This is a genomic window from Pragia fontium, from assembly GCF_900638655.1.
Taxonomy (GTDB): domain Bacteria; phylum Pseudomonadota; class Gammaproteobacteria; order Enterobacterales; family Enterobacteriaceae; genus Pragia; species Pragia fontium.
On sequence record NZ_LR134531.1, the window covers coordinates 3,806,317 to 3,863,987 of the forward strand.

47 protein-coding genes, 1 tRNA gene and 3 rRNA genes (2 of these 51 only partly in view) are annotated in these 57,671 nt (G+C 47.7%); 13 read left to right on the forward strand and 38 right to left on the reverse strand.

Annotated features, from left to right (window positions below; translation table 11 throughout):
• The 3 genes from EL341_RS16470 to EL341_RS16480 all read left to right on the forward strand — a co-directional run.
• Positions 1–976: the 3' portion of an ABC transporter substrate-binding protein gene (locus EL341_RS16470; RefSeq protein ID WP_373994792.1), read on the forward strand. 98 nt of this gene lie to the left of the window's left edge; 976 of the gene's 1,074 nt are visible here — the last part of the coding sequence; its start codon lies off the left edge, out of view; its stop codon occupies positions 974–976.
• Between the two features lie 77 nt (positions 977–1,053).
• Positions 1,054–2,823 (forward strand): ABC transporter permease, encoded by a 1,770-nt coding sequence (locus EL341_RS16475; RefSeq protein WP_047782316.1) that lies wholly within the window; start codon positions 1,054–1,056, stop codon positions 2,821–2,823.
• Positions 2,816–3,889, forward strand: coding sequence for an ABC transporter ATP-binding protein (locus EL341_RS16480; protein WP_047782317.1), 1,074 nt, complete (start codon positions 2,816–2,818; stop codon positions 3,887–3,889). Before EL341_RS16475 ends, EL341_RS16480 begins: the two co-directional genes overlap by 8 nt.
• A gap of 620 nt (positions 3,890–4,509) precedes the next feature.
• On the opposite strand, the gene fdhE (EL341_RS16485) is transcribed toward EL341_RS16480, so the two are convergent.
• From fdhE (EL341_RS16485) to fdnG (EL341_RS16500), 4 genes are read right to left on the reverse strand one after another with little or no spacing between them, the layout of a single operon-like run.
• The gene (fdhE, locus tag EL341_RS16485; RefSeq protein ID WP_126468171.1) at positions 4,510–5,427 is read right to left on the reverse strand and encodes a formate dehydrogenase accessory protein FdhE; all 918 of its coding nucleotides are present in this window, start codon (positions 5,425–5,427) and stop codon (positions 4,510–4,512) included.
• Positions 5,420–6,064, reverse strand: a complete 645-nt coding sequence (fdnI, locus tag EL341_RS16490) for a formate dehydrogenase-N subunit gamma (RefSeq protein WP_047782319.1) — start codon at positions 6,062–6,064, stop codon at positions 5,420–5,422. The genes fdhE (EL341_RS16485) and fdnI (EL341_RS16490) overlap by 8 nt, the downstream gene beginning before the upstream one ends.
• Positions 6,051–6,950 (reverse strand): formate dehydrogenase subunit beta, encoded by a 900-nt coding sequence (gene fdxH, locus EL341_RS16495; protein ID WP_047782320.1) that lies wholly within the window; start codon positions 6,948–6,950, stop codon positions 6,051–6,053. Before fdxH (EL341_RS16495) ends, fdnI (EL341_RS16490) begins: the two co-directional genes overlap by 14 nt.
• A 12-nt stretch (positions 6,951–6,962) precedes the next feature.
• Entirely contained in the window at positions 6,963–10,016 is a 3,054-nt protein-coding gene (gene fdnG, locus EL341_RS16500; protein ID WP_164720475.1) for a formate dehydrogenase-N subunit alpha, read from the reverse strand.
• Between the two features lie 356 nt (positions 10,017–10,372).
• Here fdnG (EL341_RS16500) and fdhD point away from each other — a divergent pair, with 356 nt between their 5' ends.
• Entirely contained in the window at positions 10,373–11,203 is an 831-nt protein-coding gene (gene fdhD, locus EL341_RS16510; RefSeq protein WP_074824005.1) for a formate dehydrogenase accessory sulfurtransferase FdhD, read from the forward strand.
• 47 nt (positions 11,204–11,250) lie between these two features.
• Here the strand turns inward: fdhD and EL341_RS16515 are convergent, their stop codons facing one another.
• From EL341_RS16515 to fdnG (EL341_RS16550), 8 genes are all read right to left on the reverse strand, one after another.
• The gene (locus EL341_RS16515; RefSeq protein ID WP_047782324.1) at positions 11,251–11,550 is read right to left on the reverse strand and encodes a type II toxin-antitoxin system RelE/ParE family toxin; all 300 of its coding nucleotides are present in this window, start codon (positions 11,548–11,550) and stop codon (positions 11,251–11,253) included.
• Positions 11,547–11,831 carry a damage-inducible protein J gene (locus EL341_RS16520; RefSeq protein WP_047782325.1) on the reverse strand — a complete coding sequence of 95 codons (285 nt, stop codon included), beginning with the start codon at positions 11,829–11,831 and terminating at the stop codon, positions 11,547–11,549. The genes EL341_RS16515 and EL341_RS16520 overlap by 4 nt, the downstream gene beginning before the upstream one ends.
• 341 nt (positions 11,832–12,172) lie before the next feature.
• Positions 12,173–12,430 (reverse strand): DUF2726 domain-containing protein, encoded by a 258-nt coding sequence (locus tag EL341_RS16525; RefSeq protein WP_126468173.1) that lies wholly within the window; start codon positions 12,428–12,430, stop codon positions 12,173–12,175.
• Positions 12,399–12,800, reverse strand: coding sequence for a hypothetical protein (locus EL341_RS16530; RefSeq protein ID WP_126468174.1), 402 nt, complete (start codon positions 12,798–12,800; stop codon positions 12,399–12,401). Before EL341_RS16530 ends, EL341_RS16525 begins: the two co-directional genes overlap by 32 nt.
• A gap of 400 nt (positions 12,801–13,200) precedes the next feature.
• Entirely contained in the window at positions 13,201–14,118 is a 918-nt protein-coding gene (gene fdhE / locus EL341_RS16535; protein ID WP_126468175.1) for a formate dehydrogenase accessory protein FdhE, read from the reverse strand.
• Entirely contained in the window at positions 14,111–14,752 is a 642-nt protein-coding gene (gene fdnI, locus EL341_RS16540) for a formate dehydrogenase-N subunit gamma (RefSeq protein ID WP_047782326.1), read from the reverse strand. Before fdnI (EL341_RS16540) ends, fdhE (EL341_RS16535) begins: the two co-directional genes overlap by 8 nt.
• Complete coding sequence (gene fdxH / locus EL341_RS16545) at positions 14,739–15,629, reverse strand: formate dehydrogenase subunit beta (protein ID WP_047782327.1); 891 nt, start codon at positions 15,627–15,629, stop codon at positions 14,739–14,741. The genes fdnI (EL341_RS16540) and fdxH (EL341_RS16545) overlap by 14 nt, the downstream gene beginning before the upstream one ends.
• A gap of 12 nt (positions 15,630–15,641) precedes the next feature.
• Positions 15,642–18,692, reverse strand: a complete 3,051-nt coding sequence (gene fdnG / locus EL341_RS16550) for a formate dehydrogenase-N subunit alpha (protein ID WP_136655902.1) — start codon at positions 18,690–18,692, stop codon at positions 15,642–15,644.
• A gap of 553 nt (positions 18,693–19,245) precedes the next feature.
• Between fdnG (EL341_RS16550) and sodA the strand changes: the two genes are divergently transcribed.
• The 3 genes from sodA (at position 19,246) to yiiM (ending at position 21,332) form a co-directional block, all read left to right on the forward strand.
• Positions 19,246–19,872 carry a superoxide dismutase [Mn] gene (gene sodA / locus EL341_RS16560; protein WP_047782330.1) on the forward strand — a complete coding sequence of 209 codons (627 nt, stop codon included), beginning with the start codon at positions 19,246–19,248 and terminating at the stop codon, positions 19,870–19,872.
• A gap of 282 nt (positions 19,873–20,154) precedes the next feature.
• Positions 20,155–20,493, forward strand: a complete 339-nt coding sequence (locus EL341_RS16565; protein WP_047782331.1) for a zinc ribbon domain-containing protein YjdM — start codon at positions 20,155–20,157, stop codon at positions 20,491–20,493.
• 164 nt (positions 20,494–20,657) lie between these two features.
• The gene (yiiM, locus tag EL341_RS16570) at positions 20,658–21,332 is read left to right on the forward strand and encodes a 6-hydroxyaminopurine reductase (RefSeq protein WP_047782332.1); all 675 of its coding nucleotides are present in this window, start codon (positions 20,658–20,660) and stop codon (positions 21,330–21,332) included.
• Between the two features lie 47 nt (positions 21,333–21,379).
• Here yiiM and EL341_RS16575 read toward each other — a convergent pair whose 3' ends face one another.
• The 13 genes from EL341_RS16575 to nrfA form a co-directional block, all read right to left on the reverse strand.
• Entirely contained in the window at positions 21,380–21,739 is a 360-nt protein-coding gene (locus tag EL341_RS16575; protein WP_047782333.1) for a YibL family ribosome-associated protein, read from the reverse strand.
• 182 nt (positions 21,740–21,921) lie between these two features.
• Entirely contained in the window at positions 21,922–22,638 is a 717-nt protein-coding gene (locus tag EL341_RS16580) for a DUF3053 family protein (protein ID WP_047782334.1), read from the reverse strand.
• A gap of 387 nt (positions 22,639–23,025) precedes the next feature.
• The gene (gene dsbA, locus EL341_RS16585; protein WP_082119009.1) at positions 23,026–23,715 is read right to left on the reverse strand and encodes a thiol:disulfide interchange protein DsbA; all 690 of its coding nucleotides are present in this window, start codon (positions 23,713–23,715) and stop codon (positions 23,026–23,028) included.
• A 24-nt stretch (positions 23,716–23,739) separates the two neighbouring features.
• A complete protein-coding gene (locus EL341_RS16590; protein WP_047782335.1) occupies positions 23,740–24,726 on the reverse strand; it encodes a serine/threonine protein kinase in 987 nt (328 codons plus the stop codon).
• A gap of 59 nt (positions 24,727–24,785) precedes the next feature.
• Positions 24,786–25,055, reverse strand: a complete 270-nt coding sequence (locus EL341_RS16595) for a YihD family protein (protein WP_047782336.1) — start codon at positions 25,053–25,055, stop codon at positions 24,786–24,788.
• 65 nt (positions 25,056–25,120) lie between these two features.
• Positions 25,121–25,987 carry a c-type cytochrome biogenesis protein CcmI gene (gene ccmI / locus EL341_RS16600; RefSeq protein ID WP_074823985.1) on the reverse strand — a complete coding sequence of 289 codons (867 nt, stop codon included), beginning with the start codon at positions 25,985–25,987 and terminating at the stop codon, positions 25,121–25,123.
• Positions 25,987–26,448 carry a heme lyase NrfEFG subunit NrfF gene (nrfF, locus tag EL341_RS16605; protein WP_074823981.1) on the reverse strand — a complete coding sequence of 154 codons (462 nt, stop codon included), beginning with the start codon at positions 26,446–26,448 and terminating at the stop codon, positions 25,987–25,989. Before nrfF ends, ccmI begins: the two co-directional genes overlap by 1 nt.
• Positions 26,445–27,005 (reverse strand): DsbE family thiol:disulfide interchange protein, encoded by a 561-nt coding sequence (locus tag EL341_RS16610; RefSeq protein WP_074823978.1) that lies wholly within the window; start codon positions 27,003–27,005, stop codon positions 26,445–26,447. Before EL341_RS16610 ends, nrfF begins: the two co-directional genes overlap by 4 nt.
• Positions 27,002–28,915, reverse strand: a complete 1,914-nt coding sequence (locus tag EL341_RS16615) for a heme lyase CcmF/NrfE family subunit (RefSeq protein ID WP_074823974.1) — start codon at positions 28,913–28,915, stop codon at positions 27,002–27,004. The genes EL341_RS16610 and EL341_RS16615 overlap by 4 nt, the downstream gene beginning before the upstream one ends.
• A 22-nt stretch (positions 28,916–28,937) precedes the next feature.
• A complete protein-coding gene (gene nrfD / locus EL341_RS16620; RefSeq protein ID WP_074823971.1) occupies positions 28,938–29,894 on the reverse strand; it encodes a cytochrome c nitrite reductase subunit NrfD in 957 nt (318 codons plus the stop codon).
• On the reverse strand, positions 29,891–30,562 hold the full coding sequence (gene nrfC / locus EL341_RS16625) for a cytochrome c nitrite reductase Fe-S protein (protein WP_047782341.1): 672 nt from the start codon (positions 30,560–30,562) through the stop codon (positions 29,891–29,893). The genes nrfD and nrfC overlap by 4 nt, the downstream gene beginning before the upstream one ends.
• On the reverse strand, positions 30,559–31,131 hold the full coding sequence (gene nrfB, locus EL341_RS16630) for a cytochrome c nitrite reductase pentaheme subunit (RefSeq protein WP_074823967.1): 573 nt from the start codon (positions 31,129–31,131) through the stop codon (positions 30,559–30,561). Before nrfB ends, nrfC begins: the two co-directional genes overlap by 4 nt.
• A gap of 46 nt (positions 31,132–31,177) precedes the next feature.
• Complete coding sequence (gene nrfA, locus EL341_RS16635; RefSeq protein WP_074823965.1) at positions 31,178–32,611, reverse strand: ammonia-forming nitrite reductase cytochrome c552 subunit; 1,434 nt, start codon at positions 32,609–32,611, stop codon at positions 31,178–31,180.
• Positions 32,612–33,087: 476 nt separating this feature from the next.
• Here nrfA and mobA point away from each other — a divergent pair, with 476 nt between their 5' ends.
• Both mobA and mobB read left to right on the forward strand, forming a co-directional pair.
• Positions 33,088–33,663: a molybdenum cofactor guanylyltransferase MobA gene (mobA, locus tag EL341_RS16640; RefSeq protein WP_074823962.1), complete on the forward strand. Its 576-nt coding sequence runs from the start codon at positions 33,088–33,090 to the stop codon at positions 33,661–33,663.
• 2 nt (positions 33,664–33,665) lie between these two features.
• Complete coding sequence (gene mobB, locus EL341_RS16645; RefSeq protein WP_074823959.1) at positions 33,666–34,181, forward strand: molybdopterin-guanine dinucleotide biosynthesis protein MobB; 516 nt, start codon at positions 33,666–33,668, stop codon at positions 34,179–34,181.
• Positions 34,182–34,898: 717 nt separating this feature from the next.
• On the opposite strand, the gene rrf is transcribed toward mobB, so the two are convergent.
• The 9 genes from rrf to metE form a co-directional block, all read right to left on the reverse strand.
• Positions 34,899–35,014: ribosomal RNA gene (rrf, locus tag EL341_RS16650) — 5S ribosomal RNA — on the reverse strand.
• Between the two features lie 108 nt (positions 35,015–35,122).
• A 23S ribosomal RNA gene (locus EL341_RS16655) occupies positions 35,123–38,033 on the reverse strand.
• A 251-nt stretch (positions 38,034–38,284) separates the two neighbouring features.
• A tRNA-Glu gene (locus tag EL341_RS16660) sits at positions 38,285–38,360 on the reverse strand.
• 89 nt (positions 38,361–38,449) lie between these two features.
• Positions 38,450–39,992, reverse strand: a 16S ribosomal RNA gene (locus EL341_RS16665).
• Together the 16S, 23S and 5S rRNA genes with 1 tRNA gene alongside form the textbook arrangement of a ribosomal RNA operon.
• A 406-nt stretch (positions 39,993–40,398) precedes the next feature.
• Entirely contained in the window at positions 40,399–40,929 is a 531-nt protein-coding gene (hemG, locus tag EL341_RS16670; protein WP_074824635.1) for a menaquinone-dependent protoporphyrinogen IX dehydrogenase, read from the reverse strand.
• 21 nt (positions 40,930–40,950) lie between these two features.
• Complete coding sequence (locus EL341_RS16675; protein ID WP_047782348.1) at positions 40,951–42,402, reverse strand: TrkH family potassium uptake protein; 1,452 nt, start codon at positions 42,400–42,402, stop codon at positions 40,951–40,953.
• Between the two features lie 39 nt (positions 42,403–42,441).
• A complete protein-coding gene (locus EL341_RS16680) occupies positions 42,442–43,053 on the reverse strand; it encodes an IMPACT family protein (RefSeq protein ID WP_047782349.1) in 612 nt (203 codons plus the stop codon).
• Complete coding sequence (pepQ, locus tag EL341_RS16685; RefSeq protein WP_126468177.1) at positions 43,053–44,384, reverse strand: Xaa-Pro dipeptidase; 1,332 nt, start codon at positions 44,382–44,384, stop codon at positions 43,053–43,055. Before pepQ ends, EL341_RS16680 begins: the two co-directional genes overlap by 1 nt.
• A gap of 107 nt (positions 44,385–44,491) precedes the next feature.
• Positions 44,492–46,768, reverse strand: a complete 2,277-nt coding sequence (metE, locus tag EL341_RS16690; protein WP_074824629.1) for a 5-methyltetrahydropteroyltriglutamate--homocysteine S-methyltransferase — start codon at positions 46,766–46,768, stop codon at positions 44,492–44,494.
• A gap of 101 nt (positions 46,769–46,869) precedes the next feature.
• Here metE and metR point away from each other — a divergent pair, with 101 nt between their 5' ends.
• A complete protein-coding gene (gene metR / locus EL341_RS16695; protein WP_047782352.1) occupies positions 46,870–47,766 on the forward strand; it encodes an HTH-type transcriptional regulator MetR in 897 nt (298 codons plus the stop codon).
• A 19-nt stretch (positions 47,767–47,785) separates the two neighbouring features.
• On the opposite strand, the gene EL341_RS16700 is transcribed toward metR, so the two are convergent.
• Positions 47,786–48,661, reverse strand: coding sequence for a carboxylate/amino acid/amine transporter (locus tag EL341_RS16700; RefSeq protein ID WP_047782353.1), 876 nt, complete (start codon positions 48,659–48,661; stop codon positions 47,786–47,788).
• A gap of 213 nt (positions 48,662–48,874) precedes the next feature.
• Between EL341_RS16700 and EL341_RS16705 the strand changes: the two genes are divergently transcribed.
• Complete coding sequence (locus tag EL341_RS16705; RefSeq protein ID WP_126468178.1) at positions 48,875–51,166, forward strand: zinc/cadmium/mercury/lead-transporting ATPase; 2,292 nt, start codon at positions 48,875–48,877, stop codon at positions 51,164–51,166.
• Between the two features lie 328 nt (positions 51,167–51,494).
• Here the strand turns inward: EL341_RS16705 and edd are convergent, their stop codons facing one another.
• A complete protein-coding gene (gene edd, locus EL341_RS16710) occupies positions 51,495–53,306 on the reverse strand; it encodes a phosphogluconate dehydratase (RefSeq protein WP_126468179.1) in 1,812 nt (603 codons plus the stop codon).
• 784 nt (positions 53,307–54,090) lie between these two features.
• Between edd and gntR the strand changes: the two genes are divergently transcribed.
• Positions 54,091–55,086, forward strand: a complete 996-nt coding sequence (gene gntR, locus EL341_RS16715; RefSeq protein ID WP_126468180.1) for a gluconate operon transcriptional repressor GntR — start codon at positions 54,091–54,093, stop codon at positions 55,084–55,086.
• Positions 55,087–55,094: 8 nt separating this feature from the next.
• Here the strand turns inward: gntR and EL341_RS16720 are convergent, their stop codons facing one another.
• On the reverse strand, positions 55,095–55,619 hold the full coding sequence (locus EL341_RS16720) for a gluconokinase (RefSeq protein WP_126468181.1): 525 nt from the start codon (positions 55,617–55,619) through the stop codon (positions 55,095–55,097).
• 253 nt (positions 55,620–55,872) lie between these two features.
• On the opposite strand from EL341_RS16720, the gene gntT reads away from it, so the two are divergent.
• Positions 55,873–57,207, forward strand: a complete 1,335-nt coding sequence (gene gntT / locus EL341_RS16725) for a gluconate transporter (protein WP_126468182.1) — start codon at positions 55,873–55,875, stop codon at positions 57,205–57,207.
• Between the two features lie 112 nt (positions 57,208–57,319).
• Here gntT and rhtC read toward each other — a convergent pair whose 3' ends face one another.
• A protein-coding gene (rhtC, locus tag EL341_RS16730; protein WP_126468183.1) for a threonine export protein RhtC crosses the window boundary here: on the reverse strand, positions 57,320–57,671 show its 3' portion. The gene runs 275 nt beyond the window's last position; the window shows 352 of its 627 coding nt (coding positions 276–627); the start codon falls outside the window, past its right edge; it ends in the stop codon at positions 57,320–57,322.

A 57,671-nucleotide genomic window follows, 5' to 3' on the forward strand; every position in this document is an offset into this window, starting at 1 on the left:
CGCCAATAAAGAAGGAAAAGTCGTGGTGTATTCCACAACGGATACCGCCGCGGCAGCACCACTTATTAAAGGATTTCAGGCGCTTTATCCTGATATCAGCGTTGAATACAATGATATGAACAGCACCGAGCTGTATAACCGTTATATCAGTGAACAAGCATCGTCCAGCGGCAGCGGCGACGTGGTCTGGAGTTCTGCAATGGATACCGGACTAAAGCTAGCCAGCGACTATGCCCTACCGTATAAATCACCGGAAGCCGGTAAACTGCCGAGCTGGGCGGTCTGGAAAGATACCGTCTACGGCACAACCTATGAACCGCTGGTGTTTATCTACAATAAACGGCTGATCAAAGCAGAGGAAATTCCAACCTCTCACGCAACATTGGCCACCCTGATTAAAGGGCAGCAGGATCGGTTTAAAAATAAAGTCACCACCTACGATATTGAAAAGTCAGCGCTGGGCTTTATGCTTGCCGTTGAAGATATGAAAAACGATCCGCACTATTTCGATCATTTGAAAGACACCGCCAGCGCCGGAATGGTGGTGCAGTCATCTACCGGAACCATGCTAGAGCGAGTCTCTTCCGGTGAAAACCTGATTGGCTATAACATACTGGAACCCTACGCCAAAACTCGCGCCATGAAAGATCCTTCTCTTGGCATTGCGTATCCAACCGACTATACCTTGGTGTTATCTCGCGTCACCTTTATCAGTAAACAGGCCAAGAATGCCAATGCTGCCAAGCTGTGGCTGGACTATATGCTGTCGCAAAAAGGTCAGGATATTTTAGCTAATCAGGCCAATATTACCTCGATTCGTGATGATATTACCGGCGATAACGACGTGGCAGGCACTACTCAGCGGTTAGGCTCGGCGCTGAAGCCGATCCCGGTCAATGACAGCCTGTTGGAATATTTACAGCAAAACAAACGGTTAGACTTCCTGAAAAAATGGCGCTCTATTACCGGTAAGTAAGGTTAAAACCTATTTAACGGTAAAGGCAAATCGCCTTTACCGTTAGCATTCTAATTATTATAAATCAGGGTTTAGCTATGGACTCATTGCGCAGAATCAGGCAGAGCTTACCGCGCGGTGCAGTCGTGTTATTAACGGCGTTATTTATCTATGGCCCGTTGGCACTGATTGTCACCCAAAGTTTTCTGTCGGCTCCCTTCTTTGTTGCAGATAAAACTTTCTCACTGGATGCCTACCGCTTCGTTTTTGACGATCCCGATTTCTATAAGGCACTAAAAAGCGGATTTATTCTGGCCATTGGCCTGGTGGTGATCGTTATTCCTCTCGGCGGCATACTGGCATTTCTGATTGTCCGAACCGATCTTCCCGGCCGCCGCTGGATAGAACCAATGATACTGGTGCCGGTGTTTGTTTCACCAATGGTATTAGGCTTCGGCTATGTGGTTGCCGCCGGACCAGTTGGCTTCTTCTCGCTGTGGATACAAGATATTATTGGCTTTGTGCCGTGGAATATCTATTCCATGACCAGCATTGTGATTATTGCCGGGCTAACGCACGTCCCCCATGCTTATCTGTATATCTCTTCTGCGTTACGCAATATGGGGTCAGACGTTGAAGAAGCCGCGCGCATTTCCGGCGCTTCGCCACTACGCGTCATGATCTCCGTTAGTCTGCCGATGGTCAGGCCAGCGATTTTGTATGCCACGGTGCTGCTGTTTTTCCTCGGTCTGGAAGTGTTTGGCCTGATGCTGGTATTAGGCGATCCTGAGGGTAATCTGGTTCTGGCGACCTATTTATACAAACTCACCAATAAGCTGGGTATTCCCTCCTACCATCTGATGGCGGTGGTCGCGGTTGTTCTGATTAGCATTACCATTCCACTGATTATGCTACAGCGCCGTCTAATGCGTACCGCAAACCGCTTTGTCACGGTAAAAGGCAAAGCATCGCAGTCGCACGCCTTACCGCTGGGTAAATGGCGCTGGATATCCGCCGCAGTGGTAATTCTGTGGCTGATCGTCACTATCTTTGTCCCGTTAACTGGCATCTTACTGCGGGCGTTTGTCTCCAACTGGGGCGTTGGCGTTTCGCTGTTTGACCAGCTCTCTCTGGATACCTTCCGCACTGTGTTTTCCCAGCCAAACCTGATTCGCGCGATTGTTAACTCGGTTGCCATCGGTATCTTTGGCGGAGCGTTAGCAGTGATTTGCTACACCTTTATTGGTTTAGCGATGCACCGCAAACCAGATCGGGTCACCCGCTTTCTCGACTACAGCGTACTGATTCCACGGGCGGTACCGGGAATTTTGGCTGGTTTAGCGTTCTTATGGGTATTTCTGTTTACCCCGATGTGGATGGATAAATCGCTGGCGGACGGTTATATGTCAGTGCTGCCCGGCGCCCAATGGATGCGTGATAACGTGATTGTCTGGATGCGTGCCGCGCGAAATACCATTTTCAGCGTCTGGTTGGCTTATACCGTGGTGTGGCTGGCCTATGGGTTACGTCTGATCTCCTCAGCCTTATTACAGGTCGGGGCGGAACTGGAAGAAGCCGCCCGCAGCACCGGTGCACGGCGCAGTCAGGTTACCCGGCAAATTACCGTTCCTTTGGCGCGTTATGGACTTATCGGTTCCTGGCTGTTGATGTTCCTGATTTTTGAGCGGGAATATTCTACTGGCGTCTATTTACTTTCTCCCGGTACGGAAACCATTGGCTCGATGCTGGTTTCCCTGTGGGGAACCGGTGCGGTTGATATTGTCGCCGCCCTGTCGTTTATCAATATTGTTTTGGTGATGTTCGGGCTGGGAATAGCCCTGCGCTTTGGAGTAAAACTAAATGACTGAGCTAACGGTAGAGAACCTGCATTTAAACTACGGCACCAACCCTGTCCTCAAAGGGGTGTCTATGCAGTTGCATAAGGGCGAGGTTGTTACGCTATTAGGCCCTTCCGGCAGCGGAAAAACCACGCTACTGCGTGCGGTTGCCGGTCTGGAAGGCCCCTGTGCAGGGCGTATCACCATCGGCGATCGCGTGGTGTATGACGGCAGTACCAACAAAGAAATTCCGGTTGAGGATCGCAATCTAGGGCTGGTGTTTCAGTCCTACGCACTCTGGCCGCATATGACCATCTTCGATAATATTGCCTATCCGCTTAAGCTGCGTAAAGTCTCATCAACGGAAGTCAAAAGCCGGGTTCAGGCAGTGCTTGAGCAGTTGGGTTTGGGGCATTTAGGTGAGCGCTATCCTCATCAACTGTCAGGAGGCCAGCAGCAACGGGTGGCTATTGGCCGTGGGCTGGTATATAACCCGCCGGTTCTGCTGCTGGATGAACCGCTATCGAATCTGGATGCCAAACTGCGTGAGGAAGCCCGAGTATTTCTACGCCGACTGATTGTTGAGCTGGGATTATCCGCCCTGATGGTGACACACGATCAAAGTGAAGCCATGGCGATTTCCGACCGCATTCTACTGTTGAATAACGGTGTTATCGAACAACAGGGCACACCTCAAGAAATGTATGCCGCGCCAACCAGCCTGTTTACCGCCGAATTTATGGGCAGCAATAACCGACTGCATGGCCGCATCACGGAACTACAGGGTGAACATGCCTGCATTCAGGGAGCTAACTGGAAACTATGGGGAAAACCGGCTAACGGCTTACAGGTCGGACAGGAGGTAACTGCGGTTATTCGCGTAGAGCAGGTCAAAGTTGACGATCACAATGAGCAAAACCATCTGGAACTGCCGCTGCTCACCAGCATGTATCTCGGTAGCCACTGGGAATATCTGTTCCGCGAATCCAATGATGATTCACCGGTATTAAGAGCATTCGGCACCGTTAAACCCGATAACGGCCTTTGTCGGTTATCTATGCCTGCCGATCAGGTTTGGATATTTCCGCGAGTTTGAGTTGAGGTTGAATATCAGGTTAAGCGAAAATTTCGCCGCCAAAAATACGACATATTATTTAACCGTCGGGCTTGCGGCGAGTAAAGGGCGTTAGGCGAACGCCCTTTACATTGAAGGTTCCCCAGAAAAATAAGCATGAATTTCTGACGATTATTTATATTGTCATTCCCGCATTTATACCGTCATCCCTGCGAAAGCGGGGACCTCGTTCTTAAGCCAAGCGTTGTCGTTAAGCTAAAACATTAGATGATTCGCTGCGCTCCCCTTCGGGCCATTCGCTATGCGAATGTTTGCTACGCCTGCGGCTGCGCGTTCCGGTTTTCACCGGAATGACGGAGGGAAAATAGACATTTGCGGTCATATTCTGACGGAGTCACTAATAAGATGGAACATTCCGCCGGGAGCAGATCCATGCCGGTGCGTTAAGCCTTCGAACCAACTGAGGTTGCCGTCGCGTAGCGTCGGTCAACAGTCGGCTGCGAAGGCGCGGGAGGTGCAGGGGGCGTTCACCTCAACGCCCCTTGCTCACTGCCTTCTCAGTTGCTGATTTGACCACCAAACTATTAGCAGCGAAACCAGTCGAAGTACTTAATACCGGCATTAATTCACAACAACGATTTCTATTCCCCCGAAGGGAACAAAAACGGATTCACTCCACTGCGAGCAAAACCTTCTTCTTCTACCTTGGCATCCAGCACCAGCGAGGCCAAATCGTCCGCCACCGGCTCAACGTTTTGATCTTTATCCTGATACAGAATCTTCAGGTAGCTACCGCAGTCGCCGCAGCTTTCCGCTTTAACGGCTGCCTGTTCAGTATCCAGCGACCAGTAATCCAGCTTGCCGGTCTGTTCACAGTTGCTGCACTTCACTCGCACCATATGCCATTCGCTTTCGCACAGGCTACAGTGTAGATAACGCAGACCCGCATCAGTGCCGATATGCACTAAGCTGGCTACCGGCGCGCTGTCGCACACTGGACAGTTATGACGCTCTTCACCGTATTCAGCACGGGCTTTACCCGGTATTTGAGTGGCCATTTGCGCCCAATAAACTGACAGTGCGGCCCACAGGAATGGCGCTTTATCGCTGCCGACTTTACCGATTTCACCGGCCAACAGGTCGCTGGCCAGACTTTCCAGCTCAGCAGAGCCCATCTTTTTCAGCGATTCCAACACCGGTAACACATGCTCCGGCGCTTCCGGCTCCAGTTCAGCAATAATGGCTGCCAGCAGAGTTTGCCAGTGTTGGCTGCGTGGAAAAGTTTTTACCGACAGCGGTGGACGACTGGCATCCGAGGCTGCTTTTAGGGTGTCGGTTAAGTCGATTTTCAGCGGGTTATCGTGCTGAGCATGACTCTGGGCATCTACCACCGTAGCGGCAAACTTTAGATAATCACCCAGCGGATGATCTTCCGCCAGCTGGCGCAAGCGCTCAGCACGACGGGAATACAGACTTTTTAAGTTGGCAAATAACAACGGCGGGATAGCTCCCGCCGTTTTTACCACTTCGTCTGGGGAAACGATGCGGATACTACTCATTCTTTTCCTTTTCCTCGTCGGCGACAACTTCGCGGTACCAGCGTGGGTGATGCTTAGCAGCCCATTTACGGCTAACTTTACCTTCAACCATACCGGTAATCGATCCCTTCACCCAGAATGCCATATAAATATGGATCAGGATGGCGTGGATCAGCACAATCGCCGCGACGGCATGAATCATCAGACCTAAACGGATAGCCCATATCGGGAAGAATTCGGCAAAGTAAGGACGCCAAATAATCACGCCGCTGACCAGCAATACGAGGATTAAACTCATAATGCTCCAGAACATCGCCTTCTGACCCGGGTTATATTTACCCACATCAGCCACTTTATGTTCATTGCCTTTCAGTACTTCCACGATATGCACAAACCAGCCAATATCATCTCTCTTCGGGATGTTATGACTGACAAATCGGCAGAACATCACCACCAGCACACAGAAAATCAGCACGCCAAAGAACGGGTGCAGAATGCGCCCCATTTGTGGTGTACCAAAAGTCTGAGTCAACCAGCTCAGCGTCGGGAAGAACATAGCAATGCCCGACAGCGCTACCAGAAAGAAACAAATCACTACGGTCCAGTGACACGCTCGGTCAATGAACGAGTAGCGTTTAATCATCTTACTTTTCTTCATGATGATTTCCCTCGTCATTGTCGTCTTCATCATCGACTTTGTTCGGGCCTACGCCCACATAGTGATAGATCAGGCCGGCGAAGCTGGCGATAAATGCCGCAGCCGACAGTGGTTTCAATACGCCTTTCCAGAAACCAACAACCGGGCTAATCACCGGATCTTTCGGCAGTCCGCTATACAGCTCTGGACGGTCAGCGTGGTGTAATACGTACATTACGTGAGTACCGCCAACGCCCGCCGGATTATACAGCCCTGCATTGTCATAGCCCCGAGTATGCAGCTCTGCCACACGCTCTTCCGCCAACTCAATCATGGCCTGTTTCGTGCCAAAATGAATGGCGCCGGTTGGACAAGTTTTCACACAAGCAGGTTCCTGACCCACGGTGACCCGGTCAACGCACAGGGTACATTTGTACACCCGGTTATCCTCTTTATTCATACGAGGAACGTCGAACGGACAGCCAGCGATACAGTAACCACAGCCGATACAGTGTTCAGACTGGAAATCGACGATACCGTTAGCATACTGAATAATCGCTCCGGCAGAAGGACACGCCTTCAAACAGCCCGGGTCGCTACAATGCATACAGCCATCTTTACGGATCAGCCATTCCAGCTTACCGTTTTCTTCCACTTCCGAATAACGCATCACGGTCCATGACTTGGCGCTCAGATCCGCCGGGTTATCATAAACCCCGACGTTATGACCGATTTCATCACGAATATCGTTCCACTCGGAACAGGCCACCTGACAGGCTTTACAGCCGATACAGGTGGTCACGTCAATCAGCTTCGCCACTTCTTCCTGGTGATGACGCACCTGAGGCGGTGGCGTCAACGCATTGGTGGCGGAACGCTTGATAATGTCTTGAGATTGCATTGACATATTTTCTCTCCGTTACACCTTTTCCACGTTAACCAGGAACGCCTTGAACTCTGGCGTTTGGGTATTGGCGTCACCGATAAACGGTGTCAGCGTATTGGCCAAATAGCCTTTACGAGCCGCGCCGACAAATCCCCAGTGAATAGGAATACCAATGGTATCCACGTTCTGTCCGTTAACTTGCAGAGTACGAATACGTTTAGTTACCACCGCTTTAGCTTCAATATAGCCACGCTTTGAGGTCACTTTCACCGTATCGCCATGCTGGATACCTTTTTGCTGCGCTAAACCTTCACCGATTTCAATAAACTGCTCCGGCTGGGTAATCGCGTTCAGCACCGAGTGTTTCGTCCAGAAGTGGAAATGCTCGGTTAAACGGTAAGTGGTCCCGACATATGGGAAGTCTTTCGCATCCCCCATATTTTCCAGATCGGATTTAAATACCCGAGCCGCTGGGTTAGAGATCACATTCTTATGCAACGGGTTAGTGCTGATTGGTGTTTCAAACGGTTCATAGTGTTCAGGGAACGGACCTTCCGCCATTTTATCGGTAGCAAACAGACGGCCAAGACCTTCGTTTTGCATGATAAACGGATTCACATCGCTGCCCGGAGGAGCCGCACCAAAGTCAGGCACATCGATACCAGTCCACTTGCTGCCATCCCATTCAATCAACTTACGTTTTGGATCCCACGGTTTACCCTGTGGATCGGCTGACGCACGGTTATACAGAATGCGGCGGTTAAGCGGCCATGCCCATGCCCACGCCAGCGTATTCCCCAGCCCAGACGGGTCAGAGTTATCACGGCGAGCCATTTGGTTACCGGCTTCGGTCCAGCTACCACTGAAGATCCAACAGGCGCTGGAAGTGGTACCGTCATCTTTCAGTTGAGCAAAGCTGTCCAGCAGTTGGCCCTTCTTCAGAATGACTTTGCCGGTCGCGTCAGTGATATCCACCAGCGCACGACCGTTGGACTCTTTTGCCATTTCTTCCGCTGACGGACGCATTGGCTCCAGATAGTCCCAGGTCATATTCATCAGCGGCTCTACGGCAACGGCTTTATCGCCATCTTGTGCATACAGCTCACGAATTTTAAACAGCAACCCGGCCAGAATTTCACCGTCGGTTATCGCTTCTCCCGGTGGCTCGCCGCCTTTCCAGTGCCACTGTAGCCAGCGACCGGAGTTAACGATAGAACCATCTTCTTCTGCGAAACAAGTACAAGGCAGACGGAACACTTCGGTTTGAATCGACGATGGATCAACATCATTCTGTTTACCGTGATTCTGCCAGAACTCGGCGGTCTCGGTGCTTAACGGATCGATGGTGACCAAATACTTCAGTTTAGAGAGCGAACGGACAACTTTATTTTTGTCCGGGAATGACGCAACCGGGTTAAAGCCCTGGCAGATATAGCCATTCACTTTGCCCTGATCCATCATTTCAAAGTACTTCAGAACGTCGTAGCCCTGATCCCACTTCGGTAACCAGTCATAACCCCAATCATTCTCTTTCTGGGCTTTATCACCGTAGAAGCTCTTCATCATGCTGATAAAGAATTTAGGATAGTTACCCCAGTAGTTAACCTGATCCGCCAGCGCTTTTTTCGGCGTGTTGGCATCCAGATAGGTTTGCAGGTTTGGCTGTTTCTCTGAAGGTAAAGTCAGATAGCCCGGCAGTGACTGAGACAGCAGACCAAGGTCGGTCAGTCCCTGAATATTGGAGTGACCACGCAGGGCGTTAACGCCGCCGCCAGCCATACCCATATTACCCAGCAGTAGCTGGATAATGGCCATAGTACGGATATTCTGAGCACCAACGGTATGTTGGGTCCAGCCGAGGGCATACAGGAACGAGGCGGTTTTATCGGCAGCACTGGTTTCTGCGATCAATTCGCATACTTTCAGGAAGTCATCCTTCGGCGTACCACAGATATTGCTCACCACATCAGGGGTATAACGACTGACGTGATTTTTCAGCAGGTTCCATACGCAACGCGGATCCGTTAGCGTTGGATCGCGTTTAGCAAAGCCGTCTTCACCAACCTGATAGTTCCAGGTGGTTTTATCATATTGACGCTTCTCTGCGTCATAACCGCTAAATAAACCGTCTTCAAAAGTGAAGTCTTCGCGCACCAGCAGATTAGCGTTGGTGTAAGCGTTAACATACTCAGTATTGATCTTGTTGTTTTCCATCAGGTAAAGAATAACCCCTGACAGGAAAGCAATATCAGTACCGGAACGAATCGGCGTATAAAAATCGGCAACTGAAGCCGTACGGGTAAAGCGTGGATCGATAACGATCAGCTTAGCGTTATTATGGATTTTAGCTTCCATCGCCCAGCGGAATCCCACCGGATGCGCTTCGGCTGCGTTACCGCCCATAACCACAACTAAGTTAGCGTTTTTGATATCAACCCAGTGGTTGGTCATCGCACCGCGACCAAATGTTGGAGCAAGACTTGCTACCGTTGGTCCGTGTCAAACGCGTGCTTGGTTGTCTACCGCGAGCATACCGAGCGCGCGCGAAAATTTTTGAGTCAGTAAACCATTTTCATTACTGGAAGCAGAAGCGGCGAGTAACCCACTTGTTAACCAACGGTTGACGGTTACGCCATTTTCATTGGTTTTCTGGAAGTTAGCATCGCGGTCATCTTTCATCAGTTTGGCGATGCGATTAAAAGCGTCATCCCAAGTGATTCTCTGCCATTTATCCGAACCCGGTGCACGATACTCCGGATATTTCAGACGACTTTCACTATTCACATAATCGATCAGCCCTGCCCCTTTAGGACAAAGCGCGCCACGGTTTACCGGATGATCCGGATCCCCTTCGATATGGAAAATACTGGCTCTGGCATTTTTGGCACCATCGCCCATGCTGTACATTAACAGCCCACATCCTACCGAACAGTAGGTACAGGTATTACGGGTTTCCTGAGCGCGTAACAGTTTATAACTACGCGTCTCCGCCAGCGCTATAGCGGGAGCAAATCCCAGCGCGGCTGCCGTTGTACCTGCCATACCGCCAGCGCAGATTTTAAAAAACTGCCTTCTGCTGACCTGCATGGTTTTCTCCTTTTTTCTTATTTGCTGTCACATTGCTCTGTATCAATACGCGTACGGATGATCACCAGGCCTTTACTTGCTTAATTATTATTTGCTACTTTTCACCTTAAGCAGCAAACAGAACCAAAAATCGAAACGTATAAAAACGCACTACTTCTTACGCCCAACAGGTCAGATATTTCAGTGGTCAAATTAAAGACATTGTGATTGTACGGATATAGAATGGCTAAGAAGTTGATCTATATCTTAAATGTTACAAAAATTAACTTATTGTTGGCTATTTTCGTCTCATTTGTACCTCTAATGTTAACCCGAAAATAATATTCATCAAGTCCCTATTGCTTAAAGGCCTATACGTGAAAACAGACGTCTCCCTACAAAATAGCAGCAGTCAGTCAGCGATCGGCGTGCAACAGCTTACCGTTCTCCGACACAACGCTTTGAATACTCCGGAAAAAGATTGGGTCGCAGAGGAAGTGCCGGTTGCCCTGAGCTATAACGGGATTGCCCACGTAGTGATGATGGCGACGCCAAAAGAATTAGAAGAATTTGCGATTGGTTTCTCATTAGCGGAAGGCATTATTGAATCACCGCAGGAAATTTACGGTATCGACGTTCATAACGGTTGTAATGGTATTGAAGTAGAAATCGAATTGGCGACCCGTCGATTTGTCGGTTTAAAAGAGCGTCGACGAGCGATGGCCGGACGCACCGGCTGTGGCGTATGTGGGGTTGAACAGTTGGGTGAAGTCCTGCGCCCGGTAAAACCATTACCGTTTACCCAGCAATTCGATCTGCGTCTATTAGATGGGGCGCTACCGCAGCTTAATCAGGTGCAAACTGTCGGTCAGCTAACCGGCTGTACTCACGCTGCCGGTTGGATTTCCCCTGAAGGACAGATGTTGGGAGGCTGCGAAGACGTTGGCCGCCACGTTGCGCTGGATAAACTGCTGGGAGTTAGGGCTAAGCAAGGTTGGCAACAGGGAGCGGTGCTAGTCTCCAGCCGTGCCAGCTATGAGATGGTGCAAAAAGCAGCCATGTGCGGCGTAGAGATTCTGTTTGCGGTGTCTGCCACTACCACGCTGGCGGTGCAGGTGGCCGAGCAGTGTAATCTGACGCTGGTTGGGTTTAGTAAACCGGGTCGCGCGACGGTGTATACCCATGCGCAGCGGATTATTGGGGCATAGGGATTAGTGGGCATTTATCCATATGAAGCCAATGACGTTTGCCGTGGCTATTGCTGATATCGGCCCGCTATCTTTCTTGAGGTGTGCAAAACTCGAAGTATCCGAACTTCGTTAGGCTCTACCACATACACCATAATGAAGGGGAAACGGGCAACCGTGAGTTTACGCTGCTTACCAGACTTTCCCACCACCACGCCAGCTTGTGGGTTATCTTCCAATAACCCTGCCAGCATCATAAACTTCTCATCTGTCGCGCTGGCTACTGGCAGTCCTGCTTCTCGGTACAAATAAAGAAAAATATTCTTCCTGTCCGCCTGCGCCTGTTTTTCCCACAACACGTTGATCATAGCTTACCTTGCGCTGCCAGCTTTTTCAGATCATCCATCTGCCGGGTCATCTCATCATTGCTGATAAACTCCCCCTTCCCCTCATCGTAGCGGCTGAATGCCTGATTTATCTGTTGTTCTAACCATTCATCATTCGCGCTATTTTGATATGCTCTTTCTTCCGCCGCCAACTCCTCTGCCCGTTGGCGCATTAGTTCTGTCAGGCTCTGCTTATGACGCTCTGCGGCTTTCATGGCCAAACGTTTGGTTTCTTCATCTATACGAAAATGAATTGTGCTCATAATACACGCTCTTCTGTGGTGTCATTTGTGTTGTCAGTATAGATTGTTAGCGTACATATGTCAGTTTTATGACGGCTTTTATCAACCTGATTAATTAGCGTCAGTGGCTGTTCCGGCAGTAATAACACAGAGCAAATATCATTGATTGCGCTCAGCCGGAAGTACGAGGTGACTTGGCTACGGTAGCAATGCCGCTGAATTCGTGCAGTTATGCGCTAAAAAAACATGCTTTTCAGCACCGGGAATTTTGGGGATTTATTTTGCAGACAATCTCAACGAAACGGTTACGTTATAATGCTCTTTTAACACGACACAGAATTCTGAACGTTTTCGCTTAGTTATTATGATGACTTTATTGCCTTGCGACAGCCCCAGATATCAGGTTGAACATGCATCTCTGATACAGGAACATGCAGTAGCGGTATTTTTGCAACGCTCATCAGTTCATTGAGTTTTTTATCTCGCTCGATACGTTCTTCCTTTTCATGACTGATGTCATCAAGCTCAATAACACAAACAATCTGGTATGTCTTTTTGGAAACCAGAACATAGTCCATTGTCATACTATTATATATAGAAGAATCTTTTCCGTTCTTCATCACTAAATCCTGGCTGGTCAGGAAATATCATCAACTGTCCGAGAGAAACCTGACAATTAATAAAACAGTTTTTATCAAACCAAGTAATCAGGTTTTTTAAATATTCATTTTCAGTGAAAGAACATACATATTTTTTACCTTCAATATGAAGGCCTTCTTCTATCATCCCCCAGAATAATTCATTTTTCCCTTCCCAGCGTGAATCTCGGTATATTTTAACGGGTTCAGGCGGACGATAATATTTTTTTGGGGGTGTCTTTTCTGGTCGATTATCCGTTGTTATCACATGGTTTTTTTTAGTTTTAAATGTTCTTCGACCAACAACAAACCCAGTAGCGAAAACTAATAGCACGATGATCAGACTATCCATCACAACTCCTTTTTAAATGCTAAAATCTAGTTTTTAATCAATTCCATTGATCAATCCGCTTAATCTTACAAATATGGATGCGTCTCTCAGATAATGCTCTTATCAACATGATAAGAAGAGAATAAGAAAATTATTCAATATAATGAAACCAATGGATTTTATTCATTATATCAATACAAATATCTGAATACTGCCTGTCAAAATCACTAGTTTATTAAAAAGTAATTTCAGCGGTAATACGAATCAGAGAATCTTTGTAATTTTGAGGACGATAAAAAAGGTGCGAATAGATGTTTTCAGAACACGCTAAGAAGAAGACACATAAAAATGCTAACCACAAACTGCAGGTAGGCAGCAAACCTACTCACCTGCAGCTTGAAGTATGATAGATATAGAACAGCTACTCCCCCGAAGGGAACAAGAACGGATTCACTCCACTGCGAGCAAAACCTTCTTCTTCTACCTTGGCATCCAGCACCAGCGAGGCCAAATCGTCCGCCACCGGCTCAACGTTTTGATCTTTGTCCTGATACAAAATTTTCAGGTAGCTACCGCAGTCGCCGCAGCTTTCCGCTTTAACGGCTGCCTGTTCAGTATCCAGCGACCAGTAATCCAGTTTGCCGGTCTGTTCACAGTTGCTGCACTTCACTCGCACCATATGCCATTCGCTTTCGCACAGACTACAGTGTAGATAACGCAGACCAGCATCAGTGCCAATATGCACTAAGCTGGCTACCGGCGCGCTGTCGCACACTGGGCAGTTATGACGCTCTTCACCGTATTCAGCACGGGCTTTACCCGGTATTTGAGTGGCCATTTGCGACCAATAAACTGACAGTGCGGCCCACAGGAATGGCGCTTTATCGCTGCCGACTTTACCGATTTCACCGGCCAACAGGTCGCTGGCCAAACTTTCCAGCTCAGCAGAACCCATCTTTTTCAGCGATTCCAACACCGGTAACACATGCTCCGGCGCTTCCGGCTCCAGTTCAGCAATAATGGCTGCCAGCAGAGTTTGCCAGTGTTGGCTGCGTGGAAAAGTTTTTACCGACAGCGGCGGACGACCGGCATCCGAGGCTGTTTTTAAAGTGTCGGTTAAATCAATTTTCAGCGGGTTATCGTGCTGAGCATGACTCTGGGCATTCACTACCGTGGCGGCAAACTTTAGATAATCACCCAGCGGATGATCTTCCGCCAGCTGGCGCAAGCGCTCAGCACGACGGGAATACAGACTCTTTAAGTTGGCAAATAACAACGGCGGGATAGCTCCCGCCGTTTTTACCACTTCGTCTGGGGAAACGATGCGGATACTACTCATTCTTTTTCTCTTCCTCTGCGGCAACCTGACGAGCCCAGCGCGGGTGGTGTTTGGCTGCCCATTTACGGCTGACTTTACCTTCAATCATACCGGAAATCGATCCTTTCACCCAAAATGCCATATACATATGGATCAGGATGGCGTGGATCAGCACAATGGCCGCCACCGCGTGAATCAGCAGGCTCAGACGAATCGACCACATCGGGAACAGGTGAGCGAAATAAGGACGCCAGATGATAACGCCAGTCACCAGCAATACCAGCGTTAAGCTCATAATGCTCCAGAACATCATCTTCTGACCCGGGTTATATTTACCCACGTCCGCGACTTTATGCTCGTTGCCCTTCAGGACTTCCACGATATGCAAAAACCAACCGATATCGCCTTTCTTCGGGATGTTATGACCCACGAAGCGGAAGAACATGACGATTAACACCAAGAAAATCAGCACGCCAAAGAACGGATGCAGAATCCGTCCCATTTGCGGGGTACCAAAAGTCTGGGTCAGCCATTGCAGCGACGGGAAAAACATAGCAATGCCCGACAGCGCTACCAGAAAGAAGCAAATCACTACCGTCCAGTGACACGCCCGATCAATAAACGAGTTACGTTTAATCATCTTACTTTTCTTCATGATGATCCTCCTCGTCATCGCTCTCGACTTTATTCGGTCCAATTCCTACATAGTGGAAAATCAGGCCGGCAAAAGTGGCGACGAATCCAATCGCCGATAGTGGTTTAAGTATGCCTTTCCAGAAACCAACCACTGGGTTAATCACTGGATCTTTCGGTAGTCCGCTATACAGCTCCGGACGGTCAGCATGGTGTAATACATACATCACATGAGTACCACCCACACCTTCCGGGTTGTACAGTCCGGCATTGGTGTATCCGCGCGAATTAAGCTCAGCCACACGCTCTTCCGCCAGTTGAATCATATCCTTCTTGGTACCAAAGGTGATGGCACCGGTCGGACAGGTTTTCACACAGGCAGGTTCTTGACCTACGGTGACGCGATCGACGCACAGGGTACATTTGTACACCCGGTTATCGTCTTTATTCAGACGCGGTACATCAAACGGACAGCCGGCAATGCAGTAACCACAGCCGATACAGTGTTCGGACTGGAAATCCACAATACCGTTAGCATACTGCACAATAGCGCCTGCCGATGGACACGCCTTCAGGCAACCCGGTTCGCTACAGTGCATACAGCCATCTTTACGGATCAGCCACTCCAGCTTGCCGTTTTCTTCCACTTCCGAGTAGCGCATCACGGTCCATGACTTGGCGGTCAAATCCGCCGGGTTATCATAAACCCCGACGTTATGTCCGATTTCATCACGGATGTTGTTCCACTCAGAACAGGCCACCTGACAGGCTTTACAGCCGATACAGGTGGTCACGTCAATCAGCTTCGCCACTTCTTCCTGATGACTACGCCCCTGAGGAGGCGGAGTCAAAACGTTGGTGGCGGAACGTTTCATAATGTCTTGAGATTGCATTGACATAATTTCTCTCCGTTACACCTTTTCCACGTTAACCAGGAACGCCTTGAATTCTGGCGTTTGCGAGTTGGCATCACCCACTGCTGGGGTCAGCGTATTGGCAATAAAGCCATTACGTGCCGAGCCTTTAAAGCCCCAGTGAATCGGAATACCGACCGTTTCCACATCCTGCCCGTTCACTTTCAGGGTACGAATACGCTTGGTCACCACCACTTTGGTTTTAATCTCGCCCCGTTTGGAGCTGACCTTAACCGTATCCCCGTGCTGCACACCAATTTTTTCCGCCAGCCCTTCACTGATTTCAATGAATTGCTCAGGCTGCGTAATTGCGTTCAGCTTCGAGTGCTTGGTCCAGGTATGGAAATGCTCAGTTAACCGATAAGTGGTTCCCACATAAGGGAATTCTTCACTGGTTCCCATCTGTTTCCGATCGCTTTCAAACAGGCGAATAACCGGGTTAGACACCACGTTCGGATGCAGAGGGTTAGTACCAATAGGTGTTTCAACCGGTTCATAGTGCTCAGGGAACGGGCCTTCAGCCAGTTTATCCAGCGCAAACAGACGGCCAACGCCTTCCGGTTGCATGATAAACGGACCGGTTTCCGAACCAGGTGCCGCGGTCAGGTTAAAGTCAGGTACGTCATTACCGCCCCACTTTTTGCCATCCCACTCGATCAGCATACGCTTCGGATCCCATGGCTTACCCTGCACATCAGCCGATGCTCGGTTATAGATAATGCGACGGTTAACCGGCCATGCCCAAGTCCATTTCGGCGTTAAGCCTAAACCTGATGGGTCAGCATTATCACGCAGCGCCATTTGGTTACCGGCTTCGGTCCAGCTACCGGCATAAATCCAACAGGCGCTGGCGGTGGTACCATCGTCTTTCAGATGAGCAAAGGTAGAAAGCTGCTGGCCTTTTTTGGCTAACACATTACCGTTGGCATCCAGAACATCTTCCAGCGCAACACCGTTAAGCTCTTTGGCCACTTCTTCCGACTCTGGATGATGTGGTCTGGCGTAGTTCCACTGCATGTTCATCAGCGGTTCAGGGGTATTACCACCCTCCGCGTTATATAACTCACGGATTTTAAACAGCAGTGCCGCCAGCATTTCACCGTCGGTTTTAGCTTCACCCGGTGGCTCAGCACCTTTCCAGTGCCATTGCAACCAGCGACCGGAGTTGGCAATCGAACCATCTTCTTCAGCAAAACAGCTGGACGGTAAACGGAATACTTCCGTTTGAATTGATGCCGGATCAACGTCGTTATATTCGCCGTGGTTTTCCCAGAAGCTGGCCGTTTCGGTCGCCAATGGATCCATCACTACCAGGAACTTCAGTTTCGCTAACGCACGGGCGGTTTTGTTTCTATTCGGCGATGACGCAAGTACGTTTACGCCCTGACAAATGAAACCACCCACTAACCCTTGTTCCATACGTTCGATATAGTTCATCCAGTCGTAAGGCTGATCCCATTTTGGTAACCAGTCAAAGCCCCAACTGTTTTCTCTTTGCGCTTTATCGCCGTAGAAACTCTTCATCAAACTCACGAAGAATTTAGGATAGTTACTCCAGTAGTTTACCTGACCCGGCAACATCCCTTTCGGTGTGCTGGCAGCCAGATAATCTTCCAGAGAGGTGTGCTTCTCTGAAGGTAGCGTTAAGTAGCCTGGCAGGCTCTGGGATAACAATCCAATATCTGTGGTGCCCTGTACGTTGGAGTGACCACGTAAAGCGTTCACGCCGCCGCCAGCCATACCGATATTACCCAGCAGTAGCTGAATCATCGCCATGGTACGGATATTCTGCGAGCCGACGGTATGTTCCGTCCAGCCCAGCGCATACAGGAATGTCGCCGCCATATTTGACGCACTGGTTTCAGCCAAGACTTCACAGACTTTGGCAAAATCAGCCTGCGGCGTACCACAGATGTTCTCTACCACATCCGGGGTGTAGCGACTAACATGATGCTTTAACAAATTCCACACACAGCGCGGATCGCTCAGGGACGGATCGCGCAGCGGCTGGCCATTTTCATCGAACTGATAGTTCCAGCTGGATTTGTCATAACGGCGATTCTGCTCATCAAAGCCGCTGAATAAGCCGTCTTCGAAGCCAAAATCTTCACGAATTAAATAGCTGGCATTGGTGTAATGTTTAACGTATTCCGCGTTGATCTTATTATTATTAATCAGATACAGAATAACGCCCGACAAGAAAGCAATGTCAGTACCAGAACGAATTGGCGCATAAATATCAGCCACCGATGCGGTACGGGTAAAACGCGGATCCACCACAACGATTTTCGCGTTGTTGTGCTTTTTCGCTTCCAGCGCCCAGCGGAATCCCACTGGATGAGCTTCAGCAGCGTTACCACCCATAACGACAACAACGTTGGCGTTCTTAATATCAACCCAGTGGTTGGTCATCGCACCGCGACCAAATGTTGGAGCAAGACTTGCTACCGTTGGTCCGTGTCAGATGCGTGCTACTTGGTCGATACCGAGCATACCGAGCGCTCGGGTAAATTTTTGGGTTAATAATCCCGTTTCATTACTGGCTGCCGAGCCACACAACATCCCGGTGCTCAGCCAACGGTTAACCACCGTACCGGCTTCATTCACGTGTTGGAAATGCGCGTCACGGTCGTCTTTCATCAGCTTGGCAATGCGGTTTAAGGCATCATCCCAGCTCAGACGTTGCCACTTATCAGAACCCGGCGCGCGGTATTCTGGATATTGCAAACGGCCTTCACTATGAATGTAGTCGATGAGTCCTGCCCCTTTAGGGCAAAGCGCACCGCGGTTTACCGGATGATCCGGATCCCCTTCAATGTGGAAAATACTACTTTTGGCATTTTTTGCCCCATCACCTAGGCTGTACATTAACAGCCCGCAGCCGACGGAACAGTAAGTGCAGGTATTACGTGTTTCACGAGCGTGCAATAATTTATAATTACGTGTTTCCGCTAGTGCCATAGTCGGCGCAAAACCTAATGCCGCTACAGTTGTACCCGCCATACCGCCAGCGCAGATTTTAAAAAACTGCCTTCTGCTGACCTGCATGGTTTTCTCCTCTATTTGACATAAGAACTTAATCTTTTCTGCGCGGATTATAGGGGCAACTGATGGACAACTTATTGATCTCGATCCTCTATATATCAATCTGTTTTATATGTTAATTTTAATCAAAAAGAGGTATTAATATGTTAAATCACTACCTAAATAGCACTATAATTTATAGCGTTATATATCACTTTATATTCGGTCAAGAAACAGACCAACACCTGATAGTAAAGTAAGGTTATTATCTGATTTAGTGACATATCATACTGAAATGAAACTACAATATCCTTTTTTGAAGTCGCGACGCACTGAACATAAAGCAATATAAGTTACTTTAATTCATAAAGATTATTTACATTTCGACATATTTGACTACTTATAAATAGGTATTAATTAAATACCTAAAAAATGGCTGAAATATTAAAGATACGAACAACAAATAACCACAATAATGATAATGATTATCAATCGTTATTAGATGTTATACTCAAGAGGTGACAAAAAACCCGCTGCCTGCGATCGCGCAGCTAAAACTGTTTTGAGGAGTAACAATATGAGCTATACACTTCCCCCTCTGCCTTATGCTTATGATGCTTTAGAACCTCATTTTGATAAGCAAACCATGGAAATCCACTACAGCAAGCACCATCAAGCTTATGTCAACAATGCCAATGCGGCTCTTGAGACGCTGTCTGACGATCTAAAAAAGCTGTCTGCGGAAGAGTTAATTGTTCACTTGGATAAAGTCCCGGCAGAAAAACGCACCGTATTAAGAAACAACGCCGGTGGTCATGTAAACCACAGTCTGTTCTGGAAAGGCCTGAAAAAAGGTACGGTACTACAGGGCGATCTAAAAACCGCCATTGAGCGTGACTTCGGTAGCGTTGATAGCTTTAAAGAGATGTTTGAGCAAGCGGCAGCCACTCGCTTTGGTTCTGGCTGGGCTTGGTTGGTTCTACAAGAAGGTAAACTGGCTGTGGTGTCCACGGCTAATCAGGATAGTCCACTAATGGGTGAAAGCGTATCTGGCGCTTCTGGTTATCCCATCGTCGGTTTAGACGTTTGGGAACACGCTTACTACTTAAAATTCCAAAACCGTCGTCCAGACTACATTAAAGAGTTCTGGAACGTAGTTAACTGGGATGAGGCCGCTACACGTTTTTCTGCAGCGAAAAAATAATATGACGGGTTAGTACTCGTCTATATAACCGAGGTAGTATCGGCTATTCCGCTATTATCTCGGACTTAAATCCTCAGTTTTCAGCCCTTGCCTGAATTTATCCCCGCTCCGCCCTGAAAAGATCAGCATTCTCCTGATAAATTGGCAATTTTATTGGATGATAATTTCTTTCTATTGCTATCTACTTCATAACCAGATGGTTTATCCCTGTGATAAAAGAGGCTATTTGTAGTAGAATGCCGCCTTAATTTTATTCACGTTCTATTTTTTAGGGAAATTGACATGCACTCTATTCCAGCTTGCCCGGTCTGCGGGTCAGAAAATACCTATCCAGACGGTTCCATGTTCATCTGCCCTGATTGCGCTCACGAGTGGAATCCTTCCGAGCCAGAAGCGACTGACGGCGATGAGAGAGTGGTGAAAGACAGCAACGGTAACGTGCTGGCTGACGGCGACTGCGTGACGCTAATTAAGGATTTAAAACTGAAAGGTTCTTCAACCGTCCTGAAGGTCGGCAGCAAGTCTAAACCTATCCGTCTGGTCGATGGCGATCATGAGATCGACTGCAAAATCGATAACACCAGCATTATGCTGAAAGCCTGCTTCGTTAAGAAAGTTTAAGAAGCATTACCGGAAACAAAGCTGCGTTCTTGACCAAGAATGTGGCTTTGTTTTTAGTTATCCCGTCTATTTCTCCTTGCAATTTAGTCCTGTTCAAAGCTGGATCCGCGCCGCTATAGGCAGTATGCTCATTTCATGGTTACCCCCAATCATCGGCGGTTATGATGCATTATCCCAACGTTTACCTTGGTAAGATCGAACCCTATGAGGGGCATTCTCCCAGCGCAATCAATAAACGTGCCGCTAATGGTGAGCTAACGCTAACAGCATTAGGGTTTGAGGGGGATGAACAAGCAGAAACCCGTCACCACGGCGGGGCCGATCGGGCACTGTGCCACTATCCGCGCGAACACTACGCTTACTGGCAAGCTCAATATCCTGAACAGGCGGAACAGTTTGTTGCCCCGCTGTTTGGTGAGAATATTTCTACCACTGGCCTCAATGAAGAAAATGTCTATATTGGTGACATCTTTCGTTGGGGAAAAGCGCTGATTCAGGTTACTCAGCCTCGCTCCCCTTGCTATAAACTGAACTTTCACTGTGATATTGGTGACTTTGCACGCACTATGCAAAACAGCGGTCGCTGCGGCTGGCTCTATCGGGTCATTTCAGCGGGTAGCGTGAATTCACAACAGGCGCTGGAGCTGGTTAGCCGTAACAGCGATCTCTCGGTAGCAGAAGCGATTTCAATTGCCTTCAACGCCCCTTTTGATGCAGAACAATACCGGCGCATGCTTGCCGCAGCGGGTTTGTCCGCCAGTTGGAGCAAAAATATGCAGATGCGTTTATTAAATCGAAGTATTGAGGATATGGAAAGACGACTGGTTGGTACTCAGTAAAGCGTCAGGCCCGCAAAGTGACCTGACTGACACATAAGAAAAAGAGATTAAAACTGACTGCGGGCAAATCCGGTCACTTCTTTAATGCCCATTTCACGACCCAAAGCCGTCATTGGATGAACAACTTCAAGGCCTTTAACCTTTTTCTTCAGTGCTCCCATATCCGCTTGTTCCGCTTTAGTAATAGGGCGACTGAAGGCTAGCTTTTGTATCTTCTGAGCTTTAGCGCTAAGAACTTTACTTTTTTCCGCTCGCAGCCTTTCAATTTCAGCCTGTAATGTGGCCTTTTCGGCATCCATTTCAGTCAAATCAGTATCGAGGCCTTTGGTAATAACATCTTTCTCTTTGCGGTTTAACGCATCCAGCTTATCGCTTAAGCGTTTAATTTCTGCTGCCTGTTGTTTCATAGCCTTGACCTTACATTCCAACTTAAATAATAAAATACCCTAAAAATCGGGTGTGCTTGGCGAAGAGTATAAACGTAACGCAACTTCAGTTCTAATCCGCAGCGTCGAATAGGCCAAAACAGTAGAAAAAACGGGCCACAAATACTGTGGCCCGTTGTCTTAACCTTGTGAAAAAATAGCGATTACATTAGCTGAGCAATTTTACGCGCTACGTTCATCAGTTCTTGCTGGTTCTTTTGCAGAGAATTGTTCATTTCGTTGAACTGATCCAATGCTTTTTGCTCGGTAAACTGAACCATCTGACCACTATATTCAATTTTATCACCCTGAGCTTTCAGGAAGTCAGAAATTTTCAGAATATCGTCAAACGTTGAATCCAGCAGAACCAGAGTTTGCTTACCTAAGTCACCTTGTTGGGTAACAACTTTGGCATAAGCTTTATCATAAACCGCTTTTAAATCTTCCGGCATTTTCAACGCCGTATACTGATCGCCAGTTGTTTTGATAATTTCATCCAGCTTAGCCTGAACCGCTTTAGTTTCAGCCTGTGCTTTTTCAACTTTATCACGGTTATCAACCATGGCTTTCATGCTATTCAGCGTTCTCAACTCATTCATGGAAGACTCCATGGACTTAGAGAATGCAGCATTTAATTGGTCGGTAAAGCCAGTCAATAACTCATAGTCTTTACTGTAGTTACCAAACTCTTTTTTCTGCTCTTCGGTCAGCGCTGGCAAACGAACTTTGCTACCGTCAATAATTTTAGTCTGCAGGAATTCACTAAAAGCTTTACGCTGTTCCGGCTCATTATCACCACAACCAGCCAGTTGAAAAACCAAGCCAAGTACAAATAAAGGTGCCAGAAAACGGGCCCATGTTTTTTGCTTCACTAAAGACATACATACTCCAAAAATATTATCCGCTAAAAATCCATTATTATTCGGCGCCAGAATAAATCTTAACTTGAACCAGCTGTTCCGCCGCAGAAACACCCATACGTTAACATTACACGTACCTCTAATAAAGGATTTCATACAGAAAGGGCTGAGTAGCTAAACAATAGTTCAAAATAGGTAAAAAAGCACATTAAGCTCGGAAGCAAACGCAAGTGTGATGATATCAAGTGAGGAAAAAGAGTAGTTAGGATAACGGGGCAGAGCGGTTGAGAATATTTTTGTCATCCCAGTGAAAACCTGAACCTAGGTTTTGGCTTACTGACAACGTTTGGCCTAAGGGCAAGATCCCCGCTTTCGCGGGGATGACGGTATGAAACTACAGTAAACCGATTACTTTTGGCCCAGCAGATATTTCACTACCTGACCATACTCTTGGATAAAGCTTTCAACGCTGTTGGCTTCCAGTCCGTCATTTTTAACCATATATTTACCGTTAACCAGTACGGAAGGTACGCTTCTTAATTCAACGTCCGCTGCCATTTTACGCTGCTGCGCGGTCAATGACTTAACAATAAAGCTGTTCCATGCGCTATCAAACTCTTCACCGGTCACGCCTGCTTCAATAAATGCCTGACGGATACCGTCCAGATTACGGATAGTCTGCGTTTTTTGGATACCGCTAAAAATCAGTGGAGCCACTTTGTCCTGAACGCCCAGCGTAATCGCTACGGCCCAAGCCTGAGTCAGTTGAGAACCCAGTTCACCACCCATAAAGTCAACGTGATATTTCACCAGCTTACCATTTTCAGGCAGTTGCTTTTTAAACTCATCACTCATGTGGTAAACGTTTTCAAAATCATAGCAATGCGGGCAGAAGAACGAGAAAAACTCCAGCACCTGAGGCGCTTCCGTTGCATTTCTTTTCAGGGTAGAAAACTGCTTACCATCTTTAAAGCCCGACTCAACGTTCACTGAGCTACCCGCAGAGTCAGACTTTGCTGGGGTCGATGAATTTGACCAAACAAAGAAAGCACCAGCAGCAATCACGGCACAAATAATCACCAGCCAAATTTTTTTCATAACAATTACTCCGTAAAACAATAATCAGTACATTGGCGTCAGTTGCAATGGCGGAGCCTGTAACAACTTAACCTGTTCAGTAAATAACGATGGTTGTTGTTGCCAAAAATCAATATCTGCAATCCAGGGAAAGCTTTTTGGAAACGCAGGGTCCTGCCAACGACGGACCACCCAAGCAAGGTAATAAACCATACGCATACAGCGCAATGGCTCAATCAGTGCCAATTCTTTCTGATCAAAATCAGCAAATTCACTATAGGATTCAACAAACAGATCCAACTGCATAAGCTGTTCCTGCCGATCACCCTGTAATAACATCCAAATATCCTGTACTACCGGACCATTACGAGCATCATCTAAATCGACAAACATCGGCCCGTCACGCCACAAGATATTCCCCGGGTGACAATCACCGTGTAAGCGAGATGGCGCCCAGTTCGTATGCCAGTATTGTTCAACCCCCTGAATTAAATCATCCAGAACCGGCATCAAAGACTTTTTCACTGATTCAGGAACCAATGCGCTTTCAGCCAATGTCTGACGAGGTTGATACAGGTATTCATCCAGCCCAATCGTTGGTCTTGCCACAAAGGGCTTATGTTTTCCTACCTGATGAATTCGCCCTAAAAATCGGGCTACCCATTCAAGCTGATCGAGGTTATCCACTTCATACTGACGACCTCCAACACTTGGAAAAACGGTAAACATAAATCCCTGAAAATCATGCAGCGTTCGTTGATTTAGTCTCAACGGTGCAACAGCAGGGATCTCTGTATCTGACAACGCCTGAGTGAAATCGTGCTCTTCCTGTATTTGTTCGTGGCTCCAACGCTCTGGCCGATAAAATTTCACCACGTAACGTTGGCGATCTTCATCCATAAATTGATACACGCGGTTTTCATAGCTATTCAGCTCGGTCAGGCCGGAATCCACACGTAACCCTACGCTTTCCAGCGCATCCAGAATCAGGTCAGGCATCAGAGTGTGAAAATCAAAGGCTGATAAGCTCATAAAAAAGTATCTAATCTATTCAATGATGAAAAATAACGGATAGCCATAATACACGCTGGTTAGTCTTTTAAAATACCACGTGCGCGTAATAATGCTGTTTTGAAGTCTTCTTCGTAATCTTTCTTTAAACCGGGAATCGCTTCGGTACTCTTGCTGTCGCGCATTTTGAGATGATAGATAAGGACATCATCCGTTAATTCAGCCAGAGGCCCGGTAAATCCTGCTTCATCAGCCAGCTTTTGCAGGAACTGAATCAGATTAAGATCCGGATCTTTCTGCCAGGCAGGATGAATAAGTTCGATGAGTTCATTGACGCGATGGCATTTCATAACGCCTCTCCCTTTGGTTTAAAAGAGTCACACGGTATCAGGGTTAATCGAATTTTAACAGTCCGTTATTTCGTCGAACTCATCATGCGAGCCATATTTATTGCTTCGATTAATTTGGCTCGGTTAATTTGCGGGTTGTCCCTGTCCAGTAGTTGCTGCCAAATATCAATCGCCTGCTGATATTGCGCATTTAAGAAGTAATCGGATGCCTGTAGCATCAGCGCGGTAACCTGATTAGGTTCCAATTGGAGGGCTTGATTTATTAATGCCTGTGCCTGCGGAGTCATTCGTTGACCCGCCTGATAATAAAGGGTTGCAGCTTTAGCCGTTATCACCTCAGCATCATTTCCCCTCAGCTTCGCAACTCGCTCAAAAGCAATCAGGGCATTGTCAAACTCATTACTATTTAGATAGCGCTGCCCCAACATAAACCAAGCCTCACTGTCACCGGGAGATTGACGAATGCGTTGTTGAAGCTCAGTCACCACGCGATCCTGTATTTGCTCGATATCCATACCAACAAAAGGATCGGTGTTGGCCTGACGGCTATAATCAACGGATTCAGCATATTGCCCAAACAGGCTAAATCCAACCGGTGGAATCAGCAATACCAATAGCGTCATCAGTATTGGCATCACCCACGATGGCCGCTGCGCCGGAATTTGACGACTGTTATCCTGCGGCTGCATATTCTGTAGCAGGCTTAAAGACAGCTCCTGTTTAAACTGATCCAGCATGCCGCTTTGTTTTTCCTGAGCCGAAAACTGTTTATCCGCCAGCGCCATTTGCTGCTGATAAAGCCCAACGTTAGTCCGATCGCGGATATCTGCCGCGGGTTGATGCTTGTGCTTGCTACCTGACCTGATAACAGGAAGCCAGATAATCAACAAAATAAGGCCAGCAGCCAGCGCGACACCACCCCAGAACACCATCACGGTTTCTTCTCCAGTAATTCGGCTAATTGACGCTTTTGCTCTTCGCTCATTTCAGGAACTGGTAACTTACGGCTACCGACAGAGCGCCAAAGCGCCAGCAAAGCGATAAGTAACAGGATGAATGGACTTAGCCATAACAGTGCAGTTTGTCCGTTAAAACGCGGTTTATACAACACAAAATCACCGAAACGGTGGGTCATAACCTTAACGATTTGGTCGTTAGTTTTCCCCTCATCCACCATCCGGTAGACTTCAAGGCGTAAATCTCGCGCAATTGGCGAAGTTGACTCCACCAGATTCTGATTCTGACACTGCGGACAACGCAGTTGCTTAGCCAAAGCAATCGCCCGCTGCTGATTCTCCTGATTATTAAACTGCCAGGTATCAACAATCTCTGCCGATAGCGGTAGCGCAACCAGCAGCAAGAGCAGAGAAACATAGCGCCACCATCGAATCATTGGCTGCTTTCCTGTGTTGATGAGGAGAGCTTTTGCAGTACTGCAATTTTCGGCTGAAACTCTTTTTGCCACACATCTTGATTCAACTCGCCTGCATAGCGATAGCGAATAATGCCGTGGCTATCTATCAAATAGGTTTCCGGTGTACCGTACACACCTAATTCCAGCGCCAGTTTGCCCTCAGGGTCGTAAATTGAACCCAAAAAAGGATTGCCCAGCGTATTTAATACGCCCTGCGCTGCCCGACGATTATCGCGGTAATTCAATCCATACAGTTTGATATCAGGTCGATGGTTTAACTGTTGTAAAAAAGGAAATTCGGACTTACAGGCGGGGCACCAACTGGCCCAGACGTTCAATAGCGTAATATGCCCTTTGAAATCCTGCTGGCTAAAAGATTGCTGTTCTGCTGATAAATTCTCGGCGATAAACGCCGGCATTGGCTTATCTTGTTGAGTCAGTCCTAACTGGTGCGGGTCTTGCTGTAAACCGAAAAACAGCCCAATGCCCAATAGCAAGACCAACAACAGCGGTAAAAACAGCTTAAGTCGGTTCATGATGTCACCTCCGACAATTGATAACCGCTTGGCACTCTTCTACGGCACTGATTCCACAAAACGCAGCTTCCCCCCAACATCATCAATAACCCACCGCCCCACACCCAGCGAATAAACGGCTTATAGTGGAATCGTAGGGCGTAGTGCTGTTTATCCACTTTATCTCCCATCACCACATACAAATCGCTAAACAAACCCCAGGCAATTCCCGGCTCGCTCATCAGCATAGTCCGTACCGTATAATGTCGGCGCTCCGGTAGTAGCTTAGCGACCGCTTGGCCATCTTTCGTCACGCGAATAACCGCCTGCTCCGCCGTATAGTTGGGGCCAATTAACAGCTTGGTATCGTCATAATGAAATTGATAACCGCTCAATGTGCTCTCACTACCCGGCGCCATTTTTACCCCGATTTCCGTGGAGTAATAGCTGGATAAAGTAATGCCAATCGTGGTTATTGCCACACCAGCATGGGCAAGAAATACGCCCAAGCTACGCAGGGTTAAATGACGAATCAAGATCAGATTCGCCAAAATAACCCACAGAGATAAGATTAAAGCCAATATCACCGCGGGATAAATTTTATTGAACATCAACGCAAACAGGCTGCCCATAATCACCGCTAAGGCTGCTAACAGTGCCATGAGCTTTAATCGCCCTGCCGCAAAATTTTTCCAACGACTAAAAGGCGCTATCCCCATTGCCAGTAAAATAAGCAGTGCCGGAGGAATAAAAGTGCTATTGAAATAAGGCGCACCCACGGAAATGGAGCCCAAACCAAAGGCAGTAAACAACATCGGATAAAAGGTACCAATAAGCACAATCAACGTCGCTACGCTGAGTAACACATTAGCCAATAACAGCAGCATTTCGCGGGAAAACAACCTGAAGCGAACTATCGAAGGCTGGGTATTGGCTCTAAACGCAAACAGCACCAGCGCACCCACAACCGCAATGCCTAACAGCAGCAACAGCATAATGCCGCGATCGGGATCGACGGCAAAAGCATGAACCGACGTTAATACGCCAGAACGAACAATAAAAGTTCCCAACAGGCTCAGGGCAAAAGTAAAGATGGACAGCAGTAAACTCCAGTAGCTAAAGCTTCCTCGTTGTTCAGTTACGATTAGGGCATGTAATAACGCGGTACCCAGCAGCCACGGCATTAAAGAGGCATTCTCTACTGGATCCCAGAACCACCAACCTCCCCATCCCAGTTCATAATAAGCCCACCACGAGCCCAAAATAATCCCACCGGTCAGGCAGACCCACGCAGCCAGCGCCCACGGTCGGCTCCAATAAGCTACCGCAGCATCCATTCTGCCGCTCATCAATGCCGCAATAGCAAAAGCGAAATTAACGGCAAAACCAACATAGCCCAGATACAAAAGGGGCGGATGAAATATCAGTCCGATATCTTGTAACATCGGGTTGAGATCTCTGCCCTCCATCGGCGCGGGAAACACCCGCTCAAACGGATTAGAATACAGCAGAATAAACAGGCAGAAGCCCAGCATAATCAGGCCCAGAATAGCCAATACGCTGGTATTGATCTGTATATCAACGTTTTTGCGTAACCAGGCAACCAGCGCCGTCCAAATCGACAGAGAAAATAGCCAGAACAGCATTGAGCCTTCATGCCCACCCCATACCGCTGCGATTTTAAAGAAGGGCGGAAGTTGGGAGTTGGAATGCTGGGCAACGTACATTACCGAGAAATCATCGCTGACAAAGCTGTAGCCGAGTAGCGTAATAGACAGGGAGATAAACAGGCAGGCGCCATAACTCAGTGGAATAGCATAGCGCATCAGCGATGCCCGCCGACAGTAAACACCTGCCAGCGGGACGCTACATAACAATACACAAAGTGCCAAAGCACAGAGTAGGGATAGCAGACCCAGCTCGGGAATCATGCCCATTCCTTTTTACACATAACTAAGCTACCGTCATTTGACCGGCATACAGTATAAAGAAACGTAAGAGCAGTACGCCACATAACCCCATACCGGAAACGGTAATAATATAGCCTTTACTGTGCTGAACCCGCTGACTACATACCATATTCATAACCAACGGCAGCAGAATACCCAGCCCGATAACGCCAAACCAGAAGATATTTGACCAGAATCCACCGCCAATGGCGGCGATGGCGGACACTTCTTTCTGACCACCGCCAAAGAACAGACCAACGAATAAGGCCAGCAGCAAGAACAGTTCAAACAGCACGACCGGCTTTTCAAGCTGATGTACAAAGTGAATCGATGGGCTATTCACCGGTTGTTTAAACCAGGTAATACTAAACAGCACTGCGGCCGCTGCACCGGATGAAATACCAGAGAACAGGAATAGCACTGGCAAAACCGGATTATTCAGCATCGGATAGGTCTTCAGTGCCGACAGCAGGAAACCGGTATAGGCACCTAACGCCACCGCCAGAAAAATCATTAATGGCTCAAGCACTTTCTCCAGTCGGACACAGGTCGACAGAATACCGTTAATCCAACCGAATGCCTTAAATCGCTGGTCAATAACGCTGGCGATCTCACTGCGGAACAGCACGGCCAGCCAGACGATCAGCACCATCATATAGATCTGAAATAGCATAACCCCTAACGACATCACCGAGGTGGGGCTATAAAAAATCATCAGGTACCAAAAGGTCCATGGACGGGTTAAGTGGAAAATCAGAATCGTCAGGCCAACAATCACCGATAACGGTGCGATAATCGCCGTGGCTTTAATCACACCATCACGGCTGGCTTCGCCACCGAGCACCCGACGCTTCAGGATCACCGCGATGGTTGTCATACCTGCGGATACGCCGATCAAGAACAGATATATGGCAATTGGCCAGTCCCAAACCAGGGATTCAAAATGAAAAGCGCTGCTCATCCTTTAATCTCCCCATGTTTGCTTGGAATACGGTACATTTTCGGTTCGGTACCTAAATGTACTTTCGCGCGGTAAGTGGTTTTATCCGCTATCAGTTTCACCACCTCACTATTCGGATCGTCCAAATTACCAAACGTCAGTGCTTTAGTTGGGCAAGATTCAACGCAGGCCGGCAGCTTGCCCTGAGCCAAATTGGTATCACGGCAGAAGTTACATTTATCGGCAGTTTTTTTCTCCGGATGAATAAAACGCACGCGATAAGGGCAGGCAGCAATACAGTACTGACAGCCGACACAGCGATTGGGATTCACTTCAACGATACCGGTAGCCGCATCTTTATAAGACGCGCCGGTCGGGCAAACGTCCACACAAGGTGGATTATCGCAGTGCTGGCAGGAATGACGATAAAACTGATATTTTGCCTCAGGAAACTCGCCTATCGGACCGGTGCGGATAATCTCTAACCGCGACACGCCCTCAGGCACTTTATTCACTTCTCGGCAAGCATCCATACAGGCGGTACAGCCAATACAACGGGTTTCGTCGTATACCATGCCATAACGAATACCGTTAATGGACATGGTCTGTGCCAGCGTACGGTGAACCGGGCCGGTCATAAAGATGGCTGCTCCCATACCGGCAATAAAATGACGGCGTGAGCAACTCATGACGTTTTCTTCCCTTTTTGTAGCAATTGTTCTTTTTGCAACTGCTGCTGACTATGGCAATCTACACACAGCTTAATTTGTCCTTTCTGATCCAACCCTTTTACCGGATCAACCGATGGATGCAGCTGATGACAGCTGGCACAGGAGGTTTTCAGAATATGGACATCATGCGCCCATAGCGCCGTACGCAGTTTTTCCGGCTGATGGCAGCTCATACAAACCTGATTTTGTTTATCCACCGGAAAAGTATCTTTATTAAAACGCATAGCGTCCGCTACACCATCACGATGATCCGGTGATATGTTGCCGTGACAGTTGGTACAGGTAACCGGCAACGCCGTATTTGGATTAATCGCTTTAGCGTGCGTGCCGTGCATACCATCTTTATTCTCTTTATGACATTGAGTACAGGCATAATCGCGGTTGCGCTGTAACTCAACTTTATATTCGGACGAGGCTTCTGTTTTCTGCTCGGGTGCCGGTGCTGCTGACAACGGAGTTGCCATTAGTACAAACATCGATACCAGCATTAACAGCCCGCCCTTAAATAATGAACGTAAACTGCCCATGATAATTCCACCTTAATAAGGCCCCGGTTTAGCGAGGCCGATAACTTTATTTACTTAACAAGCGCCCTTCTTTTTTGGCATTTTCATCCCACTCGACTGCGCGAGTTTTCAGGAAGTTTTGTTTTTCGCTCTCAAGTTTTTGCATATCCATGCCTAATGCTTTCTGGGCATTAGCTTTAGTGGAAAGATCCGGCAGTTCAATCTCGTGAGTAATCCCTTTAGATGCTAACAAACGCGCCAGTTTAGTACGGGCATTGGCTGATTTATCCAGTGAAGTACCCAGAACTTTCAGGCCAACTTCTGGTGCGTGCATATGAATACCGTGGGAAGCAATGGCATAGTCCCAACGCCACTGTGCATGACGAATATCCTGTAGGATTGGCTTCATCTCTTCTTCTGTTGCGCCGGCATCCCATGCGGCTTTCGCTTCAAAGTGAGCATGAACTAACTGACGCTCAGCTTTCTTCTTCAGCTCTCTAACCGCTTCTTTTCTGCTGGCAACAACGTCTTGTAGCGCTTGTTTGCTTTGGGTGTGGCAGTTAGCACAGGTTTCATTGAAACGATCGAAAGGATTGCCAATTTTATGGTCGGTATACACTTTGCCTTCTGCGTTCTGTACTTTCGGCATATGGCAGTCAATACAGGTCACATTGTTTTTACCGTGAATTCCCTGACTCCAGGTTTCATACTCCGGATGCTGCGCTTTAAGCATCGGTGCTTTGGACAGCTGATGTTTCCAGTCGGAAAACTCGATGTTGTCGTAGTAAGCTTCCATTTTCTCAACGGTAATACCGTTATCCCATGGATATTTAACCGCTTTGTTTTTGCCCGAGAAGTAATATTCGACGTGGCAGTTACTACAAATCATCGATTGTTGATCCAGACGACTTGCCTTCTCAAACGGCTTGTTGATTGCTTCAAGTGCGCGTTCGGTATAAGGACGGGACATATACAGAGCAGGTTTACCTTCGGCAAAGTCTTTGGATGCCGTATCGTGGCAGTCGGCACAGCCAATAGGGTTTACTACTTGTGCACCACCTTTAGACCACATTCCTTCGAAGTAGCTATCTTCTCCACCTTCATCAATCAAGCGAGCGACGTCAGGACTTTTACAGCTCCAGCAGGCCATCGGTAAAGGGCCATCGCTATCCTTCATTGGTGCTGCGGTACGCAGTGATTCACGAATATCTGTGATGGCATAAAAGTGACCGCGCGCTTTTTTATAATCTTTCGCAAATGGATAGCCGGCCCAGAGAATCACCATATCGGGATATTCATCCAACCCGCCACCTAACGTATCTAACTCGCTGGTTGCTCGCCATGAATCATATTGAGCAGCATGATCTTTTGCGAAGACCTCATTACGAGCCTCTATTTCAGATTTAGCTGCTACCACATTGCTCATCATTAACGATGCAAACAATATCAGTAAGCTAGCTGATAACTTTGCCTTAATCTTGCCCACGGTAAGTACTCCCATCTATTATTATTTCGACATTCATTGCGCCGATTACCAGGATATAAATATCTTTCTGTGCTTATCCATTGCACTAAAAATGATTACTTCTTAAGTAGTATTTATTGTCCCTCTAAATATAACGATTTAGAGATAAAATAAATGACTGACTTAATTTGGATTGTTTTAGATCAATGAATGGGAAATATAAAATTCAATTTTTTGATAGGGTTCAAATAAAAATAATGCAATAAAATCAACACTAACCATTTAGGGTTATAACAATAATATACCTATATTTAGGTATGCATGACCTAAGTAGATTCAATAATATCTATTGTTAGTTATGATCAAATTAAATATGTTTTTAAATATACCGATTAGATTTTTTCATTCGTTCAAATAAAAATCATTATCAGTTAAGAGAATAAACGGCACTATTTATTTTTAATCGCGCTAAAATGTTCAGCATATTTTGAGCGAAGCGAAAGGAAAGACCGATGTCGATACCTTCAATTACTGGCGCTATTCTGGCTGGTGGACAAGCAACCAGAATGGGAGGAGCCGATAAGGGCTTGATTTTACTTGATGGTATACCGCTATACCAACATGTGCTGAAGCGAATTCAGCCTCAGGTTAAACAGGTTGTTATCAGCGCTAACCGCAATATTGAAGAGTATGAACAAAGTGGCTGTGCCGTATTTTCTGACTCACTCAGTGGCTTTAAAGGGCCGCTAGCGGGAATGTTGACCATTTTGGAGAATAGTCCCACTGAATGGGTGCTGTTTTCCTCTTGCGATACTCCACTTATTCCTCAAGATTTAGCCCAGAGGCTGTGGTTAGGCAAAAATAACCAGCTGGCTGCCTATGCTCATGACGGTGACAGATCCCATCCAACAATAGCTCTACTCAATACTCAACTCGTCCAGCCCTTACGTAACTACTTACTCGGGGGAGATCGTAAGTTAATGATTTTCTTATCCCAGCAGCAGGCAACTGCCGTTAATTTTCAGGATAATCCCCAAGCTTTCAAAAATATCAATACATTGGATGAATGTAAAAACTGGAACCAATAACGATGATAAATAACAGCATTCCCCTATTAGGTATTACTGCATACAGCGGCACCGGAAAAACCACGCTCCTGAAAAAGTTGATTCCGTTATTGTCATCGATGGGCATTCGCTGCGGCCTAATCAAACATTCTCACCATAATATGGATATTGATATACCGGGTAAGGACAGTTATGAGCTGCGCAAAGCTGGTGCCATGCAAACTATTGTGGCCTGCGATCAACGCTGGGCACTGATGACCGAAACCCCTGAGAGCACGGTAAACCTTATCGATCTGATCAATAAATTTGATCCAACGTTAATTGATTTAGTGCTGGTTGAAGGTTTTAAACATGAACCCATTGATAAGATCGCACTATTTCGTACTGAAGTCGGTAAACCATTAGCAGGATTAATCGACCAGCATGTTATTGCATTAGCCACCGATGAAAATATTGAGTTAACTATTCCCATTCTTGATATTAATAATCCAAATAGCATTGCTGAATTTATTGTGGGTTGGCTAGAAGATAAGAAATAGTCATTCAGTATCAATTAATCCTATCACAAAAACCCTGAAATATATTACTTAAGGGCGCTAGTATTGAGGCCGGTGAGCTTCGGGCCTAGGCTCCTTAGGGGCGCTCCGGCGAGCAAGCTCGCTACGACCCCAACAGAACCCTCTCCCTCAGGTTAACATTGTAGGCCTTCGCGATTATCAGTGAACTAATAACTGGAATTTGGGGTTTACTCTAAATACATCTAGGTTAACGCCCCGAGTTGTTTAAGCAAGAATGTAAATCTGAGGGAGAGACGGGCGTGGGGGTCGTAGCAGCTTTAGCTGCCGGAGTGCCCGTAGCGCGGCTAGGCCCGAAGCTCGCCCAGACTCAATACCGACGTCCCTCTCAGCTAAACCCCAGATCCTAGTTTCCACCGGGATGACGAGATTAATGACCAGAGAATAGAATTTGGAGCAACACCAATCATTCGAATGTAAATCTGAGGGAGAGACGGGCGTGGGGGCGACTTGGCGTAAGCCAACGAAGTGCCCGTAGTGCGGCTAGGCCCGAAGCTCGCCCAAACTCAATACCTGTGCCCTCCTCGCTTGGGTTTTAGCTTAATAGCAGCGCTCGGCCTGAGGGCGAGATCCCAGCTTTCGCTGGGATGACGATACGCCTTACTCCTTACGAGCCAAGAAGTTCAACCGCCCAAAACGCAAAAACCCCCAGCTTGCGCTGAGGGTTATTACTTAATTGGAGCCTGGCAGTTCCCTACTCTCGCATGGGGAGACCCCACACTACCATCGGCGCTACGGCGTTTCACTGCTGAGTTCGGCATGGGGTCAGGTGGGACCACCGCGCTATCGCCGCCAGGCATATTCTGTATTGTAAACCGTCATGCCCGTCTCTCAACGCACACAACCATTCACTTCAATCCGTTCACAAGCTGAAATTCTCTCAATCAAAACACCTTCGGTGTTGTAAGGTTAAGTCTCACGGTTCATTAGTACCGGTTAGCTCAACGTATCGCTACGCTTACACACCCGGCCTATCAACGTCATGGTCTTTAACGTTCCTTTAGTGGACTCAAGGTCCAAGGGAAGACTCATCTCGAGGCAAGTTTCCCGCTTAGATGCTTTCAGCGGTTATCTTTTCCGCACGTAGCTACCGGGCAATGCCATTGGCATGACAACCCGAACACCAGTGGTGCGTTCACTCCGGTCCTCTCGTACTAGGAGCAACCCCTCTCAATCTTCCAACGCCCACGGCAGATAGGGACCGAACTGTCTCACGACGTTCTAAACCCAGCTCGCGTACCACTTTAAACGGCGAACAGCCGTACCCTTGGGACCTACTTCAGCCCCAGGATGTGATGAGCCGACATCGAGGTGCCAAACACCGCCGTCGATATGAACTCTTGGGCGGTATCAGCCTGTTATCCCCGGAGTACCTTTTATCCGTTGAGCGATGGCCCTTCCATTCAGAACCACCGGATCACTAAGACCTACTTTCGTACCTGCTCGAGCCGTCACTCTCGCAGTCAAGCTAGCTTATGCCTTTGCACTAACCTCACGATGTCCGACCGTGATTAGCTAACCTTCGTGCTCCTCCGTTACTCTTTGGGAGGAGACCGCCCCAGTCAAACTACCCACCAGACACTGTCCTCAACCCCGATTAGGGGCCAAAGTTAGAACATCAAACATTAAAGGGTGGTATTTCAAGGTTGGCTCCACGCAGACTGGCGTCCACGCTTCAAAGCCTCCCACCTATCCTACACATCAAGGCTCAATGTTCAGTGTCAAGCTATAGTAAAGGTTCACGGGGTCTTTCCGTCTTGCCGCGGGTACACAGCATCTTCACTGCGAGTTCAATTTCACTGAGTCTCGGGTGGAGACAGCCTGGCCATCATTACGCCATTCGTGCAGGTCGGAACTTACCCGACAAGGAATTTCGCTACCTTAGGACCGTTATAGTTACGGCCGCCGTTTACTGGGGCTTCGATCAAGAGCTTCGCGTTGCCGCTAACCCCATCAATTAACCTTCCAGCACCGGGCAGGCGTCACACCGTATACGTCCACTTTCGTGTTTGCACAGTGCTGTGTTTTTAATAAACAGTTGCAGCCAGCTGGTATCTTCGACTGGCTTCGGCTCCATCCGCGAGGGACTTCACCTAATGCCAGCGTGCCTTCTCCCGAAGTTACGGCACCATTTTGCCTAGTTCCTTCACCCGAGTTCTCTCAAGCGCCTGAGTATTCTCTACCTGACCACCTGTGTCGGTTTGGGGTACGATTTAATGTTACCTGGAGCTTAGAGGCTTTTCCTGGAAGCAGGGCATCAACTACTTCATCTCCGTAGAGACTCGTCATCACGCCTCAGTGTTTAATAGTCGTCCGGATTTACCTAAACAACCCACCTACACGCTTAAACCGGGACAACCGTCGCCCGGATAGCCTAGCCTTCTTCGTCCCCCCTTCGCAGTAACACCAAGTACAGGAATATTAACCTGTTTCCCATCGACTACGCCTTTCGGCCTCGCCTTAGGGGTCGACTCACCCTGCCCCGATTAACGTTGGACAGGAACCCTTGGTCTTCCGGCGAGCGGGCTTTTCACCCGCTTTATCGTTACTTATGTCAGCATTCGCACTTCTGATACCTCCAGCAGACCTCACAGTCCACCTTCGCAGGCTTACAGAACGCTCCCCTACCCAACAATATTTTCATATCGCTGCCGCAGCTTCGGTGCATGGTTTAGCCCCGTTACATCTTCCGCGCAGGCCGACTCGACCAGTGAGCTATTACGCTTTCTTTAAATGATGGCTGCTTCTAAGCCAACATCCTGGCTGTCTGTGCCTTCCCACATCGTTTCCCACTTAACCATGACTTTGGGACCTTAGCTGGCGGTCTGGGTTGTTTCCCTCTTCACGACGGACGTTAGCACCCGCCGTGTGTCTCCCGTGATAACATTCTTCGGTATTCGGAGTTTGCATCGAGTTGGTAAGTCGGGATGACCCCCTAGTCGAAACAGTGCTCTACCCCCGAAGATGAGTTCACGAGGCGCTACCTAAATAGCTTTCGGGGAGAACCAGCTATCTCCCGGTTTGATTGGCCTTTCACCCCCAGCCACAGGTCATCCGCTAATTTTTCAACATTAGTCGGTTCGGTCCTCCAGTTAGTGTTACCCAACCTTCAACCTGCCCATGGCTAGATCACCGGGTTTCGGGTCTATACCTTGCAACTATGACGCCCAGTTAAGACTCGGTTTCCCTACGGCTCCCCTATTCGGTTAACCTTGCTACAAAATATAAGTCGCTGACCCATTATACAAAAGGTACGCAGTCACACCCCTATAGAGTGCTCCCACTGCTTGTACGTACACGGTTTCAGGTTCTGTTTCACTCCCCTCGCCGGGGTTCTTTTCGCCTTTCCCTCACGGTACTGGTTCACTATCGGTCAGTCAGGAGTATTTAGCCTTGGAGGATGGTCCCCCCATCTTCAGACAGGATATCACGTGTCCCGCCCTACTCATCGAACTCACAATCTGTGCATTTTGGTGTACGGGACTATCACCCTGTATCGCGCGACTTTCCAGACGCTTCCACTAACACACAAACTGATTCAGGTTCTGGGCTGCTCCCCGTTCGCTCGCCGCTACTAGGGGAATCTCGGTTGATTTCTTTTCCTCGGGGTACTTAGATGTTTCAGTTCCCCCGGTTCGCCTCATAACACTATGTATTCATGTTATGATAATGTGTCGAAACACACTGGGTTTCCCCATTCGGGTATCGCCGGTTATAATGGTTCATATCACCTTACCGACGCTTATCGCAGATTAGCACGCCCTTCATCGCCTCTGACTGCCTAGGCATCCACCGTGTACGCTTAGTCACTTAACCTCACAACCCGAAGGTGTCTCTTACAAGACTACTTTCGTGCTGCAAATATTGAGAGACTCGCTCAGTTCAACAATGTCAGTGTAAAACTCATTGTTGCTGAGGATTCAAATTTCAGCTTGTTCCGGATTGTTAAAGAGCAAATATCTCAAACATCACTCTGCCGCATTCACAGCAAAATCAGTTTTGAGATATTAAAATAACCTGACTCAACAGGCTATCATCGATAATGGCTTTCACCCATCATCAGCAATTGGCGTCCCCTAGGGGATTCGAACCCCTGTTACCGCCGTGAAAGGGCGGTGTCCTAGGCCTCTAGACGAAGGGGACACTGAAGTCGACTTCGCAGACGCATTGCTCTCTTTTCATTTCATCAGACAATCTGTGTGGACACTGCACTCAACTGCGTATCTTTTAGGTAAGGAGGTGATCCAACCGCAGGTTCCCCTACGGTTACCTTGTTACGACTTCACCCCAGTCATGAATCACAAAGTGGTAAGCGCCCTCCCGAAGGTTAAGCTACCTACTTCTTTTGCAACCCACTCCCATGGTGTGACGGGCGGTGTGTACAAGGCCCGGGAACGTATTCACCGTGGCATTCTGATCCACGATTACTAGCGATTCCGACTTCACGGAGTCGAGTTGCAGACTCCGATCCGGACTACGACGTACTTTATGAGGTCCGCATGCTCTCGCGAGTTAGCTTCTCTTTGTATACGCCATTGTAGCACGTGTGTAGCCCTACTCGTAAGGGCCATGATGACTTGACGTCATCCCCACCTTCCTCCGGTTTATCACCGGCAGTCTCCTTTGAGTTCCCGACATGACTCGCTGGCAACAAAGGATAAGGGTTGCGCTCGTTGCGGGACTTAACCCAACATTTCACAACACGAGCTGACGACAGCCATGCAGCACCTGTCTCAGAGTTCCCGAAGGCACCAAAGCATCTCTGCTAAGTTCTCTGGATGTCAAGAGTAGGTAAGGTTCTTCGCGTTGCATCGAATTAAACCACATGCTCCACCGCTTGTGCGGGCCCCCGTCAATTCATTTGAGTTTTAACCTTGCGGCCGTACTCCCCAGGCGGTCGACTTAACGCGTTAGCTCCGGAAGCCACTCCTCAAGGGAACAACCTCCAAGTCGACATCGTTTACAGCGTGGACTACCAGGGTATCTAATCCTGTTTGCTCCCCACGCTTTCGCACCTGAGCGTCAGTCTTTGTCCAGGGGGCCGCCTTCGCCACCGGTATTCCTCCACATCTCTACGCATTTCACCGCTACACATGGAATTCTACCCCCCTCTACAAGACTCTAGCTTGCCAGTTTTAAATGCAGTTCCCAGGTTAAGCCCGGGGATTTCACATCTAACTTAACAAACCGCCTGCGTGCGCTTTACGCCCAGTAATTCCGATTAACGCTTGCACCCTCCGTATTACCGCGGCTGCTGGCACGGAGTTAGCCGGTGCTTCTTCTGCGGGTAACGTCAATGTAAGCACGTATTAAGTACCTACCCTTCCTCCCCGCTGAAAGTGCTTTACAACCCTAAGGCCTTCTTCACACACGCGGCATGGCTGCATCAGGGTTTCCCCCATTGTGCAATATTCCCCACTGCTGCCTCCCGTAGGAGTCTGGGCCGTGTCTCAGTCCCAGTGTGGCTGGTCATCCTCTCAGACCAGCTAGGGATCGTCGCCTAGGTGAGCCATTACCCCACCTACTAGCTAATCCCATCTGGGCACATCTGATGGCGAGAGGTCCGAAGATCCCCCTCTTTGGTCTTGCGACATTACGCGGTATTAGCCACCGTTTCCAGTAGTTATCCCCCTCCATCAGGCAGTTTCCCAGACATTACTCACCCGTCCGCCGCTCGCCGGCAAAGTAGCAAGCTACTTTCCGCTGCCGCTCGACTTGCATGTGTTAGGCCTGCCGCCAGCGTTCAATCTGAGCCATGATCAAACTCTTCAATTAAAAGCTTGATGCTCAAAGATTACTTTCGTAATAAAACGTCTGTAATAAATTACAAATGAATTACTGCTTGGTCACTCTTTAAGACTTGGTATTTTTTGTTGCTGAACACCGAAGTGTCAGCGTGAGATACCGTCTTGTGAGTGCCCACACAGATTGTCTGATAAATTGTTAAAGAGCATGGCCAACAGTAAGCTTCGCTTGCCGTGGCACGGGCTGCGTATACTACGCTTTCCCGCTACAGAGTCAAGTGTTAAATCACAGATTTATTCATCTTAAACTCTGTCTTCGCCGGCTGTTGCCGGGTCAGTGGAGGCGCATTATAGGGACTCAGATTTATCTGGCAAGCGCTAATTGCAAAAAAATAACTGACTGCTGTTTGTTTAGGCGGAATGTGTCGTAAATACCGTTATTTGCTGATTAAACGTCCAAATTCCGCACCAAAGCGCTTCACCTGAGCCCAATCGGTATATTCTATTTCTTTGCTACTATCGGTTTCTCCGTCAGTCATCTTCATAATAAGTTGAATCATGACTCGGTCAATCCAGGTATAGCGTGGATAACGTAATGCTCCCGCGAACACACCACAGAGAGTTGGCTTCCACCGGGTAGCCAGCAAATACTTACGGGTATAGCTATTGGTTTGCGGCGATTGCTTTTCCGCTTTACGGGCAATTAGCGAAACCGAAACAAAAGCGGTTGGCATTTGGTTCAAGATTTCATAGTGCTTATCAACAAACGTCTTAAAAGCTTTGTGAAAATGGCCGTAGCGGATAGAAGCACCAATAAGCACACCGTTATAATCGCTAAAGTTAATCTCTGGCATATCATCGATATTATAGAGATCCACCTCAATACCTTCCCGTAACTCGTTAGCTATATAAGACACGATGGCTTTAGTCTGCCCTTCGCGGCTGGAATAAATTAATAGTGCTTTCATGGTTTATTCCTTAATTCTCTGTTATTCACGCCAGAAGATTGGCGTTAACAGAACCAGAAGTGTAAAGACTTCAAGACGACCAAACATCATAGTTATAATCAGAATCCATTTAGCCGGATCGTTCACCTGAGCATAGTGACCGCCAAAATCACCGATACCAATACCCACGTTATTCAACGCCGATACTACACCGGTAAATGCAGCAAACGCATCCAGACCCGTCGCCATTAATGACAGTGTGCTGATAATAAAGACTAAGGCATAGGCAGAAAAGAATCCCCAAACTGCCTCAATAACTCGCTCAGGCAATGCCCGCTGGCCTAACTTAATGGTGTACACCGCATTAGGATGAACTAACCGTTTTAATTCACGTACACCCTGTAAGCACAACAGCAGAACACGAATCACCTTCAGACCACCACCGGTTGAGCCAGCACACCCACCCAAAAAAGTCGCCATTAAGAGCATCATCGGTAAAAACGTTGGCCAGTTAGCAATGTCTTCAGTTGTAGAACCCGTGGTTGTGGTCATGGATACCACGTGGAAAATGGATTGATTGAGTGCGTCCAGCGCCGAGCCATACACATTCCATTGCCAAAGCACTAACGTACAAATAGCAATGAGCGCCAGTTGAAAAAAGAAGTACATCTTAAATTCAGGATCGCGCCAGTAAACTTTTACGCTGCGCCCGCTTAACACGGCAAAGTGCAAACCAAAGTTACAACCGGAAATAAACAGAAAGAGAGCGGTAAGATTATTAATTAATGAACTGTTGTAATAAGCCAACCCACTTTCATGCGTGGAAAATCCACCAATGGCCACGGTAGAAAAACTCTGACCAATGGCATCAAACGGCGTCATACCCGCCGCCCAAAAAGAGAGCGCACAGGCAATAGTGATCAATACATAGATAAACCAAAGCGTTTTAGCCGTTTCAGCAATACGCGGACGCATTTTGCTGTCTTTTAGCGGACCGGGGATTTCTGCCCGATACAGCTGCATTCCCCCAACGCCTAACAGCGGCAAAATCGCCACCGCCAATACGATGATCCCCATGCCCCCCATCCATTGCAGCATCTGACGATAGAACAAAATGGCCTTGGGTAAACTGTCTAGTCCAGTAAGTACGGTGGCACCGGTGGTGGTCAACCCGGAGAAAGATTCAAAAAAAGCATTGGTAATACTCATGCCCATTGAATCTTCAAAAATGAAAGGCAGCGCTCCCACGCTTCCCAATACGGTCCAGAATAGAACCACAATCAGGAATCCTTCGCGGGATTTAAGCTCTTTTCTCTGATGGCGATTGGGAAACCATAATATCAGGCCAATCACAATTGAAACGATAAACGTTTGGCTGAATGCACTCCCTGCGCCATCGCGATAAATCAACGCAACGATTCCCGGAACAATCATAAGTCCGGAAAACAGCATAACCAGGAGCCCGACAATACGGGTTATTGTGCGAAAATGCATTCAGGTCTAACCTTTTTCAATTAAAAAACCTGCGAATTATTACTCAACCGGAGACAAAAGCAATGTTCCACGGCTGACATCGCGCAATTTACCCGTAATTTGCTCAATATGTAATGACGGTAATGATAAAACCAGCTGGATATTCGCACCATAATCAGCGCGGACAATCGATCCGCCAACCTGCTGCAATAATGTTTCCACCATAGATAATTGTGGGTAATCACAAACTAACTGATATTCTGACTGCGGTACCTGAGTCCGGGTAGGCAATATTTTTAATGCCTGTTGCACCCCATTACCATAAGCTTTCACTAATCCGCCGGTACCTAATAAAATACCGCCGTAATAACGCACTACGACCGTAGCAATTTCCCCAACGCCACTTCCCATCAGCTGAGCCAGCATCGGTTTACCGGCGGTACCGGACGGTTCTCCGTCGTCAGAAAAACCTAACTGTTGAGAGTCATGCGGCGCGCCAGCCACAAAGGCCCAACAGTGATGACGAGCAGTCGGATGCTGATCTTTGACTTGTTGGATAAATAACTTCGCCATATCTACACCGCTCGCCGGTGCAAGATAGGTAATAAAGCGGCTTTTTTTGATTTCCTCTTCAAACGTTACCGCTTCAGAAGGTACCTGATAGGCTTCCATTAGGATAATTTTAAATCTCGCGTCATGTTTTCAACCCGGTCTTTACGAATAACCACGTTGTCTTCAATACGAATACCACCATAAGGCCTGAATTTATTAATCCGCATCCAATTAAAGTTATTCTTAAACTGACTATCGCGCCATGGTTCCAGCAGACTATCAATAAAATAGAGACCGGGTTCGATAGTCATGACCATCCCCGGTTCAAGCGCACGGGTACAGCGTAAAGCCGGATATCTTTCCGGTGCTTTAACTTGTGTACCGGTATTATCCTGCATAAAACCGGCCACATCATGCACCTGTAGCCCCAAAGGATGGCCCAGACCGTGGGGAAAGAAAGTATTACTGATACCCGTTTCAACGATATCGTCTTCGCTCATATCAACAATTAAATTATATTTTTTCAGTAGCTTGGCAATCCGTTGATGCATTTGCAAATGATACTCAACGAAGTTAACCCCTGATTTTAACGTGGCAATCAACGCTAGCTGCTCGCTATTCAGATCCTGAATCATCAGGCCGAAATCGCTGTCTTTATATCTGGCATAAGTACGCGTCAGGTCAGCAGCGTAACCATTATACTCTGCACCCGCATCAATTAAAAAGCTGTGGGACTCATCCGGCGTGCGGGGTTCCAGCTTGGTGTAATGTAGCACGGCCGCGTGTTCATTCAGCGCAATGATATTATCATAGGGTACGTTGGTATCCCGATGCCCGGTTGCCGTAAGGTAAGCCAGATTAATATCAAACTCACTCATATCGGAATAAAACGCATCGCGCGCGGCTTTATGACCATTGATGGCGACTTTCTGAGCTTCACGCATGCAGGCCAGCTCATAATCGGTTTTATAAGAGCGATAGTAATGCAGGTAATCAATCACCGCTTTTGGATTGATATTCTTTGCTGTCATCCCCAGCCACTCCGCGCGCGCTGGGTTCGGTCCAATATAGCCAACTTTATCTAATGTCGCTGGCAAATAGTCGACGATGTTATCGGCATTTTTTAGCGGCTGAATATTGATAGCAGAAGTCCAGAAGCCATCCGGTATCGGTTCTACGCTATACCAATAATCGACGGGGGAATAAAACCACAGCTTCGGCTTATTAACGCCATCCACCCATATCCAGCAGTTTTGCACTTCCGTGACCGGTACCCAAGCCTTGAAATGGGGATTCACTTTAAACGGATAGTGTCTATCATCAAGAAACAGTTGGTTCAATTCACCAGAATGAATCAGTAAAGCATCCAACTGGTTACGCTGCAAAACATCACGGGTACGTTGCTGTAATACTGAAATATGTGCCTGGTATAACGCTGCTAACTTTTCCATCAGATCACCCAATTAAAGTTAATAACCAGACTAATTTTATCACAGCTACAAAAAAGGGCGCTGATTGCGCCCCATGATATTGCGATTAAGTGATGTAGAATCAATTATTAATAGGTTTCTCGCAGAATACGCGCTGCTTGCACCATGTTTTCCAGCGACTGACGCGTTTCCGGCCAGGCTCTGGTTTTAAGGCCGCAGTCCGGGTTAACCCATAACCGTTCAGCAGGAATACGCTGGGCGGCTCTGCGCAACAGATCTTCAATCCACTCCACGCTTGGAACGTTCGGTGAGTGAATATCATAAACCCCCGGCCCAATTTCATTTGGATACTCAAATGATTCAAATGCTTCCAGTAATTCCATGTCGGAACGTGAGGTTTCAATGGTAATCACATCGGCATCCAAAGCGGTGATAGCGTCCATGATGTCATTAAACTCGCAGTAACACATGTGGGTATGAATCTGGGTTTCATCCTTAACTGATGACGCATTGAGGCGGAATGCCTCCGTGGCCCAGTCCAGATAGTCTTCCCATTCCGCTTTCTTCAGCGGCAGCCCTTCGCGCAAAGCAGGTTCATCTATCTGAATAATACCAATTCCGGCCTGTTCCAAATCGCTCACTTCATCACGCAGTGCCAGAGCAATTTGCTTAGCAATGGTTTCACGGCTGACATCTTCACGCGGGAACGACCAGCAAAGAATGGTTACCGGACCGGTTAACATGCCTTTAACCGGCTTAGTCGTCAGCGACTGGGCATAGCGAGCCCACTCAACGGTAATCGGTTCCGGGCGACTGATATCACCAATAATGACCGGTGGCTTAACGCAACGAGAACCATAGCTCTGCACCCAACCGTTTTGAGTAAATACAAAACCATCCAGATGCTCACCAAAATACTCCACCATGTCATTACGTTCGGCTTCGCCGTGAACCAACACATCGAGACCCAAACGTTCTTGTTCTAAAATGGCCTGCTTAATATGTTCACTAATGCCGGTACGATATTTGCCGGTATCCAGACGACCCTGTTTGAAATCAAGACGTAAAGTACGAATATCCGTGGTCTGTGGGAATGAACCGATCGTCGTTGTTGGCCACGCTGGCAGATTGTACTTAGCACGTTGCTGTTCTGCGCGAGCCGTATAAGGCTGTTGTCTCTGGCTGTCTTCAGGACGGATTTTAGCCAAGCGATTTTCAACGCTCTTATTATGTACCCGTGATGAATTCTGGCGAGCTTTGATCGGCGCACTATAATCCGCCAATTCTTGCTGTAGAGCGGCATCGGTCGCATGATTCAATGCGCGGGTTAATAAACCAATTTCTGCACATTTCTGTAGTGCAAAGGCGAACCAGCTCTTCACTTCATCATCCAGCCGAGTTTCGCGACTTAAATCAATTGGGCTATGTAATAGAGAGCAAGAAGCTGAAATCCACAGCGCCCGTTGTCCCACTAAAGGTGACAGACGACTAAACCATTCGCTTAAATCGGCACGCCATACGTTGCGGCCATTAATCACCCCTAAAGACAGCAACCAATCCGCTGGCAACTTAGCGTGTATATCAGCCAAATCGTCTTTACCGGCAACGAAGTCAATATGCAGTCCCTGAACCGGTAATTGACGAATAGTCTCCAGATTATGGCTAATACCGTCAAAGTAAGTGGTCAGTAGCAGCTTCACCGTGCCTGACAGCGCTTGATAGGCCGGTTGATAAGCCTCCAGCCACTCTTTTGGTAAATCCAGCACCAGCGCAGGCTCATCAATTTGTACCCATTCAATGCCACGAAGTGCTAATTGCTCCAACACCTGCTGATAAACCGGCAAAATATCCTGTAGCAGCGTCAGACGATCGAACGCTTCGCCTTTCACTTTACCCAACCATAAATAGGTCAACGGGCCCAGCAATACCGGTTTAACTTTATGACCAAGGGCTAATGCTTCATCCACTTCGTCAAACAGTTGCTGCCACGCCAGTTGAAAGTTTTGGCCGCGGGTAAATTCAGGCACCATGTAGTGATAATTGGTGTTAAACCACTTGGTCATTTCCGCCGCTACCGTTGGTTTGCCCGTTGGAGCACGACCGCGACCGATGCGGAACAAGGTATCAATATCAATGTTACCGTCTTCATTACGGTGGCGTTCCGGCACATTACCCAGTAACAGGCTGGTTGCCAGCACATGATCGTACCAAGCAAAGTCACCCACCGGCAGTAAATCAACGCCTGCGTCACGTTGCTGCTGCCAGTGACGAGCCCGCAGCTCTTTACCGGTTGCCAACAAACTTTCGCGATCGATATCGCCGCTCCAATAACGCTCTAATGCTTTCTTTAACTCGCGTTCCACGCCGATTCGCGGGAAACCTAAAATATGGCTCTGGATACTCATATTAACCTCATTTGGCCGTCTAGATGTTTACACATCTATAATCACCGGGTATGGTGTATCCTACAAGCGCAATCTTTTCATACTGAAGGTGAAGAATTTTCATGATCGAATTAAAGCATCTACGAAGCTTACAGGCGCTGCGTCATTCAGGCTCTCTGGCCGGTGCCGCCACTCAGCTTAACTTAACTCAATCAGCCGTCTCTCATCAGTTTAATGAAGTGGAGCAACGTCTTGGTTACCGGCTGTTTGTACGTAAAAGTCAGCCGATTCGTTTTACCGCTCAGGGCGAGATTTTGTTAGATCTGGCGGACCAAGTCCTACCGCAAATCCATCAGGCTCTACAAACCTGTAGCTCGCCACCAAAAGATAAACTGCGTCTGGCAATTGAATGCCATAGCTGCATCCAATGGTTAACGCCTGCATTAAATACCTTCCGTCAGGAATGGCCTGATATCGCACTCGATTTTAAAGCCGGAGTCACTTTTGATCCGCAGCCAGAGTTGCAGCAGGGCGAATTAGATCTGGTGATGACTTCCGATATTCTGCCACGCAGCGGTCTGCACTATTCGCCGTTGTTTGATTTCGAAGTACGTCTGGTTGTCGCGCCGGAGCATCCGCTGGCGGATAAGAAAGTCCTGGAACCTGAAGATCTAACCGATGAAACTCTGTTGATCTATCCGGTTCAGCGCCAGCGACTGGATATCTGGAAGCATTTTTTACAGCCATCCGGCATCAGCCCTACCTTGAAAAGTGTTGATAACACTATGCTGCTGATTCAGATGGTTTCCGCTCAAATGGGTATCGCCGCCCTGCCACACTGGGTGATTGAAAGCGTGGAGAAGCAGGGATTGGTTGTCACTAAAACGTTAGGTGAAGGTTTATGGCGCAGACTTTATGCGGCGGTACGTGACGGAGAACAGAATCAATTGGCAATTAGTACCTTTATTGACATTGCCCGCCGTCACGCCAGTACGTTACCGTTTATTAAACTGGCTTAAGGTGACAGTGGTGAAATATTCAGGCAGATTTGTGCACGGTTTTGACGTGGGGAACAACCCATCGCTTATGAACCAGTAAAGACAGCATAATAATGCCACCGCCAATAACCAACCTGAGCCAGTCAACATCGTGCTGCCAAATAGCAAAGTTAACCAATAGTCCTGCGGGAATCAGCGCATTATTCATAATTGCCAAAGTACCGGCATCAACCTGCGTTGCGCCATAGTTCCACATGAAATACCCCAGACCGGAGGCACCAATACCTAACCAAACCAGAATTCCCCACTGGAGTCCTGTTGTCGGCATTTTGCTGATATCACCAAACAACAGCCAGGCAATACTCGCCACCACAAGCGCCCCCAGATAAAACCACGAAAACGCACTACGCTGAGGCATCGGATACACTTCCATTAGCCTTTTATAGCCGACCTGACCTATCGCGAAGCAGATATTGGCCCCCTGAACAAAAAACAGGCCAAGCCAAAACTGAGCACTCAACTGGTTATAACGGATCACCGCTGCACCAATAACCGCCAGTAGTGCACTCAATAAATAGCCAACTCGCAGACGATTACCCGCTAACAGATCGTAAATCAGCGTGACGTAAATCGGCGTCATAATGGTAAACAACAATATCTCTGGCACGCTGAGATAGAGAAATGACTGGTAATAGAACAAATACATAATGCCAAGCTGGAAAGCGCCAACCAGCATAAATAACAAAGCTTGCTTCAGACTCACGCCGCGAATGCGTAAAAAAGGCAAAAATACCAGAAAGGCCAGTGCAATGCGGATAAACACCGCAAACCAAGTATCAACCTGGCCGGATAAATAAACGCCAATTAGACTAAAAGAAAATGCCCAAAGTATCGTGGTTGTGACCAGTAACGGCATATCGAACGCCACCTTGCTAATTCAGCTTCAAGAAGGCGGAGTATAAAAGAAAGCAGTTATTCACTCTAACACTATTTAGTTTACGTTTGATTAAATAACAGTCTTACTGAAGGTTTTTATCCTTGTCATATTTTACCAATAATAAACATTGACTCTGGAGTAGACTCCAAGGTGTAGAGTAACCTCATTATGAGTGGATGAAGGTACCATCAAATGAATAACCATAGCGAAAACAAAAGCATACAATCCGATGTACATGATTTATCAGATCAACATGGCCACAGTCATGAGCACCCCCACGATCATGATGAACATCATCATGGTGCATGCGCTATACAAAATGAACATGATGGTCAGGATCAACCAATGGCAGAAATCGCCAAGGGTAACACTCGCCTAACCTGGCAAGTCTTTGGTATGGACTGCCCAAGCTGTGCAAAGAAAGTGGAAACTGCGGTTAGCCAGGTTTCCGGCGTTGAGCACGCTAAAATTCTCTTTGCCACCGAAAAACTGGTCGTCGACGCTAGCCAGAGCCACAATATCGCCGAACGTATTGAGCAGGCAGTAAAGAAAGCGGGCTACTCGCTCAGCTCCGGCTCGGATACCACGCCTGCCGCTAAACCGTCTGTCACACAGCAGCGCCTAAAAGAGTATGGCCCTCCGGCACTAATGGCGATCATGATTCTACTTAGTTGGCTGTTGGAGTCATTCTACCCAACCGCTGGCCGCATCGCTTTCACCGTAACCACTATCGTTGGCCTGATTCCAATTGGCTTACAGGCCATCCGCCTTACCCGTTCTGGGACACCTTTTGCCATTGAAACGCTGATGAGCGTCTCCGCTATCGGCGCACTGTTTATCGGTGCGACGGAAGAAGCGGCGATGGTACTGATGTTATTTATGATCGGCGAATTACTGGAATCCTACGCAGCAAACCGGGCACGCCAAGGCGTTACCGCTTTAATGGCGCTATTGCCAGAAGAAGCAGTACAGATCGTTAACGGTGAACGAAAAATGGTACCAACCGGTAACTTACGCCCCGGAGATATTATTGAGATCGCTCCCGGAACGCGTTTACCGGTAGATGCTCAATTGCTTGGAACCAGTGCCAGCTTTGATGAAAGTGCTCTGACTGGGGAATCGATTCCCGTTGAGCGCGTAAACGGAGAAAAAGTCGCCGCCGGTAGTCTGGCCGTTGATACCGTGATACAGCTAAAAGTTCTGTCCGAACCAGGGCAGAACGCTATTGACCGTATTCTCACCCTGATTGAAGAAGCAGAAGAACGCCGCGCGCCGATTGAACGCTTTATCGATCGCTTCAGCCGCTATTACACCCCGGCTATTATGCTGTTTGCGTTTTTCGTGGTAATAGTGCCACCGTTGCTGTTTTCCCAACCGTGGGAAACCTGGATTTATCGCGGCTTAACTCTGCTGTTAATTGGCTGTCCATGTGCGCTGGTTATCTCAACACCGGCGGCCATTACCTCTGCGCTGGCTTCAGCGACTCGTCGAGGTGCCTTGATCAAGGGCGGCGCGGCACTGGAGCAGTTAGGAACCATCAGCCAAATCGCCTTCGATAAAACCGGTACCCTGACGGAAGGTAAACCGATGGTTACCGATGTAATACCGCTGCAAAACATGACTGAAGCTCAGCTCCTGTCTCTGTCAGCATCTGTTGAATCTGGTTCGCACCATCCTCTGGCGCAGGCGATTATCCGCCGTACCGAAGAAAGTTCGATTAACTACGTTCAGGCCGATCAGCGTCGCGCTATCGCCGGAGTTGGAGTACAAGGTACCGTTGACGGACAAACCATCCTGATTAGTTCTCCATCCAAACTCAGCGCAGAACAGCTTTCAGACAGTCTGCAACAACAGGTTATGCAGTTAGAAGAACAGGGGAAAACCGTCGTCGTTGCACTTCAGGATAATCAGGTAATTGGCCTGCTGGCCTTGCGAGATACCCTGCGCGCCGATGCCAAACAGGCTTTGGCGGCACTGAATAAGATCGGTGTAAACGGTGTGATGCTAACCGGGGATAACCCACGAGCCGCCGCCGCTATCGCTCATGAACTGAATATTGAATATGAAGCCAGCCTGTTGCCGGAAGACAAAGTGAGCGCGGTGATTGCCCTGAATAAACAGCAGCCAACGGCAATGGTGGGAGACGGCATCAATGACGCCCCGGCCATGAAGTCGGCAACAATTGGTATCGCTATGGGTGGCGGAACCGATGTTGCATTAGAAACTGCTGATGCTGCCTTAACCCATAACCGCCTGATTGGCCTGTCGGATATGATTGTGCTATCCCGAGCGACGCGAAAAATTATCCGTCAGAACATCACCATCGCCCTTGGCCTGAAAGCGATTTTTCTGGTCACCAGCTTAATCGGACTAACCGGCCTGTGGTTAGCGGTATTAGCCGATTCCGGTGCAACGGCTCTGGTGACGGCTAATGCGCTGAGGTTATTGCGGAAAAGGAAGGAAGAGGAAGAGATTGAGAAATAATATGTTATGACCATCGGGAGCACTGAATTTAGCCAACATCATCAATAAGGTAGCACGAGCAGCATGGATGCTGTGAGAGGCATAGCGCCGCCGGGAGCGGGTCTATGCCGGTGCGTTAAGCCTTATTGATGGTGGAGGGCAGTCGCCATAGGCGACCTAAATTCCGGTGCGGAAGGCGCGGGGTGTTGGGGCATTCGCCTTAATGCCCCAACTCGCTGCAAGCCCGACTGCTGATTTAAACACTGAACTATCGGCAGCGAAACCGATTGAGGCGCTTAATATTTTGCAGTTAAAGCGCATATATCGGTGGTAAAACGCATACTAAACGTTAAAACTTAAAACAACTGGCACCTTGCTCTGCTCCGGAAATATTTTCTCTCAGCGCAGAGAACAACTCACGTCCCATACCAATATGGGAAGCAGATAAGTCAGGTTGTGCAGGGGTACGACGAGCCAGTTCATCCGCCTCAACCAACAGGCTAAGTTCTCCCGTCGTGCCATCAACCTGAATCATATCGCCGTCTTGCACTTTAGCCAGCAAACCACCTACATAGGCTTCTGGCGTCACATGAATTGCAGCCGGAACTTTACCTGAGGCACCGGACAAACGGCCATCGGTAACTAGCGCCACATTAAAACCTCGATCCATCAATACGCCTAATGGTGGCATCAGTTTATGCAGCTCCGGCATACCAATCGCTTTTGGCCCCTGAAAACGCACCACAATGATGCAATCTCGATTCAACTGACCGGCATTAAATGCGTCATCAATAGCGTATTGGCTGTCAAACACCACCGCTGGCGCTTTGATAATCTGACGATCTTGCGGTACCGCAGACGTTTTCATAACTGCTCGCCCCAGATTTCCCGACAAGACCTTCGTTCCACCGTGTTTAACAAAAGGCGCTTCCAGCGTGGAAATAACCTCGGGATCCAGAGAAGCATGAGGGCCATCGCGATACACCAATTGCCCCTCTTCCAGAAACGGTTCCTGTGTATAACGATGCAAGCCAAAGCCAGCAACGGTATGGACGTCTTCATGTAGCAGTCCACCCTTCAACAATTCACGAACCAGTAATGAAACACCGCCAGCGGCCTGAAAGTAGTTAATATCGCCCGGGCCATTAGGATAAATACGGCATAGCAGCGGCACGACTTCAGATAGTTCAGAAAAGTCATCCCAGGTAATCGTGATACCCGCTGCTTTCGCCATCGCAACCAAGTGCATGGTGTGGTTCGTCGAACCACCGGTTGCCAACAGGGCAACAATCCCGTTCACCATCACTTTTTCGTCAACCAAACGTCCCACTGGCAGATACTCACCGGAGGCTTCTGTCATACGCGTTACCTGACGAGCAGCCGCATCCGTTAATGCATCCCGTAGGGGAATATCCGGATAAACAAAAGAAGACCCCGGCAGATGCAGTCCCATTACTTCCATCACCATCTGGTTGGAATTAGCGGTGCCGTAAAACGTACAAGTCCCCGGAGAGTGATAAGCATTAGCCTCAGATTCCAGCAGTTCCTCGCGCCCAACCTTACCTTCTGCATATAACTGACGAATGCGCACTTTTTCTTTATTAGAGGCACCGGTACGCATAGGACCCGCGGGGACAAACACCGTAGGCAGATGGCCGAATGACATAGCGGCAATAAACAGCCCCGGTACAATCTTATCGCACACGCCAAGGAACAATGCGCCATCAAACATATTGTGGGATAGACCAATCGCTGCCGACATCGCAATTAAATCGCGACTTAGCAGGGAAAGCTCCATGCCATCCTGCCCCTGAGTAACGCCATCACACATTGCCGGTACACCACCGGCGACCTGACCAACTGCGCCAACGGCATGCAAGGCGTTCTTAAGTCGTTCAGGATAATGTTCATAAGGTTGATGGGCTGAAAGCATATCGTTATAGGACGTAATGATACCGATATTACTTTTTACCATATTCTTGAGGGAGAGCTTGTCATCCACAGAACAGGCGGCAAAACCATGGGCCAGATTACCGCAGGAAAGCTGTGACCGATGTACGGTCTTACTCTTTGCCGCATCAATTTTTGCCAAATATTGACGGCGTTCATTCTGGGAACGGGCAATAATTTTCTGGGTAACGCGCTCAACAATAGGATTCATGTTATTCCCCACTTTTCGTAAAAGTGTTTTAAATATTGATAAAAAGAATATTTAAATTAACGCTATCAAAAGACTAAGAAGAAATAACCAAATAGGTATATATAACCCATAATTTTATTATCACTGAGTTGTATCACTATTATTTTAGATTAAATCTTAAATAAGCATAAAATAAATTATTGCTGCTTATTTAAAATCTAAACAGTTTATGACTCTCCATTCTTACGCCATTATCTGTGTGCTGTTTTTCCCAATACCTTCCCCTTTTGGAAGCTAGGTCATCATGTCATAAAGCTACTATATACCCAAATGATACCGGTAACAATACGTTTTAAGTCTCAATTTTACTCGATTCAGCTAACAAGCAGATTGTTTTGTGACCTCAATCACAATTGTGATTATTAACACAAATCTTTATCATTTCTCTGCCTAAAAAACGATGGCAATATTCAGGCGTAAAAATAATACGTCCTCTGTTTCCTCCATGTTAAAAACATTTTAAGTTAACGCACTAAAGTAATCAGGAACTATTTTTTCAACGGTAAAAATAGAATTCAAATAAAGATAAAAGATGTCTTTATACTCAGCGCTATATTATTCAGTACTATCAACGGCGAATCATAGACTCTCATGTACCTGTAAAACAGAGCACACTAAAAAGTTAATGAAGGATATAAATGAATCACCATAAATAAACCTATCGGAAACCGCCACAAATATACCCGTCTGGCGTTTTCTTTGTTAAACTAAGTCATCTATCGTTCACTATTTAATTATTTGAAAAATGAAGAAAAAAAGACTTGGGCTTCAAGATGTCGCTAACCAAGTTGGCGTAACAAAGATGACGATCAGTCGCTATTTGCGCGATCCATCACAGGTCTCTGCGGCATTAGGCAGCAAAATAGCCGTAGCATTAGATGAACTGGGCTATATTCCCAATCGAGCACCGGAAATCTTGTCCAATGCCACCAGTAAAGCCATTGGCGTACTGCTTCCTTCATTGACCAACCAGGTGTTTGCCGAAGTCTTGCGCGGTATTGAAAGCGTAACCGACTCTCACGGTTACCAAACTATGTTAGCCCACTATGGCTACCATCCTGAACGTGAAGAAATGCGCCTGACTTCTTTGCTTTCTTATAATATTGACGGTTTAATACTCTCTGAGCGTAACCATACCGAACGAACGCGGAAAATGATCGAGGTTGCCGGTATTCCGGTGATCGAAATTATGGATAGCGCTTCTCCCTGTCTCGATCTGGCGGTAGGCTTTAATAACTATGATGCGGCTTATCAAATGACGAAAGAGATAATTCGCAGCGGACATACCCATACCGTTTACCTTGGTGCTCGTCAGGATGAACGTACAGTAATTAAATTGCAGGGATATCAACAGGCTATGCGTGAGTTTGGTCTGGAGCCCCGTAGTATCTGTACTGACCGTTCATCGTCTTACAGTCTCGGCTGTGAATTACTGAAAGAAGCCCGCCGGGTTTATCCTGATACTGACAGCATATTCTGTACCAACGATGATATTGCGATCGGGGCGGCATTCGAATGTCAGCGTCAGGGCTTACACATTCCAAAAGATATGGCCATTGCAGGTTTTCACGGGCACGATATTGGTCAATCAATGGAGCCTAAACTCACCAGCGTCTTAACCCCTCGTGAAAAGATGGGGCAAGTTGCAGCAGAAAGATTACTTGCCCGTTTGCGCGGTGAAACGGTTACCCCAAAAATGCTTGATTTAGGCTTCACTATTCTCCAGGGCGGCAGCATTTAAACTGGCAATTAGCGGGTTTTCACGCCCGCCTGACGCAACGCTGCAACACCGCGTTCAACCACCTGAGTGAAATCGCCGGTGATATCAATAGAGATCACATCAGGCTCCTCAGCCGTCGGCTCTTCCAAGGCATCAAACTGACTTTTTAATAAATCAGTCGGCATATAGTGACCGGCACGCGCTTTCAAACGCTCTAAAATCACATCGAAGCTGCCTTTCATATACAAGAAAATCATCTCCGGATTACCTTCACGCAGGCGATCGCGATAACGGCGTTTCAGCGCAGAGCAGACAATCAAACCCACTTCATTTTTATGACATAGGCTGTATGCCGCATCATTCAGCCGTTCAAGCCAAGGAGCGCGATCGTTATCATCCAACGGATGGCCGCTGGCCATCTTCTGAATATTTGCCCGCGGATGCAGATCATCGCCATCAATAAACTTAGCACCTAACTCTCTGGCAACGGCTGCTCCTACGCTGGATTTCCCGCATCCAGAGACACCCATAATAATTATGCTTTGTCCCGTCATAAGTTTGATCTCTATCTCAAAATGAACATTTAAGCCTTCTCTATAGTTCCCTATCCTAGCACGTTACCGGTATCATGATACCGGTAACAAACAAAGATGTGATAAATATCACAAATAGAAAATGAAGCAATAATGCTGGTTATTGCAGATAAATATAAAGATATGACGCTATCTTCTGGAAAAACGTCGATTCATATATCAACCTGAAATAAGCTGTATTGGGTTGATACGGTACATACATCGGAGAACTATTATGCCATTAGTGATTGTCGTGATTGGCGTAGCCCTACTACTGCTACTGATGATCCGTTGCAAGCTAAACGGTTTCATTTCACTGATACTGGTTTCGCTGGTTGTTGGTCTTGCGCTGGGTTACACCACTCAAGGTGCATTCAACGTAAACGGCGTTATTGTCTCAATTAAAAATGGTGTCGGCGGGACGCTAGGCAGTTTAGCCTTAATCATGGGCTTTGGTGCCATGTTGGGTAAATTACTGGCTGACTGTGGCGGTGCCCAACGTATTGCCACCACCTTAATTGCCAAATTCGGTAGAGAGCGCATTCAGTGGGCTATCGTACTGACCGGTTTTGTTGTTGGTTTTGCGTTATTCTATGAAGTTGGTTTTGTACTGTTGCTGCCTTTGGTCTTTACTATTGCAGCATCCGCGCGTATTCCACTGCTGTTTATCGGTGTTCCAATGGCGGCGGCCTTATCCGTGACTCACGCCTTACTTCCGCCACACCCGGGTCCGACAGCAATCGCTATTCTATTTAAAGCCGATATGGGTAAAACCCTATTATTCGGTACTTTAATTGCTATCCCAACCGTTATTCTGGCTGGCCCGGTTTATGCCCGCTTCCTGAAAGGCATTGATAAGCCGGTTCCTGAAGGCCTGCACAATCCGAAAGTCTTCACCGAAAGCGAAATGCCAAGCTTTATCGTCAGCGTAGCAACCACGTTAGTACCGGTTGTGCTGATGGCTGGTCGAGCGGTTGCTGAAATGACGCTGCCGAAAGGCCACGCCATTCTGTCCTATGCCGAGTTCTTAGGCGATCCGGTTATGGCAACGCTGATTGCGGTATTAATCGCCATCTTCACCTTTGGCCTAAACCGTGGTCGCACCATGGACCAGATTATGGATACCATCAGCGACTCCATTAAAATCATTGCCATGATGTTAATGATCATCGGCGGTGGCGGCGCCTTCAAACAGATTCTGGTTGATGGTGGCGTTTCAGAATATATAAAAACACTGATGGCTGACAGTACCCTTTCGCCATTATTCATGGGTTGGGCTATCGCAGCTGTTTTACGTTTGGCACTAGGTTCTGCCACAGTAGCAGCGATGACTGCCGGTGGTATCGTAACACCTTTACTGGCCATGTCTGGCGTCAGCCCTGAACTGATGGTGTTAGCCGTTGGCTCCGGTAGCGTTATCTTCTCTCACGTGAACGATCCAGGTTTCTGGCTATTCAAAGAGTACTTTAACCTGACTATCGCAGAAACTATCAAGTCATGGTCAGTACTGGAAACCATTATTTCAGTTTGTGGCCTGATTGGCTGCCTGCTGTTAAGTACGGTTATCTAAATAAAAAACGACATGAAAAAACCGGCTGGTTAAACCTGGCCGGTTTTTTTATGTACAACACATAAGCCAATCGAATGTCGTTATCTGCTTAACGCTGGCATCTCATCTTCAATTAATAGAAACGAGACGTGATTAAATGTAGCCCAAAGCCTGCAAATAAAGCGCCAGCGATACCATCAATCCATTTTGCTACTCGCTGATAACCACTACGCATCACCGGCAGAGCAAAAATAAAGGCCACCAACGTAAACCAAATCAAAGTTTCCAGCGCAATTAAAGCAAATAGCCCCCAACGGGTACTACCGGCAATATCATCACCAACAAATACCGAGAATACACTGCCGAAATAAATTAGAGCCTTCGGATTAGACAGGTTAGTAAACAGTCCACGCAAAAATGAATGACTGTTGTGGCTGGTATCAGCACCACTGACCATATGTTCCTGAGGCTGGCTCTTACTGAAC

Excerpts from the sequence above, each read along its gene's own strand:
- EL341_RS16515 (WP_047782324.1), bottom strand. The coding sequence starts at position 11,550 with ATGATCAACGTGTTGTGGGAAAAACAGGCGCAGGCGGACAGGAAGAAT.
- metE (WP_074824629.1), bottom strand. The coding sequence starts at position 46,768 with ATGAGTATCCAGAGCCATATTTTAGGTTTCCCGCGAATCGGCGTGGAA.
- EL341_RS16675 (WP_047782348.1), bottom strand. The coding sequence starts at position 42,402 with ATGCATTTTCGCACAATAACCCGTATTGTCGGGCTCCTGGTTATGCTG.
- EL341_RS16520 (WP_047782325.1), bottom strand. The coding sequence starts at position 11,831 with ATGAGCACAATTCATTTTCGTATAGATGAAGAAACCAAACGTTTGGCC.
- EL341_RS16525 (WP_126468173.1), bottom strand. The coding sequence starts at position 12,430 with ATGAAGAACGGAAAAGATTCTTCTATATATAATAGTATGACAATGGAC.
- nrfD (WP_074823971.1), bottom strand. The coding sequence starts at position 29,894 with ATGAGCAGCGCTTTTCATTTTGAATCCCTGGTTTGGGACTGGCCAATT.
- nrfF (WP_074823981.1), bottom strand. The coding sequence starts at position 26,448 with ATGATTCGATGGTGGCGCTATGTTTCTCTGCTCTTGCTGCTGGTTGCG.
- EL341_RS16705 (WP_126468178.1), top strand. The coding sequence starts at position 48,875 with ATGAATAACCATAGCGAAAACAAAAGCATACAATCCGATGTACATGAT.
- EL341_RS16680 (WP_047782349.1), bottom strand. The coding sequence starts at position 43,053 with ATGGAAGCCTATCAGGTACCTTCTGAAGCGGTAACGTTTGAAGAGGAA.
- sodA (WP_047782330.1), top strand. The coding sequence starts at position 19,246 with ATGAGCTATACACTTCCCCCTCTGCCTTATGCTTATGATGCTTTAGAA.
- EL341_RS16575 (WP_047782333.1), bottom strand. The coding sequence starts at position 21,739 with ATGAAACAACAGGCAGCAGAAATTAAACGCTTAAGCGATAAGCTGGAT.
- nrfB (WP_074823967.1), bottom strand. The coding sequence starts at position 31,131 with ATGGGCAGTTTACGTTCATTATTTAAGGGCGGGCTGTTAATGCTGGTA.
- gntR (WP_126468180.1), top strand. The coding sequence starts at position 54,091 with ATGAAGAAAAAAAGACTTGGGCTTCAAGATGTCGCTAACCAAGTTGGC.
- EL341_RS16480 (WP_047782317.1), top strand. The coding sequence starts at position 2,816 with ATGACTGAGCTAACGGTAGAGAACCTGCATTTAAACTACGGCACCAAC.
- gntT (WP_126468182.1), top strand. The coding sequence starts at position 55,873 with ATGCCATTAGTGATTGTCGTGATTGGCGTAGCCCTACTACTGCTACTG.
- EL341_RS16530 (WP_126468174.1), bottom strand. The coding sequence starts at position 12,800 with ATGGATAGTCTGATCATCGTGCTATTAGTTTTCGCTACTGGGTTTGTT.
- fdhE (WP_126468175.1), bottom strand. The coding sequence starts at position 14,118 with ATGAGTAGTATCCGCATCGTTTCCCCAGACGAAGTGGTAAAAACGGCG.
- EL341_RS16615 (WP_074823974.1), bottom strand. The coding sequence starts at position 28,915 with ATGATTCCCGAGCTGGGTCTGCTATCCCTACTCTGTGCTTTGGCACTT.
- nrfC (WP_047782341.1), bottom strand. The coding sequence starts at position 30,562 with ATGAGTTGCTCACGCCGTCATTTTATTGCCGGTATGGGAGCAGCCATC.
- fdhE (WP_126468171.1), bottom strand. The coding sequence starts at position 5,427 with ATGAGTAGTATCCGCATCGTTTCCCCAGACGAAGTGGTAAAAACGGCG.
- yiiM (WP_047782332.1), top strand. The coding sequence starts at position 20,658 with ATGCATTATCCCAACGTTTACCTTGGTAAGATCGAACCCTATGAGGGG.
- fdnI (WP_047782326.1), bottom strand. The coding sequence starts at position 14,752 with ATGAAGAAAAGTAAGATGATTAAACGTAACTCGTTTATTGATCGGGCG.
- EL341_RS16595 (WP_047782336.1), bottom strand. The coding sequence starts at position 25,055 with ATGAAATGCCATCGCGTCAATGAACTCATCGAACTTATTCATCCTGCC.
- metR (WP_047782352.1), top strand. The coding sequence starts at position 46,870 with ATGATCGAATTAAAGCATCTACGAAGCTTACAGGCGCTGCGTCATTCA.
- mobA (WP_074823962.1), top strand. The coding sequence starts at position 33,088 with ATGTCGATACCTTCAATTACTGGCGCTATTCTGGCTGGTGGACAAGCA.
- dsbA (WP_082119009.1), bottom strand. The coding sequence starts at position 23,715 with ATGAAAAAAATTTGGCTGGTGATTATTTGTGCCGTGATTGCTGCTGGT.
- EL341_RS16565 (WP_047782331.1), top strand. The coding sequence starts at position 20,155 with ATGCACTCTATTCCAGCTTGCCCGGTCTGCGGGTCAGAAAATACCTAT.
- EL341_RS16590 (WP_047782335.1), bottom strand. The coding sequence starts at position 24,726 with ATGAGCTTATCAGCCTTTGATTTTCACACTCTGATGCCTGACCTGATT.
- fdnI (WP_047782319.1), bottom strand. The coding sequence starts at position 6,064 with ATGAAGAAAAGTAAGATGATTAAACGCTACTCGTTCATTGACCGAGCG.
- EL341_RS16475 (WP_047782316.1), top strand. The coding sequence starts at position 1,054 with ATGGACTCATTGCGCAGAATCAGGCAGAGCTTACCGCGCGGTGCAGTC.
- pepQ (WP_126468177.1), bottom strand. The coding sequence starts at position 44,384 with ATGGAAAAGTTAGCAGCGTTATACCAGGCACATATTTCAGTATTACAG.
- EL341_RS16580 (WP_047782334.1), bottom strand. The coding sequence starts at position 22,638 with ATGTCTTTAGTGAAGCAAAAAACATGGGCCCGTTTTCTGGCACCTTTA.
- hemG (WP_074824635.1), bottom strand. The coding sequence starts at position 40,929 with ATGAAAGCACTATTAATTTATTCCAGCCGCGAAGGGCAGACTAAAGCC.
- fdxH (WP_047782327.1), bottom strand. The coding sequence starts at position 15,629 with ATGTCAATGCAATCTCAAGACATTATGAAACGTTCCGCCACCAACGTT.
- nrfA (WP_074823965.1), bottom strand. The coding sequence starts at position 32,611 with ATGGGAGTACTTACCGTGGGCAAGATTAAGGCAAAGTTATCAGCTAGC.
- EL341_RS16700 (WP_047782353.1), bottom strand. The coding sequence starts at position 48,661 with ATGCCGTTACTGGTCACAACCACGATACTTTGGGCATTTTCTTTTAGT.
- EL341_RS16610 (WP_074823978.1), bottom strand. The coding sequence starts at position 27,005 with ATGAACCGACTTAAGCTGTTTTTACCGCTGTTGTTGGTCTTGCTATTG.
- edd (WP_126468179.1), bottom strand. The coding sequence starts at position 53,306 with ATGAATCCTATTGTTGAGCGCGTTACCCAGAAAATTATTGCCCGTTCC.
- mobB (WP_074823959.1), top strand. The coding sequence starts at position 33,666 with ATGATAAATAACAGCATTCCCCTATTAGGTATTACTGCATACAGCGGC.
- ccmI (WP_074823985.1), bottom strand. The coding sequence starts at position 25,987 with ATGGTGTTCTGGGGTGGTGTCGCGCTGGCTGCTGGCCTTATTTTGTTG.
- fdxH (WP_047782320.1), bottom strand. The coding sequence starts at position 6,950 with ATGTCAATGCAATCTCAAGACATTATCAAGCGTTCCGCCACCAATGCG.
- EL341_RS16720 (WP_126468181.1), bottom strand. The coding sequence starts at position 55,619 with ATGACGGGACAAAGCATAATTATTATGGGTGTCTCTGGATGCGGGAAA.